The organism is Mycobacterium persicum (genome assembly GCF_002086915.1).
Lineage (GTDB): Bacteria > Actinomycetota > Actinomycetes > Mycobacteriales > Mycobacteriaceae > Mycobacterium > Mycobacterium persicum.
This window is the reverse complement of the sequence record NZ_MWQA01000001.1, coordinates 1,579,131-1,629,608: the sequence shown is the minus strand read 5'-3', so window position 1 is coordinate 1,629,608 and position 50,478 is coordinate 1,579,131. Positions and strand designations below refer to the sequence as shown.

38 protein-coding genes and 2 pseudogenes are annotated in these 50,478 nt (G+C 67.0%); 20 read left to right on the top strand and 20 right to left on the bottom strand.

The window, feature by feature from the left end; all coding sequences use genetic code 11:
• Positions 1–217: pseudogene (locus B4U45_RS07195) on the bottom strand (IS1380 family transposase); the annotation flags it as partial.
• A 59-nt stretch (positions 218–276) separates the two neighbouring features.
• Positions 277–756, bottom strand: coding sequence for a hypothetical protein (locus B4U45_RS07190; protein ID WP_219859366.1), 480 nt, complete (start codon positions 754–756; stop codon positions 277–279).
• Between the two features lie 206 nt (positions 757–962).
• On the opposite strand from B4U45_RS07190, the pseudogene B4U45_RS29000 reads away from it, so the two are divergent.
• Positions 963–1,219 (top strand): annotated as a pseudogene (locus B4U45_RS29000) (hypothetical protein); the annotation flags it as partial.
• A gap of 277 nt (positions 1,220–1,496) precedes the next feature.
• Here B4U45_RS29000 and stf0 read toward each other — a convergent pair.
• Both stf0 and B4U45_RS07180 read right to left on the bottom strand, forming a co-directional pair.
• Positions 1,497–2,339 carry a trehalose 2-sulfotransferase gene (gene stf0 / locus B4U45_RS07185; RefSeq protein ID WP_371687252.1) on the bottom strand — a complete coding sequence of 281 codons (843 nt, stop codon included), beginning with the start codon at positions 2,337–2,339 and terminating at the stop codon, positions 1,497–1,499.
• Positions 2,340–2,352: 13 nt separating this feature from the next.
• The gene (locus B4U45_RS07180) at positions 2,353–3,942 is read right to left on the bottom strand and encodes a PucR family transcriptional regulator (protein WP_075549587.1); all 1,590 of its coding nucleotides are present in this window, start codon (positions 3,940–3,942) and stop codon (positions 2,353–2,355) included.
• Between the two features lie 84 nt (positions 3,943–4,026).
• Here B4U45_RS07180 and pruA point away from each other — a divergent pair, with 84 nt between their 5' ends.
• Both pruA and B4U45_RS07170 read left to right on the top strand, forming a co-directional pair.
• Complete coding sequence (gene pruA / locus B4U45_RS07175; RefSeq protein ID WP_075549588.1) at positions 4,027–5,658, top strand: L-glutamate gamma-semialdehyde dehydrogenase; 1,632 nt, start codon at positions 4,027–4,029, stop codon at positions 5,656–5,658.
• Positions 5,658–6,617 (top strand): proline dehydrogenase family protein, encoded by a 960-nt coding sequence (locus B4U45_RS07170; protein ID WP_075549589.1) that lies wholly within the window; start codon positions 5,658–5,660, stop codon positions 6,615–6,617. The genes pruA and B4U45_RS07170 overlap by 1 nt, the downstream gene beginning before the upstream one ends.
• A 280-nt stretch (positions 6,618–6,897) precedes the next feature.
• On the opposite strand, the gene B4U45_RS07165 is transcribed toward B4U45_RS07170, so the two are convergent.
• From B4U45_RS07165 to B4U45_RS07145, 5 genes are read right to left on the bottom strand one after another with little or no spacing between them, the layout of a single operon-like run.
• The gene (locus B4U45_RS07165; RefSeq protein ID WP_075549590.1) at positions 6,898–7,527 is read right to left on the bottom strand and encodes a TetR/AcrR family transcriptional regulator; all 630 of its coding nucleotides are present in this window, start codon (positions 7,525–7,527) and stop codon (positions 6,898–6,900) included.
• Positions 7,524–8,702: a lipid-transfer protein gene (locus B4U45_RS07160; protein WP_075549591.1), complete on the bottom strand. Its 1,179-nt coding sequence runs from the start codon at positions 8,700–8,702 to the stop codon at positions 7,524–7,526. The genes B4U45_RS07165 and B4U45_RS07160 overlap by 4 nt, the downstream gene beginning before the upstream one ends.
• Complete coding sequence (locus tag B4U45_RS07155) at positions 8,699–9,142, bottom strand: MaoC family dehydratase (RefSeq protein ID WP_075549592.1); 444 nt, start codon at positions 9,140–9,142, stop codon at positions 8,699–8,701. The genes B4U45_RS07160 and B4U45_RS07155 overlap by 4 nt, the downstream gene beginning before the upstream one ends.
• Positions 9,139–9,558 (bottom strand): Zn-ribbon domain-containing OB-fold protein, encoded by a 420-nt coding sequence (locus B4U45_RS07150; protein ID WP_075549593.1) that lies wholly within the window; start codon positions 9,556–9,558, stop codon positions 9,139–9,141. Before B4U45_RS07150 ends, B4U45_RS07155 begins: the two co-directional genes overlap by 4 nt.
• The gene (locus tag B4U45_RS07145; RefSeq protein ID WP_075549602.1) at positions 9,558–10,100 is read right to left on the bottom strand and encodes an FAS1-like dehydratase domain-containing protein; all 543 of its coding nucleotides are present in this window, start codon (positions 10,098–10,100) and stop codon (positions 9,558–9,560) included. The genes B4U45_RS07150 and B4U45_RS07145 overlap by 1 nt, the downstream gene beginning before the upstream one ends.
• Positions 10,101–10,300: 200 nt before the next feature.
• Here B4U45_RS07145 and B4U45_RS07140 point away from each other — a divergent pair, with 200 nt between their 5' ends.
• The 4 genes from B4U45_RS07140 to B4U45_RS07125 all read left to right on the top strand — a co-directional run bounded on the left by B4U45_RS07140 (position 10,301) and on the right by B4U45_RS07125 (position 14,958).
• Positions 10,301–11,758 carry an aldehyde dehydrogenase family protein gene (locus B4U45_RS07140; RefSeq protein WP_075549603.1) on the top strand — a complete coding sequence of 486 codons (1,458 nt, stop codon included), beginning with the start codon at positions 10,301–10,303 and terminating at the stop codon, positions 11,756–11,758.
• 74 nt (positions 11,759–11,832) lie between these two features.
• The gene (locus B4U45_RS07135; protein ID WP_075549594.1) at positions 11,833–12,741 is read left to right on the top strand and encodes an alpha/beta fold hydrolase; all 909 of its coding nucleotides are present in this window, start codon (positions 11,833–11,835) and stop codon (positions 12,739–12,741) included.
• A gap of 3 nt (positions 12,742–12,744) precedes the next feature.
• Positions 12,745–13,545 (top strand): esterase/lipase family protein, encoded by an 801-nt coding sequence (locus B4U45_RS07130; RefSeq protein WP_075549595.1) that lies wholly within the window; start codon positions 12,745–12,747, stop codon positions 13,543–13,545.
• A gap of 9 nt (positions 13,546–13,554) precedes the next feature.
• A complete protein-coding gene (locus B4U45_RS07125; RefSeq protein WP_083134892.1) occupies positions 13,555–14,958 on the top strand; it encodes an acyl-CoA synthetase in 1,404 nt (467 codons plus the stop codon).
• A gap of 38 nt (positions 14,959–14,996) precedes the next feature.
• Here B4U45_RS07125 and B4U45_RS07120 read toward each other — a convergent pair whose 3' ends face one another.
• Positions 14,997–16,274, bottom strand: a complete 1,278-nt coding sequence (locus B4U45_RS07120; protein WP_075549597.1) for an Rv1453 family transcriptional regulator — start codon at positions 16,272–16,274, stop codon at positions 14,997–14,999.
• An 828-nt stretch (positions 16,275–17,102) separates the two neighbouring features.
• Between B4U45_RS07120 and B4U45_RS07115 the strand changes: the two genes are divergently transcribed.
• Positions 17,103–17,402 (top strand): PE family protein, encoded by a 300-nt coding sequence (locus tag B4U45_RS07115; RefSeq protein WP_075549598.1) that lies wholly within the window; start codon positions 17,103–17,105, stop codon positions 17,400–17,402.
• A 36-nt stretch (positions 17,403–17,438) separates the two neighbouring features.
• Entirely contained in the window at positions 17,439–18,635 is a 1,197-nt protein-coding gene (locus B4U45_RS07110; protein ID WP_075549599.1) for a PPE family protein, read from the top strand.
• A 102-nt stretch (positions 18,636–18,737) separates the two neighbouring features.
• On the opposite strand, the gene B4U45_RS07105 is transcribed toward B4U45_RS07110, so the two are convergent.
• Positions 18,738–19,925: an IS110 family RNA-guided transposase gene (locus B4U45_RS07105; protein ID WP_075549604.1), complete on the bottom strand. Its 1,188-nt coding sequence runs from the start codon at positions 19,923–19,925 to the stop codon at positions 18,738–18,740.
• A gap of 367 nt (positions 19,926–20,292) precedes the next feature.
• Here B4U45_RS07105 and esxW point away from each other — a divergent pair, with 367 nt between their 5' ends.
• Both esxW and B4U45_RS07095 read left to right on the top strand, forming a co-directional pair.
• Positions 20,293–20,589, top strand: a complete 297-nt coding sequence (gene esxW, locus B4U45_RS07100; protein ID WP_036403122.1) for a type VII secretion system protein EsxW — start codon at positions 20,293–20,295, stop codon at positions 20,587–20,589.
• A gap of 38 nt (positions 20,590–20,627) precedes the next feature.
• Positions 20,628–20,912 (top strand): WXG100 family type VII secretion target, encoded by a 285-nt coding sequence (locus tag B4U45_RS07095; protein ID WP_023363993.1) that lies wholly within the window; start codon positions 20,628–20,630, stop codon positions 20,910–20,912.
• A 72-nt stretch (positions 20,913–20,984) separates the two neighbouring features.
• On the opposite strand, the gene B4U45_RS07090 is transcribed toward B4U45_RS07095, so the two are convergent.
• The 7 genes from B4U45_RS07090 to B4U45_RS07060 all read right to left on the bottom strand — a co-directional run bounded on the left by B4U45_RS07090 (position 20,985) and on the right by B4U45_RS07060 (position 38,510).
• Complete coding sequence (locus B4U45_RS07090) at positions 20,985–21,614, bottom strand: GNAT family N-acetyltransferase (RefSeq protein WP_075545595.1); 630 nt, start codon at positions 21,612–21,614, stop codon at positions 20,985–20,987.
• A 70-nt stretch (positions 21,615–21,684) separates the two neighbouring features.
• The gene (locus B4U45_RS07085) at positions 21,685–21,909 is read right to left on the bottom strand and encodes an MbtH family protein (protein ID WP_075545594.1); all 225 of its coding nucleotides are present in this window, start codon (positions 21,907–21,909) and stop codon (positions 21,685–21,687) included.
• Positions 21,887–23,173: an NADPH-dependent L-lysine N(6)-monooxygenase MbtG gene (mbtG, locus tag B4U45_RS07080; protein ID WP_075545593.1), complete on the bottom strand. Its 1,287-nt coding sequence runs from the start codon at positions 23,171–23,173 to the stop codon at positions 21,887–21,889. Before mbtG ends, B4U45_RS07085 begins: the two co-directional genes overlap by 23 nt.
• Entirely contained in the window at positions 23,170–27,579 is a 4,410-nt protein-coding gene (locus tag B4U45_RS07075; protein ID WP_083155629.1) for a non-ribosomal peptide synthetase, read from the bottom strand. Before B4U45_RS07075 ends, mbtG begins: the two co-directional genes overlap by 4 nt.
• Complete coding sequence (locus tag B4U45_RS07070) at positions 27,576–34,076, bottom strand: non-ribosomal peptide synthetase (RefSeq protein WP_083155628.1); 6,501 nt, start codon at positions 34,074–34,076, stop codon at positions 27,576–27,578. Before B4U45_RS07070 ends, B4U45_RS07075 begins: the two co-directional genes overlap by 4 nt.
• Positions 34,069–37,179 carry a mycobactin polyketide synthase MbtD gene (mbtD, locus tag B4U45_RS07065; RefSeq protein WP_075545590.1) on the bottom strand — a complete coding sequence of 1,037 codons (3,111 nt, stop codon included), beginning with the start codon at positions 37,177–37,179 and terminating at the stop codon, positions 34,069–34,071. The genes B4U45_RS07070 and mbtD overlap by 8 nt, the downstream gene beginning before the upstream one ends.
• Complete coding sequence (locus B4U45_RS07060) at positions 37,179–38,510, bottom strand: beta-ketoacyl [acyl carrier protein] synthase domain-containing protein (RefSeq protein ID WP_371686071.1); 1,332 nt, start codon at positions 38,508–38,510, stop codon at positions 37,179–37,181. Before B4U45_RS07060 ends, mbtD begins: the two co-directional genes overlap by 1 nt.
• A gap of 905 nt (positions 38,511–39,415) precedes the next feature.
• Between B4U45_RS07060 and B4U45_RS07055 the strand changes: the two genes are divergently transcribed.
• The 3 genes from B4U45_RS07055 to B4U45_RS07045 all read left to right on the top strand — a co-directional run bounded on the left by B4U45_RS07055 (position 39,416) and on the right by B4U45_RS07045 (position 43,187).
• Positions 39,416–40,156 carry a thioesterase II family protein gene (locus B4U45_RS07055; RefSeq protein WP_176216212.1) on the top strand — a complete coding sequence of 247 codons (741 nt, stop codon included), beginning with the start codon at positions 39,416–39,418 and terminating at the stop codon, positions 40,154–40,156.
• A gap of 129 nt (positions 40,157–40,285) precedes the next feature.
• A complete protein-coding gene (locus B4U45_RS07050; RefSeq protein WP_075545589.1) occupies positions 40,286–41,707 on the top strand; it encodes a wax ester/triacylglycerol synthase domain-containing protein in 1,422 nt (473 codons plus the stop codon).
• 127 nt (positions 41,708–41,834) lie between these two features.
• Positions 41,835–43,187, top strand: coding sequence for a cytochrome P450 (locus B4U45_RS07045; protein WP_075545605.1), 1,353 nt, complete (start codon positions 41,835–41,837; stop codon positions 43,185–43,187).
• 112 nt (positions 43,188–43,299) lie between these two features.
• Here the strand turns inward: B4U45_RS07045 and B4U45_RS07040 are convergent, their stop codons facing one another.
• The gene (locus B4U45_RS07040; RefSeq protein ID WP_131808251.1) at positions 43,300–43,629 is read right to left on the bottom strand and encodes a hypothetical protein; all 330 of its coding nucleotides are present in this window, start codon (positions 43,627–43,629) and stop codon (positions 43,300–43,302) included.
• A gap of 446 nt (positions 43,630–44,075) precedes the next feature.
• On the opposite strand from B4U45_RS07040, the gene B4U45_RS07035 reads away from it, so the two are divergent.
• Complete coding sequence (locus tag B4U45_RS07035; protein ID WP_075545604.1) at positions 44,076–45,359, top strand: MFS transporter; 1,284 nt, start codon at positions 44,076–44,078, stop codon at positions 45,357–45,359.
• Between the two features lie 3 nt (positions 45,360–45,362).
• On the opposite strand, the gene dapD is transcribed toward B4U45_RS07035, so the two are convergent.
• The gene (gene dapD / locus B4U45_RS07030; protein WP_116671208.1) at positions 45,363–46,352 is read right to left on the bottom strand and encodes a 2,3,4,5-tetrahydropyridine-2,6-dicarboxylate N-succinyltransferase; all 990 of its coding nucleotides are present in this window, start codon (positions 46,350–46,352) and stop codon (positions 45,363–45,365) included.
• 55 nt (positions 46,353–46,407) lie between these two features.
• Here dapD and dapE point away from each other — a divergent pair, with 55 nt between their 5' ends.
• The 5 genes from dapE (at position 46,408) to B4U45_RS07005 (ending at position 50,301) form a co-directional block, all read left to right on the top strand.
• Positions 46,408–47,472 carry a succinyl-diaminopimelate desuccinylase gene (gene dapE, locus B4U45_RS07025; protein ID WP_075545586.1) on the top strand — a complete coding sequence of 355 codons (1,065 nt, stop codon included), beginning with the start codon at positions 46,408–46,410 and terminating at the stop codon, positions 47,470–47,472.
• A 355-nt stretch (positions 47,473–47,827) separates the two neighbouring features.
• Positions 47,828–48,139 carry a PE family protein gene (locus tag B4U45_RS07020; RefSeq protein WP_075545603.1) on the top strand — a complete coding sequence of 104 codons (312 nt, stop codon included), beginning with the start codon at positions 47,828–47,830 and terminating at the stop codon, positions 48,137–48,139.
• A complete protein-coding gene (locus B4U45_RS07015) occupies positions 48,139–49,620 on the top strand; it encodes a PPE family protein (RefSeq protein ID WP_075545585.1) in 1,482 nt (493 codons plus the stop codon). The genes B4U45_RS07020 and B4U45_RS07015 overlap by 1 nt, the downstream gene beginning before the upstream one ends.
• Positions 49,621–49,683: 63 nt before the next feature.
• Positions 49,684–49,977: a type VII secretion system protein EsxG gene (esxG, locus tag B4U45_RS07010; RefSeq protein ID WP_075545584.1), complete on the top strand. Its 294-nt coding sequence runs from the start codon at positions 49,684–49,686 to the stop codon at positions 49,975–49,977.
• Between the two features lie 33 nt (positions 49,978–50,010).
• Positions 50,011–50,301: a WXG100 family type VII secretion target gene (locus B4U45_RS07005; RefSeq protein ID WP_075545583.1), complete on the top strand. Its 291-nt coding sequence runs from the start codon at positions 50,011–50,013 to the stop codon at positions 50,299–50,301.
• Positions 50,302–50,478: the final 177 nt, after the last annotated feature.

Genomic DNA, 50,478 nt, shown 5'->3' with positions numbered 1-50,478 from the left:
CACCGAGCGCCAGTGCCACAGCGATATCAAGCACAATCTTGCCGGGATCGTGGCTGGCCAGAGGTTTACGCCATGGCGCCAACGCGTCCGACAAGGCGCCGGTCAGCCCGGCCCGCTCGGCGGCGCGCAGCAATACCACCGCACCTGCGTGCGACACGACACCGGTTGCGCGGCCATCGACCGACAACGACGGGTAACACGACGTAGACTTGCCCACCAGATTGGTGCTCCGATTCTTGAGATGATCTGGTCCTAGACAAACCGGATTATCCCTGCTCAGAGCACCATTCTTCGTTCAAGACACACCATCAAGATCAACCGGCGCGAAAGCCCGAGGTTAGCGGCGATGTCTGTTGCTTCGACAGCCTCTTCCTGACTAACGTGCAGACCCGTAATCCTGTCCGCCAGAGTATCCAGCCTGGTTCCTCTCGGGAGAGTCGAGACTTCCCTACCGATTTCTGTGGCCCGATCGGCAATACTTGGGCTTGAGGGCAGCGCCTCACTGGCCACCGTCATCCCGGCCGACACCGACTGCGCATCAGAAAACACCCCCCGCGCCGCGGCATGCTCAGCAGCAGTGCTCACATACGCTGCTCCCACCTCGGCCAGCGCCGCAGCAAACGCCGCCGAATCGCCATCCTCGCCCATCGGCATCACCCCCACCAACATCGGCGCACCCGCGGCAACCCCCACACCCTGCTGCCCCGCCAACCCCGCCTGAGCTGCGGCCGAAGCTCCCACCACCGCCGGCTCCATCGCAAACACCATCAGCCACGACCTCCGACTCACACACCGAGCGGACAAACACCAGCCGATCCCATCCCGCATCTACCATCCGGGCAGCACACCTAACACCACCCATACCAACCGGGCACATGTCCGCCCACTGCCGGAAGAGGTTGCACCAAATCCCTTCGCCCGGCCGGCAAAGTTACGCGGGGGCAGATTAACAACTTGCAACCAACCTGGTACTGCTTTACCCCTATCACCACCGCAGCCACCACCGCGGCATCATCACCATCATCGGCCCCGCAGCCGATCTCAGCGTCACCGACACCTGCGGCCGGCAACTCAGCACCGGATCGCTGCACGCCCACCCACCCAACCCCCACCTGCCGTACCGTCGTACGCCGGGCCCACCGGCGAACGCGCCCACTGGTGGTGGTATGACCCTTTCCAACCCCAACTGGCCTGGTCGCCTGCATCGTATCAAAGCTGAAACAGGTTGGGGCATAAAAACGTTCGGTGCTAATCAATCCCGCACCACCGCCGACCCGACACCCGAGGCCCTCATCAAGATCTCCGCCGACGTGCGCACTGAGCTTCGAGTCAAGTCGGGTAGCGCTGTTCGGCCAACGCCAACCAGCAGATAGCGATACATCGAATCATGCGGAATGGCAACGACGTTGACTCATCGAGATGGTGTGGGGCATCGAAACCCATCGAGCTGGCCAGCCCATGTCTTGGTTGCAATCCGGCGATGTGCCGGCCCGGCTTCACGTAGGCAGCCCGTCCCTTTCGGCATCTGCTCGATAACGGTCCACCCACTCGTCGGAACGCTGATCGGCCTGCCGCTGTAGCACCGGCGCGGGCGCCAGCCGCGGGTCGAGTCCCAACGCCTGGAGGATGGTGCCGACCAGTTCGGTCAGATTGCGCCACAACACCGGATAGGCGATCTCCATCGGTGTGATGTTCTCCTCGACGAACCAGCTGCGCCAGCCCGCTTCCTGGGCGCGCAGCATGGTGACGACGTGAGCGATCGCCCCGGCGTGATACACGGCACGGGCGTCGCGGACCGGATCGGGGTGCCCCCGCCAGACCCGTGTCTGCACCGCCCGCCAAAACGACACCGCCTGCGACACGACGTCGGGACGGTAGACATAGACAAGGAACGGGTTCTCACCGACGACGTCGCGGATGGCCGCCTTGAGGCCCTCGCCCGAGCGATCCGGAAGCTCGCTCGCGCGATTCACCAGCATCTGGGTCTGATTCCACATCAGCTTGCCGCCCCACACCCCGTTGGGCGTTCTGCCGACCGTGCGGATGTAGTCGCGCCAGATCTCGGCCGGTGCGAGGTCCGGCTTACCGTCGTCCAGCGGATCGAGCAGGCGCAGGATCGACTCGTCGTCAACTCCGGCAAACCACTCCCGCGGTTGCGGCGGCTGGCTCGTCCTCGGCAGATACTGAAAGAACTCCTGGGGTTCGCCGGCTACGCCGGTGGCGCGCAACGATTCGACCAGCAGCGTGCTGCCGCTACGCTGCGACGCCAACACCAGGTATGACGACGGGCGGTCTGCCACGAAAAAAGAGTATTCCGGGGGAAAACTGACTCCGCGCATGATTCGGCTTCTGTCAACCAGACCGTTCGGTCACGCGCAACGCCAGCGAAAAGAGCAGCCGCACATCGGGATCAGCCAACGACGTCGACAGCAGCTTCTCGATCCGCCGCACTCGATAGCGAACCGTGTTGGGATGCACCTGCAGTGACTGCGCGGCGGCGCCGATATCGCCGAAGCTGTCCAAGTAGACCCGTAACGTTTCGGCCAGCGCCGGATCCCGGATGCGCATCTCGGATATCCGCGGGTCGACCAGCCGCGCGTAGCTCCCGACCAGCGTGACGATTTCGTCGAGCAGCACCGCCGTGCGTGCTTCGGCCACCGAGGTCACCTGCCCTATCGAGATGGGGTGGCGCACAGCGCTGTCGAGCACGCCGTCGACCTCGCTGCGTGCCGCGGCGATCCCCCGCAGACCCGCGACCGGAGCCGCGATCGCGGCCCGCAAGTGCACGCCCAACTCGGCGCGCAGCGAGCTGACCGTGCCACGCACCCATGAGGTGACCGCGCGGGCCGTCGCGGTGTGCGGCAACACCACATAGATCCGCGATCCGTTGGTTCCCACCTGGGCGTCACGACGAAAAGCGCTGGCGCTCAACGCCAAGACGTCGGTGAGCCGGGCTGGCTGGTTTTCGGGGGCAATGGTGTCGAAGCCGATCAGCGCGGCGTTCCCGTCTCCGGGCAGCCCGAGTTCGCGCGCGATGGCGGCCACCTCGAGCGGTTCACCGTCGGCCAGGCCGAGCAGTTGCTGTACCCGCCGCGCATGCGTGGAGGGCCGGGCCGCCAGCCTCGCCATGATCCGAGCGGCCAGCACCGCCGCGCCCTGCAAAATCTCTTCGGCATCGTCGGCCAGCGGCTGCGAGCCCTGCTGAACCCAGATCGCGCCCACGAACACCGGGGGCCGTCGCGCCACCGGTGGCTGATGGATCCCGATCGCCAGCCGCGGACACAGGGCCAGTTCCGGGCGTTCGGCCACACGGACCACCTCGCTGCTGGCGCGAAGGGCATCGAAAATACCCCATTGAGCCAGCCATTCCAGATGCTCGGGTGGTCCGGCGCGGCCCAGGATGGACAGCCGGCGCAGCTCGTCGGCGTCTTCGTTGGACGCCGAGTAGGCCAGCACATGAGACTGCGCGTCTTCGATGCTGACCATGCCGTGGATTCGGTCGGCCAGGGACTGAGCCAGGCCGAACAGGTCGGTGCCCGAGTCGTCCATGGGATCGCCACGGTCCCCGTGATGCTCCAACACATGATTGACCAGCTGGTAGAGGCGTTCCCAGCGAGCACGCGGTTCCACCGCAACCACCGCCGACCCCGCTCGGACCGCTTTGGCCACCACCGCGTCCGCCGGTTCCTTGACGAAGATCGCCACCGGCGCGCGGGCTTGGCCGTCGATCCAGCGCAGCGCCTCGTCGTCGGTGACGCCGAGCAGAAAGAAGGCGTCGGCCGAGCCCGCCGCTTCGGCCAGGCCCAGCCGTACATCGTCGGAATCGACCAGCGCCGCCGAGGCCACCGTGAGATCTAGCCCCCGCGGGGCTTCGACCAGGCTGACCAGGGTCGCATCCAGGGCAAGAAGTAACTGGCCCAATCCGACACCGGCCGCCCGCATATTGTCCGATCCTACTAGCAGCGGTCGCAATTCCTGTCGTATCGGCCAATCGATTCGAGTCCCGCGACGGGGAACCTGGCAGGCATGGATGCGATTACCCAAGTGCCGGCCCCGGTCAACGAGCCGGTGCATGACTATGCGCCGCAATCGCCGGAACGCGCCCGGCTGCGCGCCGAGCTGGCCGTGCTGTCCGATCATCCGATGGACCTGCCGCACGTCATCGGCGGCCGACACCGGATGGGCGACGGCGAGCCGATCGACGTCGTCGCGCCGCACCGGCATGCCGCGCGGTTGGGCACCCTGACCAACGCCGACCATGCCGATGCGGCGGCGGCGATCGCGGCCGCCATGGCCGCCAAAACCGATTGGGCTGCAATGCCTTTCGATGAGCGCGCTGCGGTGTTCCTGCGCGCTGCCGATCTGCTCGCGGGGCCGTGGCGGGAAAAAATCGCCGCCGCCACCATGCTCGGCCAGTCGAAGTCGGTGTATCAGGCCGAGATCGACGCGCCCTGCGAGCTGGTGGATTTCTGGCGGTTCAACGTCGCGTTCGCCCGCCAGATCCTGGCCCAGCAGCCGATCAGCAGCCCAGGGGAATGGAACCGCACCGATTACCGCCCACTGGATGGTTTCGTCTATGCGATCACGCCGTTCAACTTCACCTCCATCGCGGGCAATCTGCCCACCGCGCCGGCGCTGATGGGCAACACCGTGGTGTGGAAACCGTCGATCACCCAGACCCTGTCGGCCTATCTGCTCATGCAACTGCTCGAAGTCGCGGGTTTGCCGCCGGGTGTGATCAACCTGGTGACCGGCGACGGCTTCGCGGTTTCCGAGGTGGCGCTGGCCGATCCGCGACTGGCCGGCATCCACTTCACCGGATCGACGGCCACCTTCTGCCACCTGTGGCAGCAGGTCGGCGCCAATATCAACTGCTACCAGAGCTATCCGCGGCTGGTAGGGGAGACCGGCGGTAAGGACTTCGTGGTGGCACACGCGTCGGCGCGCCCGGATGTGTTGTCCACCGCCTTGATTCGCGGAGCGTTCGACTATCAGGGCCAGAAGTGCTCGGCTGCATCGCGTGCGTTCATCGCCCACTCGGTGTGGCAGCGGATGGGTGATACCTTCCTGGGCGCCGTCGCCGAGCTGAAATACGGTGACATCACCGACCTGTCGAACTATGGTGGGGCGCTGATCGACCGGCGCGCTTTCCTCAAGAACGTCGACGCGATCGAGCGGGCCAAAGGCGCGGCCGGTGTCACGATCGCGGTCGGAGGCGAATACGACCACAGCGTAGGGTATTTCGTGCGGCCCACGGTATTGCTGTCCGACGATCCGACCGACGAGGCGTTCGCGACCGAGTATTTCGGCCCGCTGCTGGCAGTGCACGTCTATCCGGATGATCAGTACGAACGCATCCTCGACGTCGTCGACACCGGATCACGCTACGCGCTGACCGGCGCCGTCATCGCCGACGACCGCCGCGCGGTGCTGACGGCACAAGACCGGCTGCGGTTCGCCGCGGGCAACTTCTATGTCAACGACAAGCCGACCGGCGCGGTCGTCGGACGCCAACCGTTCGGTGGCTCGCGCGGGTCGGGCACCAACGACAAGGCGGGTTCGCCGCTGAACCTATTGCGTTGGACCTCGGCGCGCACCATCAAGGAGACTTTCGTCCCGGCAACCGACCACCACTACCCGCACATGGCTGCCGACTGATGGCCCGGTTGTTCGCCCGCACCCTGCGCCCGGCCCTGCTGGCGGCCGGACGATCCGATAGGTTGCGGCTCATGACCGGGCGCTCGTCGGTGACCCGGCGGGTGGTGCGCCGGTTCGTGCCCGGTGAAACACTGGATAGCGTCCTGGAAATGGTTGCCGTGCTGCGTGATTCGGGGCGCTACGTCAGCATCGACTACCTCGGCGAGAATGTCACCGACGCCGACGGCGCCGCGGCCACCGTGCGGGCCTACCTCGACCTGCTCGACGCGCTGGGCCGGCGGGCGGACACGGCATTCGACGGTGTGCGGCCGCTGGAGGTGTCGCTCAAGCTGTCGGCGCTGGGGCAGGCGCTGGATCGCGACGGCCCGAAGATCGCCTTGGACAATGCCCGCACTATCTGCGAACGGGCCGAGCAGCTCGGGGTGTGGGTCACCGTGGACGCCGAAGACCACACCACCACCGATTCGACCTTGTCGATCTCTGGTGACCTTCGGGTCGACTTCGGTTGGTTGGGCACGGTTGTGCAGGCCTACCTGCGGCGCACGCTTGCCGATTGCCGGGAGCTGGCCTCGGTGGGTGCCCGGGTCCGATTGTGCAAGGGCGCCTACGACGAGCCCGCAGCGGTGGCCTACCGGGACGGCGCCGAGATCACCGACTCCTATCTTCGTTGCCTGCATGTTCTGCTGTCCGGTTCCGGGTATCCGATGGTGGCGTCGCACGACCCGGCGATCATCGGCGCGGCCGGCGACATTGCTGCCGAATTAGGTTGTAAAGCAGGTGATTTCGAATATCAGATGCTGTACGGCATCCGCGACGACGAACAGCGGCGACTGGCCGCCGCCGGTAATCAGCTGCGGGTGTACGTGCCGTTCGGCGGCCAGTGGTACGGCTATTTCATGCGACGCCTGGCCGAACGCCCGGCGAACCTGGCGTTTTTCCTGCGCGCCTTGGTGCATTGAGTGCGTCCGGTGTGCGTTGCTGGCGTCGAGTGTGCGTTGAGTGCGTCGGGTGTGCGTTGCTGGCGTCGAGTGTGCGTTGCTGGCGTCGAGTGTGCGTTGGTGGAGTCGGGTGTGCGTTGGTGGCGTCGAGTGAGCCCACGGGTCGGGTTTTCCGCGGCTCGGCCGCCCTGGCCGCACACTCGACGCCGCAGCCGCACACTCGACGCCGCAGCCGCACACTCGACGCCACCAACGCACACTCGACGCCGCAACCACCCACTCGAAACCACCAGCGCAACGCTTAGCGCAGCTTCGACGCCGCTCGGGCAGACCGCGGCCGGTCACCGCGGAAACCCCGTACCACATGCGCACGCACGAGATCGGCAACGGCTTCCAGGGCATCGGCGTCGTCCAGATCGCGGACCGGCGACGGCGTGGTGAACAACGAGAACAGGATGCGGGCGAACCACTCGCCGGCCGCCTCGACGTCGAGGTCTTTGCGGACTTCGCCCGTCAGCTTGGCCGCAGCGAGGTAGGGCGCGAAGAAGTCGACGCTTTCGCGCAGCAGTACCGCGGCGTCCTTGGTCAACAACAAGGTGATCGCGTCCGCGTCCACATACGTCGCCGACACGATCTCCCGCCGCGCCCGGGTCACGAATACCGCTGCACAGCAGAGCTTTTCCTCCAACGAGCTCACCCGGCTCATGGCGCGGGCCATCTGGCGGTAGAACTGCTCGGACGCATGTTCGGCGCAGGCTTCGACGATCGCGGCCTTGTCCGGGAAGTACTCGTAGACAGTGCTGCGCGATACATTGGCCAACCTGGCGATATCGACGATGGTCGCCTTCTGCAGGCCGTGCTTGCGGAAACAGGCGTAGGCGGACTCGATGATGAGGTCGCGGGTGTCGGTCGTGGCCGGTTGGGTTGTCACCCGCTCACCCTGCCCGGCGCGAGAATCAGGCCGCTGGTCGGCACCCCGGTTCCCGACGTGACCAGGACATGTTCGACGCCGTCGACCTGATTGCAGGAGGTGCCGCGCACCTGACGAACCGCCTCGGTGATGCCGTTCATGCCGTGGATGTAGGCCTCTCCCAGCAGACCGCCGTTGGTGTTGATCGGCAGCGCCCCGCCCAGCGACAGGTTCTCCACGGTGGCGAAGTCCTTGGCCTCACCGCGCCCGCAGAAGCCGAGCTCCTCGAGCTGAACGAACACAAAAGGCGTGAAATGGTCGTAAAGGAAAGCGGTTTGGATGTCGGCGGGCTTGAGACCCGAATCCCGCCACAGCCGCCGGGCCACCACGCCCATCTCCGGCAGGCCGGTGATGTCGTCGCGGTAGTAGCTGGTCATCATTTCGCCCTCGGCGGCGGCGCCCTGGGCGGCCGCGGTGATCACCGCCGGCGCTTGCCGAAGGTCCCGCGCTCGCTGCGTGCTGGTCACCACCAGCGCCACGCCGCCGTCGCTTTCCTGGCAGCAGTCCAGCAGTCGCAGCACGGGTTCGACGATCCAGCGCGAATTCTGGTGGTCTGCCAACGTGATCGGACGCTGATAGAACCACGCGTCGGGGTTGCGCGCCGCATGGGCACGGTCGACGACGGCGATCGCGCCGAAGTGTTCGTTGGTGACGCCGTAGGCCGACATGTAGCGCTGGGCGTGCAGCGCGACCCATGCTGCCGGGGTGAGCAATCCGAACGGTGCGTAATGCGCCATGAACAGCGGAGTTTCGCTGCTGGTGCGCCCGCTGCCGCCGAACCGCAGGCCGGAACGCTCGTTGAACGCGCGGTAGCACACCACTACGTCGGCCACACCCGTGGCTATCGCCATTGCCGCGTGCGCCACCGTCCCGGCTGCCGCGCCGCCGCCGTGCGGCACCCGGCTGAAGAAGTTGAGGTCGCCGATTCCGACGTTGCGCGCGACGGCGATCTCGTCGCTGGCGTCCATGGTGAAGGTGACCATGCCGTCGACATCGCCGGGCGCCACACCGGCGTCGTCGAGTGCGGCGCTGACCGCCTCGCACGCCAATTGCAGCTCGCTGCGCCCGGACTCCTTGGAGAACTCGGTCTGGCCGATACCGGCGATGGCCGCGGCACCGGCCAGCGAGCCGGTCATGCACCTGCCTTGTCGAGCAGGCTGAGGATGGCGGTGCCGGACACGTGCTTGCCCAGGCTATTGGCGGCCTGGAAGGTCACTTCGACGAAGTTCTCGCCACCTGAGCCGGCCGACTTGCCCGTCACGCTGCCGGTGAAGCGCAGCGGGTCGTCCGGAAAGCACGGTACGCCAAGGCGAATCGAGAGCTTCGTGACCATCGCCTCGGGCCCGGCCCAGTCGGTGAGGAAACGGACGCACAACCCGTTGGTGGTCAGGATGTTCATGAACAGGTTGGGCGAACCCTGCTTGTTGGCGTAGTCACGGTCGTGGTGCACCGGCATGAAGTCCCGCGACGCGATCGCGCCGGCGACGATAACCGTTGCGGTGACCGGGATCTCGAGCGGAGTCAGCTCGTCGCCCAGGGCCACGTCGGCCCATCTCAGAGTAGTGATAGCGGTCACCGAGGTCCTCCCGTGGCTCGCGGGCCGGGCCGGAATTGGTGCAGCACCAGGTCGTTCTCGAAGCTCTGGTAGTACACCTCGACCGGCATCCCGATCGCGACATCGGCCGGATCGATCTGACACAGATTGGACACCAGCCGAACGCCTTCGGCCAGATCCACCAGCACGACGATGTAGGGGTAATCGAAGAACGGAAACCGCGGCTGGTGCGGCATCACGTAGCTGTAGACGGTGCCGCGGCCCGACGACTCGACAGCCGTCCAGTCCAGGGAGCGGCATCCGGGACACATGGGGCGCGGCGGGTGACGCAGCGCTGTGCATCCGTTGCAGCGCTGGATCAGTAGTTTGTGCTCACGCAGGCCGCGCCAAAAGAATTCGGTGTCCGGGCTGATTGCCGGTGCCGGCCGGGTCGCCATCAGCGCTTCGGCCGAAATCGCAGGACCCGGAATCGTTGGCGGCCCAATACCTCTGAATGCTGGTCGGCATAGGTCGTCACCCAGGTGAGGAAGAAGCCGGTGCCCAGCGCGGTCTCCTTTTCGTCGGAGACGTCCTCGTACACCGTCATCGCACTGATCACGTCGCCCAGGCGCGGATAGCGTTCGATCTCGAATTCCGAATTCACCGCCACCGTGCTGGTGTAGCCGGCCTCGTCGAGGAATGCCGTTGGATTGGAAGTGATTTCGGTCGGGGCTCCGCCCCGCTCCCGGATCCCTTCGAGCTTCGGCGCCGGCATTGTCCACGTCTGCAGCATGACCGGCGGTGACACGATGCCGCCGAACCTCGACGTGGCCGCGAACTCCGGATCCAGATACACCGGGTTCATGTCGTCGAGCGCATGCGCCCAGTGCCGAATCATCGGTTGATTGACCGGATCCGGCGCCACCAACGGCTTTCCGGTACCACCGGTGTGCTGCCCGACGAGAGCCCGCAACTTGGCTCGGAACTCGGCTGACGCCACGGCGCCCTCCCGTCGCAGATCGATCAGAGCGAATCCGACACATCCACACAAGATGTTCGCCAATTGTGTTTACTCGTGTACGACATTGCTTGTCAATATGCTTGAAATTGCCGGTAATTCGGGCTGGCACTCGTTGACTCCGAACTGCGACCGGTGTACACCAGGTGTTGATATGACCGATATGCGGTTTGGGGATGCGGATGGCTGAATCACCTCTTGTCGACACCTACCAGCTCTATATTGGCGGACGCTGGGTGGAACCGCACAACGGCCGCTACGACGACATCTCGCCGTCGACTGGCGCGCCGATCGCCACCGCGCCCGACGCCAGCGTCGGCCAGGTCGCCGAGGCGATCGAGGCCGCCCGTCGCGCGTTCGACGAAGGCCCCTGGCCGGCGATGAGCCACCAGCAACGCGCCGCCTGCCTGACTCAGCTCGGCGAGGCGCTGAAACAGCACGCCGACGAGTTCTTCGCGCTCTCCCAGGCCGAATGGGGTTGCACGGCCAACGAGCGCATGATGCAGATCGACAGCGCGTCGTTCATCGCGCAGCGCGCCGGCCAACTCGCTACCACGCTGCGCGAGGAGCCGATCGGATCGGTGGGCGCCGGTGCCACCGTGCTGTGTCACGAGCCGCTGGGTGTCGTCTCGATCCTGACGCCGTGGAACTTCCCGCACAGTCTCAACGTCATGAAGCTCAGCCGGGCCCTGGCGGCCGGCAACACCGTCGTGCTCAAACCGTCGCCGCTGACCCCGCTGGCCGGGTTGGCGCTGGCCAAGATGATCGACGAGCACACCGACATCCCGCCCGGGGTGGTCAACGTCGTCACGCCCGGCAGCATCGAGGCCAGCAAGCTGCTGGCCGTCGACCCGCGAATCGACATGGTCAGCTTCACCGGCAGTTCGGCGGTCGGGCGCGAGGTGATGGCCGCCGCGGCCGGCACCATGAAGCGGGTCCTGCTGGAGTGCGGTGGCAAGTCGGCAAGCATCGTGCTCGACGACGCCGCGCTGACCGACGAGCTGCTGCAGCGGATGCTGTTCGAGTCCTGCCTGTTGCATGCCGGCCAGGCGTGCATCCTGCAGAGCCGGCTGCTGCTGCCCGACGCGATGCACGACGACGTCGTCGACCGGCTGGTGGCGCTGGCGCGCCAGGTGAATGTCGGCGATCCCACCGATCCGGAGGTCCAGATGGGTCCGCTGATCAGCGAGCAACAACGCCAGCGAGTCGAGGGTCTGGTCTCCCTGGCGCTCGCCGACGGCGCCACCCTGGCCACCGGCGGCCGGCGCCCGCCGGCGCTAGCAGCGGGCTTCTATTACGAGCCGACGATCCTGACCGGCTCGACCCCGGACGCCACCATTGCGCAGGAGGAAGTCTTCGGGCCGGTGTTGACCGTCATGCGTTACCGCGACGACGATGAGGCGGTCGCGATCGCCAACAACTCCCAGTACGGCCTGTCCGGCGCGGTGTGGGGCACCGACGCCGAACGTGCCATCGGTGTCGCTCGCCGCATCCGCACCGGCCAGATCGCGGTGAACGGTTTCGGTCCCGGCGACGCGCCGTTCGGCGGTTTCAAGCAGAGCGGCCTGGGTCGCGAGGGCGGGGGAGTCGCCGGCCTGCACCAGTACATGGAGCCCAAGGCGATCGGGATGCCCGTCTGAGGGTGCGCAGCAAAACGCCCGCGCCGGACCCATTCCGGATTGTCACGAGCAAAGTCGCATGCGAAGCTCTCGGGATGGTCGTCGCAATTGCCCGTCCCAAGATCGAAGGAAACATCGCGGTCGGCGAAGATCGCCAGATCGGTTTCGCCGAGTTCGGCGCCCCGCAGGGACGTGCGGTTTTCTGGCTGCACGGCACCCCCGGTGCCCGCCGGCAGATCCCGACCGAGGCCCGGGTCTATGCCGAACACCACAACGTCCGGCTGATCGGCGTCGACCGACCCGGCATCGGCTCGTCGACCCCGCATCAGTACGAGACCATCTCCGCGTTCGCCGACGACATGCGGACCATCGCTGACACCCTCGGAATCGAGAAGATGGCCGTCGTCGGCCTGTCCGGCGGGGGTCCCTACACGCTGGCCTGCGCCGCCGGGCTGCCCGACAAGGTGGTGGCCGCCGGGGTGCTCGGTGGTGTGGCGCCGACGCACGGTCCCGACGCGATCACCGGCGGCGTGATGAACTTCGGCGTGCGGGTGGCGCCGTTGCTCAAGCTGGGCGGTAGCCCGCTGCGGCTTTCCGCCAGCCTGCTGATCCGGGCGGCCCGGCCGGTCGCGTCCCCGGCACTGGACGTGTACGCGCTGCTCTCGCCCCAGGCCGACCGGCATCTGCTGGCCCGTCCCGAGTTCAAGGCGATGTTTCTCGACGACCTGCTCAACGGCAGCCGCAAGCAACTGGCCGCGCCGTTCGCCGACGTCATCGTGTTCGCCCGGGACTGGGGATTCCGGCTCGAGGAGGTGACGGTCCCGGTCCGCTGGTGGCACGGCGACCACGACCACATCATCCCGTTCTCCCATGGGGAGCACGTCGTTTCGCGCCTGCCGAACGCCGAGCTGTTCCACCTTCCAGGGGAAAGCCACCTCGCCGGGCTCGGCCGCGGCGAGGAGATCTTGGCGACCATGATGAAGGTCTGGGACGAGGAGGGCTGACCCATGGCCACGACCAAACCCGTCAGCGCCCCGCCACTGGCGCTCTACCTCACCGATATCCCGCGTGCGGTGGCCGAGTACGGGCAATTGGTCAGTGTGCTCCCGCTGCGCCGGATGCTGCCGGCCGGCGACGGGCACCCGGTGCTGGTGCTGCCCGGCCTGTTGGCCGGGGACGGTTCCACCTGGACGCTGCGGCGGCTGCTGCGCCGCCTCGGGTATCGGGCCCACGGCTGGGGCCTCGGCCGCAACATCGGTCCCACGCCCGAAGCGGTACGCGGCATGGAACTGCGCCTCGAGGAGCTGCACGCCCGTTACGACGTTCCGCTCAGCCTGATCGGCTGGAGTCTGGGCGGCATCTTCGCGCGTGCGCTGGCCCGGCGTCATCCGGCGGCGGTGCGTCAAGTGATCACCCTCGGCAGCCCGTTTCGCATGGAGGATGAGGGCCAGACGCGCGCGACCCCTAGCTTCAAGCGCTACGCCCACCTGCACTCCGAACAGCACGCGCTGCCGTTGAAATCCGAAGCCGAACCCATGCCGGTCCCCACGACAGCGATCTACTCGCGCTTCGACGGCATGGTCGCCTGGCAGACCTGCATCAATCCGCCCGGGCCGCGCAGCGAGAACATCGCGGTACTGGCCAGCCACATCGGTTACGGCCACCATCCGGCGACGGTGTGGGCCATCGCCGACCGGCTGGCGCAACCGCGGGGCAGCTGGACCCCGTTCCGCGCGCCGGTGGTGCTGCGGCCGCTGTTTCCCGGATCGTCGAAGACCGCCGCCGCGGCCGTCGACGACGCTGGGTAGCCTGCTCAGGTGCTGCTGGCCTCACTGAACCCCGATGACCTGACCGCCACCGACATCGCCGACGCGGTCAGCATCGACGGCGTCACGCTCAGTCGCAGTGACCTGCTTGGCGCCGCAACGTCAGTGGCCGAGCGGGTCGCGGGCGCGGACCGGGTCGCGGTGCTAGCCACGCCGACCGCCGCCACGGTGCTGGCCGTCACCGGCTGTCTGCTCGCCGGTGTGCAAGTCGTTCCGGTACCGGCCGACGTCGGCGTGGCCGAACGTCGGCATATGCTGGCCGACTCCGGTGCGCAGGCCTGGCTGGGATCGGTACCCGACGAAACCGAAGGGCTACCGCACATTCCGGTTCGGTTACGCGCCCGGTCCTGGCACCGCTATCCCGAACCGTCACCCGACGACGTCGCGATGGTGATCTACACCTCGGGCACCACCGGCCTGCCCAAGGGCGTGCAGTTGAGCCGGCGCGCGATCGCCGCCGACCTCGACGCGCTGGCCGACGCCTGGCAGTGGACCGCCGATGACGTCCTGGTGCACGGGTTGCCGATGTATCACGTCCACGGCCTGGTCCTCGGTCTGCTCGGCTCGCTGCGCGTCGGAAATCGGTTCGTGCACACCGGAAAACCGACGCCGGCGGGGTACGCCGCGGCAGGCGGCACACTGTATTTCGGGGTGCCGACGGTGTGGTCGCGGGTGGCGGCCGACCAGGCCGCCGCCGAGGCGCTGAAGCCGGCGCGGCTGTTGGTGTCCGGCAGCGCGGCGCTGCCGGTGCCGGTTTTCGACAAGCTGGTCGCGGTCAGCGGGCACCGGCCCATCGAACGCTACGGCGCCTCGGAATCATTGATCACCGTGTCGACCCGGGCCGACGGCGAACGTCGTCCGGGTTGGGTGGGCCTGCCGCTGGCAGGCGTGCGGACCCGGTTGGTCGACGACAACGGTGACCCGGTACCACATGACGGCGAAACCGTTGGCAGGCTTCAGATTCAGGGCCCGACGATGTTCGAGGGCTACCTGAATCGGCCGGATGCCACTGCGGAAGCCTTCGACCCCGACGGGTGGTATCGCACCGGTGACGTCGCGGTCGTCGATGCCGGTGGCATGCACCGCATCGTGGGACGCGAGTCGGTCGACTTGATCAAGTCGGGCGGATTCCGCATCGGCGCAGGCGAAATCGAGACGGTGCTGCTGGGGCATCCGGATGTGGCGGAGGTCGCGGTCGTCGGGTTCCCCGACGCGGACCTGGGCCAGCGCATCGTTGCCTACATCGTCGGCTCGGCCAACCCGGATGACTTGATTCAGTTTGTCGCTCAGCAGCTTTCGGTCCACAAGCGCCCACGTGAGGTGCGAATCGTGGAGTCGCTGCCGCGCAATGCGCTCGGCAAGGTGCTCAAGAAGCAATTGCTGTCGGAAGGCTGAATCGGCTTCGAATTGGCCGCGAATTGGCCGCGAATTGGCTAAGCCGGCACGCCGTCGCTGTGACCTGCGGGCGAGGGGAGTTTGCCGATTTTGGTGCCCCGCCACCTCAAGGCTTCGAGTGCGACGGCGACCTCGACGGAGGTGTGGCTGAGCGGCCGCGGCAGCAGTCGTTGGGCGGACTCGATTCTGCGCAGCAGCGTGTTGCGGTGGGTGTAGAGGCGCTTTGCGGCGCGCGAGGCGTTGCACTGCTCCTTGATGAAGGTCAGCAGCGTCGTCTGCAGCTCCGTGCTTGCCGCTTCCAGGTCTCCCAGCGTGCTGGTGATGAATTCCCCCGCGGCTTGGGGGTTTTGGGTTACCAGGGCGACCATTTGCACGTCGGAGAAGAATGCCACTCGCTGACCTGACTGCAGTCGCGCCAGGGTGCGCTGCGCAGTCAACGCCTCGAGGTGGCTGCGCCGAAAGCCTTCGGTCCCGGTTGCGGTGGTCCCGATGGCGATACGCGCGCCCGGATTGTTGTCGACTGCCTGGTCGATTGCCTGTTCAATCGTGTCGACGTCGAGGTTGGTGGCATCGGCCAGCCACACCCAGCGACTGGCGGCACTGGCGACCACGGTTAGCTGCTGCGCCGATCCCACCGCATGACTGAACGCGTCCGCGGCTCGATCGAGATTTCCGTGGTCGCCGTCGAGTTCGTCGCTCCAGACGATAGCGGCAGTATGGGCCCGATTTAGCGGATAGCCCAATCGACCTTCGGCGCGATCCCGGCTCATCGGGGCGCCCTCGAGAATGAGTCCGATTACTTCGAGTCGCTCCGCATGGCTGCTACGGTTCAGTTCGTCGTGTTCTAGCTGGACCTGCGCGGCGATGCCGACAAGCGTTGCTTCGATGAAGTCGTTGACCGACTTAGCCGACACGTCGAGCAGCTCACGTAGCTCCTCGGGGTCGGAGGTGAGATCGAACGCGATGTGCATCCACAGCCGCCAGGCGATGTACTCCCCAATGCGGTAAACGTCTAGTGCCAATGCATCTAGCCCGCGTCGCACCAGATCTCGGGCCATGCGCAGCGGCTCTGCGCCCAGGTTTGCCGGCACCGGAGCGCCGGGGTCACGAATGTTGGCGGCTGCCCAATGCACCAGGTTGGCGCGGTTGGCTTTTTTGACCACCTTGGCCAGGACTGGATCATTGGCGATGGCAGGATTGGCCGCCACTGTGGCGCGGTCCAATTCTTCGATCCACTGCGGGCCGGGGTTGAGGGCGATCCGGGCTCCTTCGCGGATCAGCTCACGTATTCGCGGCGAGGGTTGTTGCCATGCCACGCGTCGATTCTAGGGGTGGCAGGTGCGCAGTGCACGTCATGTTTCCGGCTGTTGGGGTGGATTTAACCTCTTGTGCCCGTTGGAAGCTGGGATCATAGGTTGTGGGTTTCATCGCCTCTGACATCTCGTTGTGGTGTAGCGCACTGTTGGAGCGGTGGATTCGCGAAACAGAAGCAAGTCGCGCCCGGGCGTAACGCGCCTGCGGCCGTTGAGCACTGAATAACTTGCGTAGCCGTTGGCCGGCTGACCCGCAGATCATGAACGACAATTGAACTCAAGGTAACAAGATATTAAACAAGCTTTTCGCGGCTCCATCAGGGTTCAAACCAGGATGAACAAAATCTCCTGGCGCCGATTCACAGTCGGTACCGGCCCGGCGAAAATCCGAGCGGGTCGCAGGCATCTCGACAAGGCCCCAAATTCACTGCGGCGCAGTGCAATACGTGGATTCTTTGCCGGCTCCGTAGTGGCTTGACCAGAGGCGTCGATGTATCGGATTGGTGCGGCCCGGCTACCGGCTACCCGGTAGCCGGTAGCCACATCTATGCGGCCGACGCCCTGCGATAAATGTCGAGTGTGCATTTTGCACCGTCCGTACCGGCCAATTGAGACGATTTCACCTCCGGACGAGTGGGCGGGTGCGTTTTGCACCTTCGGCCGGGGTTTATTGGGGGAATGAACCTGTTGCTGCCCTTGCGTGTTCGTAACCATTGACGTCAGTTCGTCACCGCCAACGCCAACCCGTGGCGGAGGGCACGAGCCAATGGCGGCTCAAAAGACAAACCTGCATTGCTGGGCGAACGCTCGGTTCCTTTAGGAGGTAAGCGCATGTCTTTTCTGACAGCACAACCAGACGCGTTGGCGGCGGCAGCTGACAACCTCGGGTCCATTGGTGCGGCATTGAGCGCCGGCAATGCCGCTGCAGCCGCCCCGACGACGGGCGTGTTGCCCCCGGCTGCTGACGAGGTATCCGCGCTCGTCGCTGCTCAATTCGCTACGCATGCGGCGATGTTTCAATCGGTGAGCGCCAAGGCCGCCGCCATCCATGAGCAGTTTGTGGCCACTCTTGCGACCAGTGCCGGTTCCTATGCCGCCACGGAGGCCGCCAACGTCGTCGCGGCCCAGTAACGCTGGCCGACGGTATTCGAGCAGAAGGACAAAAAAATGGATTTCGGGGCTTTACCGCCGGAGGTCAACTCCGCCAAGATGTACACCGGCCCAGGTTCGGGCTCGATTCTGGCCGCCGCAGAGGTTTGGGACGGCGTGGCTGTTGACCTGTACAACGCCGCCTCCTCGTTTCAGTCGGTAATCTGGGGACTGCTGGTGGGCCAGTGGCAGGGTCAGTCGGCAATTTTGATGGCTGCGGCGGCCTCGCCGTATGTGGCGTGGATCGGTAGCACCGCAGCGCAGGCCGAGCTGACTGCCAACCAGGCCAGGGCGGCGGCGGCCGCCTACGAGACGGCATTCGCCATGACGGTGCCGCCGCCGGTGATCACTGAAAACCGCATCCAGCTGATGACCCTGATCGCCACCAACCTCTTCGGCCAGAACACCCCGGCAATCGCGGTCACCGAAGCTGAGTACGGCGAGATGTGGGCCCAAGATGCCGCCGCCATGTATGGCTACGCTAGTTCGGCCGCAGTGGCCGCCGAGACGTTGACGCCGTTCGAGGAGGCCCCGGAAATCACGGACGCAGGTGGGCTCGTCGAGCAGGCCGCCGCGGTCGAGGAGGCGACCGACACTGCCGCGGCAAACGAGCTCATGTCCAATGTTCCTCAGGCGCTGCAACAGCTCGCCGAGCCCACCCAGAGCGCTTCGCCTTTGGCAAAGGTGGGAGAACTCTGGAAGACTGTCTCGCCGCACCTGTCGCCGATCAGCAACATCATCTCGATGGTCAACAACCATGTGTCGATGACCAACTCGGGTGTTTCGATGACCAACACCATGAACTCATTGATGAAGGGGCTGATTCCGGAGGCGAAAAAGGCTGTCGAAGGCGCGGTTATGGCTGCCGGAGGCACGCTTCAGGGGCTCGGTCCGTTCGGGGGCGGGTTGGGCAGCGGGCCGGGTTCGTCTGGCCTGGGCGGTGCCGGGGTCACGGCGGGCCTTGGCCGGGCACTTTCAGTCGGCGGACTCTCCGTGCCGAAGGTCTGGGCCGACGCGAACCAAGCGGTCACTCCGGCGGCCCGAGCGCTGCCGCTGACCGCCGTCTCCAGCGCCGCCGAAAGTGGGCCCGGACAGATGCTGGGCGGGCTGCCGCTCGGGCAACTGGCCAACGCCGGTGGTGGCAATGGGGTCAGCAGCGTATTACGGGTAACCCCGAGGCCCTATGTCATGCCACGCACCCCAGCCGCCGGGTAGTGCTTAACGGCGTCACGCACACCCTACTCATCCCCAACGAAAGGCATCTCACGAAGTTAAAAGTCAAGCCGCGAGCTGGAGAGGAGGTGGGAACGCAACGTGTTAGTCGTAGAGCAGGCCGGTGTGCAGGCAGTGGTGAAGTTGACCGAGGAACTTGTTGAACAGGTGTCGTTGGGCTTGTTGGTTCCAGTCTCCGGCGGCTCGGCGGGCGTCGTAGTGGCGGCGTGCTCCTGGGGAGGCGCGCAGCGATCCCAGGGCCCAGATCGGGCCGACAGCGGCCAGGCGCCGGTTCTTGATATGTCTATGCAGTACAACGGCTTTCTTCCCGCTGGCGCGGGTGATGGGGGCGGATCCGGCGAAGGCCTGCAAACCGCGGGCCTCGGCGAAGCGGGAACGGTCATCGCCGATCTCGGCCAACACCCGGGCGCCGGCCAACATCCCCAGACCGGGAAAGCTGGTGATGATCTCGGCGTCCGGGTGTTGCTCAAAATGGCTGATCGCCGCCTCGGCGAGTTCGTCGGCAGCGGTGCAAGCCGCCTCGAACTGGCCCAGCAGCGCGGCGAGGTGGATGCCCATCGCGTTCTCCACGACCGGTGGTTGGTGCAGGTAGGTGTCGGCGAAAACCTGGCGCAGACGTGCGACGTCGCGGTCGAGGTAGCGCTTGCGGCCGGCCTTGATCAGCAGCCGGCGCAGCCGGGCAGGGGTCAGTGTGGCGGCCTGGGCGGGGGTTGGAGCGGCGGTCAGAATGGTGCGGGCGTCGCGGCGGGCCAGCCCGCCGTCGGCCAAGTCGGCGAACGCGACGAGAGCGGCCGGGTAGAAGTCTTTGAGCAGGTCGCGGATCTGATTGCCGATCTGCTGACGCGCCCATACTGCATCTTGTTGGGCCCGAGCGAGGACTCGGATGGCCTGGGCGGCCTCGGTATCGGCGGGCAGCGGTCGGTGCGCTCCGGGGTCGGTCCGCACGATATTGGCCAGCAGAACCGCGTCGGGAGCATCGGATTTGGCCCCCGACAGCGCATACCTGGCCCGGTAGCGAGAGGCCGCCAGCGGGTTGATCGAATAAATCGTCCGGCCGGTCTCGCGCAAGGCCGCCACCCACAGACCGCGATCGGTCTCGATGCCGACCGGGATCGGTTCAGCGGCGCTGTCGCCGGCTTCGGCCAGCAATGTCAGCAACGCCGCGAACCCCGGCGCGTCGTTGCTGACGCGCCCGCGGGCCACGACATGTACCTCGTCGTCGATAACGGCGACATCGTGATGTTCAGTGGCCCACTCGATTCCACAAAACAGCGACAAGGTGTCATCACTCCTTCAATCAGTAGTCATGCCGTTACCGGTGGACTCACGCGGCGCCCTAATCGCAGGAATCGAAGGTCCGTCATCTCAGTAGCCGTCCGTGACTCCAGCACGCCGCAGGACTTCAGTCCGTCGAAGAGCTCAAGGCTTGGGAACAACCACGGGGAACTCACCCCTGCGGCGGGCTCAGGCAACGGCATCCCACCACCACCGGACAGGATCTGCCGCCAGGCGCGCCGTTCTTTCGTAAGACGTCGAACGCCGGGAAACACCAGGCATCGCCTGACGGCAGACCCCGCAGGAACAGACCCCGGTCAACGACCAGCAACCCATCCCTACGAAACGATTAGGAAACAGTCAAATGACCAGCCGTTTTATGACCGACCCGCACGCGATGCGCGCGATGGCGGGCCGCTTCGAGGTGCACGCTCAGACGGTTGAGGACGAGGCCCGGCGGATGTGGGCGTCCTCGCAGAACATCTCCGGCGCGGGCTGGAGCGGTCTGGCCGAGGCCACCTCGCTGGACACCATGGGCCAGATGAACCAGGCCTTCCGCAACATTGTGAACATGCTGCACGGAGTGCGTGACGGGCTGATCCGCGACGCCAACAACTACGAGCAGCAAGAGCAGGCCTCCCAGCAGATCCTCAGCAGCTAGCCCCGGCCCAATAGCTTCGATTCAGGAGGACAAGACCAATGACCATCAATTACCAGTTCGGCGATGTCGACGCCCACGGCGCTACCATTCGTGCCCAGGCGGCGTCGCTCGAGGCCGAGCACCAGGCCATCGTTCGCGATGTGCTGGCTGCCGGCGACTTCTGGGGCGGCGCCGGTTCGGTGGCCTGCCAGGAGTTCATCACCCAGTTGGGTCGCAACTTCCAGGTGATCTACGAGCAGGCCAACGCCCACGGTCAGAAGGTCCAGGCCGCCGGCAGCAACATGGCGCAGACCGACAGCGCCGTCGGCTCCAGCTGGGCCTGAGTCCCCGTACCGCACCGGCCCCACAACGGGCAGTGCCAGCCTGACGACGTTTTGGAACTCACGTATCGGCAATCACGTCTCTATAGCCCGGGGAACGTCGTCGGGCGTTCGGGGCAACGCATAGAGCGCCATCCGGCGATTGGCCATGTCGTGTTCGCCGAGAAATACACATCCCGCGCTCTCACAGAACCTGCGCGCCATCTTGTTTCGGTAGTCCGGATCGAACATGACTCGCCGACAACGCGGTTCGGTGTTGAGCACACTGGCCACCAAATGCGGCAACACGAATTGGGCAATTCCCTTGTTGGTAATCTCCGGGTCGGCCATGCCGGCGTGTATGCCGAGGTCATAGGGCGCCCACTCGTACCGGGTAGCGATGGAATCCTTGGCAGCCCAATAGAGTTCGACGTAGGCGTGGTCTTGTCCGTCAATGCTGCCGATCATCGGTCGCGAATAGCTGCCGTCGAGCTGGGCGCGCAGGTAGCGCTGCCACCGCGACACCGGCCACACGTACTCCCATGCTTCGGCCAGGTGGGGCCGGCGCATCCATTCGGCGATCATGCCGGCGTCGGTATCGGGATCGGCCAGCCGGAATGCGTATGGTTCGGGCACTTCGGGTTGGGCAGGTGGCGGCGGTATGTTGCGGACCTCGTCGGGTAGGTCCGTCAGTTCCCGCGGCAGGATCACGTCGGCTTCACTCATGTCGTCTCGGGTTTCGGTTGTCGTAGCTGTCGCGATCGGGGAATCGTAGTCGCGGCGCCGGCGGGCCTGGCTAACCAGACCGCCTCGAATTCACGGCCTCACGCAGGCTTTTGGGCCGCATGTCGGTCCAGTGTTCCTCGACGTATTGCAGGCAATCTGCCCGGCTGGCTTCGCCGTACACCTTGCGCCAGCCGGCCGGGATCTCGGCGAACGTGGGCCACAGGCTGTGCTGCTCCTCGTCGTTGACCAGCACGACGAAGGTGCCGGTCTCGTCATCGAAGGGATTGGTGCTCATCAGTTCTCCTACTAGAAGGGTCGGTTTGGGGTAGCTCGGCGCCCAGCACCCGGTCGGAAAGCAGGCCCAGGCAGCTGAGGTTGGGAAATCCGGGCCCCTGGTTCAGGCCGGCCAGTCCGGGCAGAAACAGCTTCGGCGTGACGCTATTGACGGCGAGGTCGTAGCCGATCGACTCCTGCAAACGCTCGCTACTCAGCGGCCCGCCGAGCCCGAGCTCGAGCAGGTCGAGCGCATCCTGGTTCAGCAGCGTGGTAAACCACAGCGCGTCAACCCCAGAGCCGTCGATGACCAGGTCGAAACCGTGGACGGTTTCGAAGTTTTCGGTACCCCGGTCGGTGCTCAGGGTGAGCCGGATCTGTTGGTCGCGATCGACCGCGTGCGCAACCCGGCCGCGCAGGTGCCGGATCCGGTCGTCGGCCATCAGCGCATCCTGCACGCTCGACGAGAACACGCCACGGTCGGTGCGTGCGATCGCATCACGTCGTTCCGGCAGAGTCAGGGCAGACCAGTCGGACGGGTCGGAGAACAGCGAGTTCTCGAAGAAGCCTTCGCCCCGGGTGAACAGCGTGACCTGCGGTGAGATGACGGTGATCGTCGAAATCGGGTGCCGGAACAGCTCATGGAGCATGGCCGCGGCCGTCTCGCCGCCGCCGATCATCGCGACTCGCTCGGCGCTGATCCGGTCGTGCTGGGCGGCGCGATGCCAGAACTGCGCGATGGAGAGCACCCGCGGATTGCCCGGCAGCAGCGTCCGTTCGGCTTGGCCGGGCCCGGTGATCATCAACCCGTCGGCGTGCACGGTGCGCTCGGCGGTGCGCAGCGCCCAGCGCCGGCCGTCGAGGGCGATTCGTTCGACCTCGCCGTAGACCACCGCCATGTCGATTCGCTCGGCGACCCAGCGCAGATACTGGCCCCATCGGCCGTGGATCGGCGCCGGGCGGCCACGATCGATCCATTGGGCGAATTGACCGGTGGCGATGAGATACGCCTGCCAGCTGTAGCGCGTCATCCGCTCGTCGAGCTCGGCGTTGCGGCGCGGCACCAGCGACGAGCGGTACGGGAAGCCGACGTCTTTTTCCGGGCTGGTGCCCAAGCTTTGGGCCCCGTCGGTCCAGCCGCCGCCGGCCTGCCAGTTGGCGGCCACCCTGGTGCGTTCGACGGCGACAACGTCAGGTGTGTCGACACCCATGGCGCGCAACACCGACGCCTTGGCGGCGACGGCCACCGCCTTGGCCCCGGCGCCGACGACAGCTAGCGTAGTCATGTCACGGTCTCCTTGAGAGATTCATTCCAAAGATCCTGCAGCGCAGCCAGATCCGACTCGCTGAGGATATCGGGCAGGGCACGCCACTGGGTCAACAAGATTTGCTGGTCGCCGGAGCCCAGCACGGTGGCCATGATGACCAGTTCGTGACGCAGCGCCACGTTCGGTTCGGGCAGCGGCGGCAGTCCGCCCAGCAGCTCGCGGTCCAGGCGCACGCTGGCGCCGGCGTCACCGACGTCGGTGCGGCCCAGGTAGTTCAGCAGTAGCTGCGGCCCCGGAACACAGTTGAGCGCAGCCGCGGTATCGGCGCGCAGGTAGCGCAGCAGACCGTAATCGATTCCGGCGCCGGGGACAGCCGCCAATTGCTCGGTCACGCGATGCGGGTCGGTGGAATACACTCGCAGCGGATAGATCGCGCTGAGCAGGCCCACGGTGTCGGTGGTATCGATCATGCCGTCGGTGTCGTCGACCAGAGCGTCGGCGCGGCCGTGGGTTTCCAGGGCCAGCAGTGGCGCCGGCGTCGGCTGACCCCGCCGTTGCCGCCACCGGGTCACCGTCCGCGCCGCCGCCGCGACCAGCAGGTCGAACATCGGCACACCCGAATCCAGCAGTCGACCGGTGATGTCGGTGTCGGTCACTGCGGCGCGGATCAGCAGGCCGGCGGCCCGATCACGGTCGGCCTGTACCCGTCGGGCGCCCAGATCCGGGTCCTCACCCTGGAGCTGGGAAAGCCAAAACGGCATGGTGTCAAGAGTTTCGGCGCGCCGCAGGAGCGCTTGGGCCCACCGCCGGTAGCTGGTGTGCTCGGGAACGGGCGCGGGTGAGTGGCCGCCGGCCAGCGCATGCAACGCGGCGTCGAGTTCACCGACCACCACCCGCCACGACGCCGGGTCCATCGCCAGCACATGCGCGGCCAGAAGCAGCACCCCCGGACCGGTCGGCGGCCGCAGCCACCTGGCGGCCAGCAGCGAACCACGTTCGGGATCAAGGCTTTCCAGAGCCGTCTCGGCGTGTCCGGTGACCGCCGCCTGCAGATCGCCGGACACCGCTGCCTCGTCGAAGAAGTCACCGACCGGGGTGGGCACCAGGGTCATGTTGGTGCGGTCCAGGCGGGTGTGCAGCACTTCGTGGCTGTCGACGATGGCGGTCAGCGCCGCCCGCAGTTGTTCGGCGGTGATCTCCTCGGGCAGCCGGATGGCTTCGACCTGTCCCATCCGCCGCGGCTCGCCGTATTCATAGACCCACATCGCGTTGGGCAGCAACGGGATCGGTTCGTTGCTGTGCTCGGTGTCGCGGGCCGCGCCGGTGGCTTCGGCGTCGATCGCGGCGGCGAGTTCGCGAATGTTGTTGCACTCCAGGATGAGCCGGGCGCGTAGCGGAATGCCGCGGCGGCGCGCCGCCTGGACCACCGAAAGCGCCACGATGCTGTCCAGTCCCAATTTCAGGAAATCTGCGGTCACGTCGACCTCGGAGATCTGCAACATCTCCGAAAGCAACCCGGCCAGTGCGGATTCCGTGGCGGTTTCGGGTGCCGACCCGACGGGACCGGCATCGACGTCGGGCAGCGCGGCCTCGTCCAGCTTGCCGTTGGCGGTCAGCGGGATCTTGTCGACGACGACGATGCGCTGCGGCACCATGTAGCGCGGCAGCCGCTCACCGAGCATGGTCCGCAACTCGGCTTCGGTGGGCTCCGAGCCGTTCGCGGTCGCGGCGCAGGCCGTCAACCGAGCGCCCCCCTGGTGTTCGCGGACCACGACATGGGCGTGACGTACCCCCGGGTGCGCCTGCAGCGCCGCGGCGATCTCGCCGGGTTCCACCCGATAGCCGCGGATCTTCACCTGCTCGTCGGCGCGGCCCAGATAGGCCAGCGAGTCGTCGGGCTGGCGGCGCACCACGTCGCCGGTGCGATACATCCGCTCCCCGGACCCGAAGGGGTCGGCGATGAATCGATGTGACGTCTCACCGGGGCGTCCGAGATAGCCGCGCGCCAATTGTGCTCCTGCCACATACAATTCACCGGCCGCACCGCGGGGCACCTGGCGCAGCGCGGAGTCCAGCACGTAGGCGCGGCTCTGCCGGGTCGGGCGCCCGATCGACGGCGCGGCGTGCTCGGTGATGTCGGCGACCACTGCCTCGACGGTGGTTTCGGTGGGGCCGTAGCAGTTGTAGGCCGCCATCCCGCTGCGCGCGCATGCGTCGCGGATCATCTTCCAGGTCGGCGGGGCGACGGCTTCGCCGCCCAGCGCGAGCACCGTCAACGGCACGCTGGTGAGCAAACCGAAGGCTCGCAGCTGGGCGAACATCGACGGGGTGGTGTCGATCATGTCGATGCGGTGCTCGGCGATCGCCTGCACCAGCGACTCGGCGTCGCGCTGGGTGCGTTCGTCGACGACGTGCACGCTGTGGCCGTCGAGCAGGGCGACCAGCGGCTGCCAGGCGGCGTCGAACGCGAACGACCAGGCGTGCGCGATCCGCAGCCGTCGCCGCAGCCGGGCGGCGGCGGGCCGCAGCACGGTGTCGATGTGGTCGTCGGCATAGGCGCCCAGCGCGGCGTGGGTTCCGATGACGCCCTTGGGTTCTCCGGTGGTCCCGGAGGTGAAGACCAGGTAGCCGGCTTGGCGGGGGTCGACGTCGACGGGACGGAAATCGTCGGCCTGGCCGGACGCTGCGGAGGCTGTCACCATGTCCTCGTCAATGACGATGGTGGCACCGGTTTGGCGCAGGATCGATTCCACCCGCTCCGGCGGCGTCCCCGGTTCCAGCGGCACGCACACCGCACCGGATTTGAGCACCGCGAGCAGCGCGACGACATACTGCGGGCCGCGGGAAAGGCGCACCGCCACGGGCGATTCCGGCTCGACCCCGCGACCGATCAGTACCGCGGCGAGCCGGTTGGCCGTCGCGTCCAGCTCGCCGTAGGACATGGACCCGCAAGCCCAGATCAGCGCCTCCTGGTCGGGACCGGCCCGCGCAACCGCGGCGAAGCGGGTGTGAAAGCCTGCTGCCGGGCGGACCGGCGCTGTGCCGGCGGCGCGCAGCGGCCGGCTCTCTTCGTCGAACAGCACGCTGACCTCGCGCAGCGGGTGCTCCCAGCTCGACAGCAGCCGCTCGGCGGCGGCCAGCACCCGCCGGCCGAGCGTCTCACCGGTGGTATCGCCCAGCGCGCCGTGCAGCACCTCGACGAACATGACCAGCTGCCCGTCGTCCAGGTGGGCGGCCAGCGCGACCGGGAAATGCGTCACGCTCTCCAGCCCGGCCGGCCGGAATGTCACGCCGCCCGCGGTCAACTCACCACCGTCGGCCAGTCCCGAGGTGGGGAAGTTCTCATAGACCAGCAGCGTGTCGAACATCTCGCCGACGCCGCCGATCGCCCGCAGTTGCGCATGGCTGAGATAGCTGTGGTCCCGCAGCGTCGCCGCATTCCGTTGCAGCGCAACGCATTGCGCGCCGACTTCGGCGTTGGCGTCGAGCCGCACCCGCAGCGGCACGGTGTTGATGAACAACCCGATCATGGTTTCGACGCCGGACAGTTCGGCGGGCCGGCCCGAGACCGTGACGCCGAACACCACGTCGTCGCGGTCGGTCAGCCGTGACAACACCAGCGCCCAGGCCATCTGCATCAGGGTGTTCACGGTGATTCCGCGGGAGCGGGCACCGTCGTTCAACCGCGCGGTGGTCTGCCGGTCGGTGCGCAACTCGGTGCGCCGGGGCAATCCGGTCCGGGGCGCTTCGGTGGCCATCGACGCCGCCAGCAGTGTGGGGCCGGGTAACCCGGCAAGGTGCTCGCGCCATACCCGCTCGCTGGCCGAGCGGTCCCGCCCGGCCAGCCATCCGATGTAATCGCGGTACGGCCGCGGCTTGACCGGCAGCGCTTCCAGGTCACCGCCCGCCCCGTACAGCGCGATCATCTCCGCTGCGAACACCGGCAGCGACCACCCGTCGATCACGATGTGATGCGCGGTGATCACCAAATGCCAACGGGCATAAGGCAATTCGATCAGCAGGAACCGGATCGCCGGTGTCTTTTCGAAGTCGAACGGCCGAGACCGTTCCGCGGCCGCAAGTTTTTCGATATCCGCGGGCTCGGCGGCAACCTGGCGCCAGGGCAGCTCGACCCGCGACGGCACGATCTGCACGGGCCGGGGAATATCGCGGCTGACGAAGCTGGCTCGCAGGTTGGGGTGGCGCATCAGCATTTTCGCCGCACAGTCCTGGAGCAGCTCGACATCGAGCGGACCGGCGATATCGGCGGCGATCCCGACCAGGTACGGGTCGTCGACCGCAGACCCGTCGCCGGTGTCGGCCAGCCCGGAAAGCACGGTCAGCGAATACAGCCCTTCCTGCAAAGGGCTCAGCGCCATCACATCCTCGATGCCTGAGGGCGCACCGGTTTCGGTGGCGGTCATTGGTTACTCCACGATTGCGTGACCGCCGCCAGCTGTTCGGCGGACAATCCGGATGTGCTCATCGGCTCGTGGTGGGTATCGGCGGCGGCAGCGCCGTCGCCGTCAACGGCGCCACCGGATGCCGCATGCGATTCCACCGCTGCCGCCAACTGCTGCACGGTCGGGTTCTCGAACACCATCCGAGGACTGACCGGCAGACCGGCCGCCCGCGCCCGCGCCGCCAGCTGCACCGACAGGATGCTGTCTCCGCCGAGGGTGAAAAAGTCGTCGAAGCGCCCGATTTCGGTGATCGGCAGCAGGTCGACGAAGACCTCGGCCAGCGCCCGCTCGGTGTCGGTGCTCGGCGGCTCGCGGTGTCCGGTGGTGCTCACCGACGGCCGCGGCAGGCCGGGACGGTTCAGCTTGCCCGACTCGGTCTTGGGCATCTCGTCGAGCACGGTGATCGACGACGGCATCATGTAGCCCGGCAGCACCGCGGCGACTTCGGCCCGAACCGCCGATGCGAACGCGGATTTCGCCTCCTCGCCGGCGGTGGGGCGATGCGGCACCACATAGCCGGCCAAGGTGGTGCTGCCGTCGACGTCCCAGGTGCGCGCCGCCGCCACGGCCACCCCGTCGGCGGCCTTCAAGGCGGCTTCCACCTCGCCGAGTTCGACGCGGAAACCGCGCACCTTGACCTGATGGTCGGTGCGGCCGACGAACTCGAGTCGACCGTCAGCGGTCCAGCGGGCCCGGTCACCGCTGCGGTAGAACCGCGCACCGGGCCCGGTGGCGTACGGGTTGGCCACGAACCGCGCTGCCGTCAGGCCGGGCCGTTTCCAGTACCCGCGCACCAATTGCCCGCCGGCGTAATACAATTCGCCGACCACGCCGGGCGGCACCGGGTTCAGGCCGTCGTCGAGAAGATACACCTGCGCGTCGGGCATCGGGGTGCCCAGCAGCGGCACCGGCGGGGTCATCGGTCCGCGGACCAGCGCGCCGGACGTTTCGGTGGCGCCGAAGTTGTTCAGCAGCTGCGGGCCCGAAGCCGAACCGTCGGAGCCGTAGTGGGCCAGCAGCCGCTCCTGCAGTGACGCGGTCAGCGGCTCGGCGCCACACACCAGCCGGTACAGCGAGCCCAATGCTTCGGGCCACGCGTCGACGATGGTCGAGACCAGGCTGGGCACCGCGGTGACCTGGGCCACCGAATGGCGCTGGATCAGCGACGCCAGCGCCTCGGGATCGCGGTGCTCGGCGTCGTCGGCCAGGATCGTTGTGGCCCCAGCGGCCAGACCGCCCAAGGTTTCCATGCAGCCCTCGAGGAAGGTCCACGACGCCTGCGCCAGCCGGATATCCCGGTCGGGCACCGGGTAATTCCACAGCTGCCAGTTCAGCCGGGTGGTCATCGCCCGGTGGGTGCCCAAGACACCCTTGGGCGTGCCCGTCGACCCCGAGGTGAACACCAGATACATCGGGTCGTCGGGATGCGCGGCGGGTAACGGAGCTGCCGACGGCTCGCAGTCCAGAGCCTCCCGCACCGCCGGGTCGTCGAGCGAAATAAACGTCACTTCAGGCGATTCCGGCATGGTGTCCAGCGCCTCGGACGTCGCGACCACCACCTGTGGTGCCACGTCGTCGAGCATCAGCTGTTTGCGTGCCAGCGGATAACCGGGATCCAGCGGGAAGAAGCCGGCGCCGGCTTTCATGATGCCGACCAGCGCGACAACCATGTCGATGCCGCGTCGTGTCGACAGGCCCACCAGCGATCCGGGCCCCACGCCCCGCTCGGCGAGCAGGTGCGCGAAGTTGTCCGAACGACGATGCAGCGCAGGGTAGTCGAGCTGCTCGTCGCCGCAGCGCAGCGCGATGCGATCGGTGCCCCATCGGCGGCTGGGCTCGAGCAGCTCGGCGATGGTGCGCGGACACTCGGCCGGCGGCTCGGGGCCGCGGCTCCACTGGGTGAGAATATGCTGTCGCTGCTCGGCGTCGAGCAATTGCACGTCGCGCAGCCGCCGATCGACGTCGCCGCCAAATGCGTCGATGACCTGCGTCAGCCATCCGACCAGCCGCTCGATCGTACTGCGGTGATACAACTCGGTGCGGTAGAGGATGTTGCCTTGGTATGCGGCTCCGTCAGCATCGGAAGTGGCGAAGAAGTTGACGCTCAAGTCGGCGTGGGCGATGTCGAATGTCGGCTCCAGCGCGGTAAATACGGTGTCGCCGGCCGCGCTGGTGTCGATCACCCGTTCGCCGGGCAGGTGATCGCGGACGTGCACGACGGTCTGGAACAGCGGATTTCGCGACAGCGTGCGCACCGGGCTTACGGCGTCTACGACCCGATCGAATGGCAGGTCTTGGTGGGCGTAGGCGGCCAGCGCCGTTTCGCGGGCCCGGGTCAGTACCTCGCGCAGCGACGGGTTGCCGTCCAAGTTGTTGCGCAGCACCAGGATGTTGATGAAAAAGCCGATCAGTTGGTCGAGTTCGGGCTCGGTACGTGCCGCGATCGGTGTGCCCAGCGGAATGTCGACGCCGGCGCCGGCTTTGTGCAGCACCACGGCGACCGCCGATTGCAGCAGCATGAATTCGGTGACACCCAGCCCCCGGCACAGCTCGGCGAGCTTGCCGCGGGTCTGCGCGCCGATGCTGAACTCGACGGAGTCGCCGGCCCCGCTGGGCACCGCCGGACGCGGAAGGTCGGGCCGCAGCCCGGTGTCCTCGGGTATGCCCTCCAGCTGGCGCACCCAGTAGTCGCGTTGCGCCCGGGCGAGGCTGGAGTGTTCGTCTGGCTCCGACAACAACTCGCCCTGCCAGGCCGCGTAATCGGCGTATTGCAGCGGCAGTGGCGCCCAGGACGGCTGTTGCCGGGCGTGGCGAGCGCGGTAGGCGGTGAGCAGGTCGGCGAAGAGCACCCCACCCGACCAGTGGTCGATCGCGATGTGGTGCACCACCAGCGACACCACGTGCTCGTCACGGGTGTGCAGCACCGCGGCGCGGATCGGCCATTCGCGGTCCAGCTGGAAACTGTAGTGGCGCTCGCTGTCCAGCTGCTGCCGCAACCACTGTTCACCCTGCCCGGAGGCCTGCCGCACCGGCAGTTCAGTAGCCGATTGGACCACTTGATATGGCACACCGTCGATTTCGGTGTAGGTGGTGCGCAGGATCTCGTGCCGCCGGACCACGTCGCCGACGGCGGCGACCAGCGCGTCGACATCGCAGGGCCCGCTCAGCCGGGCGGCGAAGGGGATGTTGTTGACCTCGCTGGGTCCCTCAATCTGGTAGGCGAACCAGGTTCGCAGCTGGGCGGCCGACAGCGGCAGCGGACCCTCGTGTGAGGTCTTGACCAGCTTGGGCCGCTTGAAAGTGACCGCACCCGACTGCAACTGGTCGACCCGTTCGGCCAGCCGCCCCACCGTCACCAGCTCGAAGACGTCGCGGATGCCGAGTTCGGCGCCGCATTCGGAACGGATCGCGGCGACCAGCTTGGTGGCCACCAGCGAGTGCCCGCCGAGGTCGAAGAACGAGTCGTCCACACCGACCCGGTCGTGGCCCAGCAACTGGGTGAACAAGCCGGCGACAGTGCGCTCGGACGCCGTGGTGGGTTCGCGGTATTTGGCGGCCGAAGCGATTTCGGGCTGCGGCAGCGCGTCCCGGTCGATCTTGCCGTGCGTCGTGATCGGAATTTCGTCGAGGACGACATAGGCGGCGGGGGTCATGTAGTCCGGCAGCGCGGCGGCCACCCGGGCCCGGATGCGGTCCACGTCGACGGTTTCGGTGCCGCCGTCGGAACCGGTGACGTAGCCGACCAGGCTCTTGCCCAGCCCCGGCAGATCGGTGGCGATCACGACCGCCTGCCCGACGCTGGGGTCGACCGAGATGGCCGCGGCGATCTCGCCGAGTTCGATGCGGAAGCCGCGGATCTTCACCTGCTCGTCGGCTCGGCCGACGAATTCGATGTCGCCGTCGGCGTTTCGGCGCGCCAGGTCCCCGGACCGGTACAGCCGGCCGCCGGGGGTGAATGGGTCGGCGACGAAGCGTTCGGCGGTCAGCGCCGGACGGCGGTGGTAACCGTGCGCCATATGCGTTCCGCCGATGTAGATTTCGCCAATCACCCCGACCGGGACGGGCTGCAGCGCATCGTCGAGCAGGTACACCTGGGTGTTGATCTTGGGCCGGCCGATCGGGACGATCCGGGTGCCCTGGGTGCCTTCGACCTGATAGCTGGTGGCGTTGATGACGGTCTCGGTCGGTCCGTAAAAGTTGTACAACAGCGCGTCGAAGGTGGCGTGGAACTTGTCGGCGACCTCACCCGGCAGCGGCTCGCCGCCAATCGGCACCCGGCGCAGGGTGCGCCACTGGTTGACGCCGGGCAGCGACAGGAACAGGCCCAGCAGCGACGGCACGAAGTGCATCGAGGTGATGCCCTCGCGGTAGAGCAGATCGGTCAGATAACCGATGTCGCGCAATCCGTCCGGCCGCGGAATCACCAGCCGCCCGCCACAGATTAGCAGCCCGAAGATCTCCGCGATGGACACGTCGAACCCGGGTGAGGCCACCTGCAGCAGCCGGTCGGTCTCGTCGACCTGGTACTCGTCGCCGAACCAGACGAAGTATTCGGTGACCGGGGCGTGCGGCACCGGCACCCCCTTGGGCAGCCCGGTCGATCCGGAGGTGTAGATCAGGTAGGCGGTGTTGTCGGGCCGCAGCGGCCGGACCAGTTCGTCGGGCGCCGGGTCGGCCGGCGGATACCCGGCCAGGTCGGTAACCGGTTCGCGCAGTACGAGTTTGGCCTCGGCGTCGTCGAGGATGTAGGACAGCCGGTCCTGCGGATAGGTCGGGTCGACCGGCAGGTACACGGCACCGGCTTTGAGGACGCCCAAGGCGGTGATGACCAGCTCTGGGGACTTGTCCAGCAGCACGGCGACCCGGTCCTCGGTGCCGATACCCTGGTTGATCAGCCAGTGCGCCAACCGGTTTGCTTCCTCGTTGAGCTCGCGGTAGCTGTATCGACGGCCCTCGTAGACGACGGCGACGGCGTCGGGCGAGGACGCGGCGCGTTCGGCCACCAACGCCGGCATGGTGGTGGCTGTCGTCGAGAAGTGTTCGCCGGTGGCGACTTTGCGTAACCACTCGGCCTCGGCCGCGCCGAACAGCGAGAGCCGATTCAGCTCGGTGTCGGGGTCGGCCAGCGCGCTGTCGAGCAGGATGGCGTAATGCTCGAGCAGCTGAGCGGCCAGCGGCGGGTCGAGCACCTCGACGAGATACTCGGCCTCCACCAGCGCCCCGGATTCGGACAATTCCACCGTGAAACTCAACGGCAACTGGCTGAACTGGCCTTGCAGGTCGCCACGCTGACACTGCACGCCGGGCGGGCAGAAGCCGCCGCCGTCGGATTCGCGGAGGCCGAAGCTCACCCGGGTCATCCGGTCGGCGCCGTGGCGGCGGTCGGGGTTGGACTCGCGCACCAGCCAGTCGAGGTTGACATGCTGGTGGGCGAAGGCCCCGGTGGTGATGTCGCGGGTGTGCGCCAGTAGGTCGCGGAATGTTTGCCGGGATTGCGGTTGGGAGCGCACCACGACGGTGTTGCCGTAATAGCCGATAGCATTCTCGGCCCCGCTGCTGCGGTCGGTCACCGGTGCCGCGATCAGGAAATCCGTGGCATGGGTGTAGCGGTGGATCAGCGCGGCGAATGCGGCCAGCATCACCATGTATGGGCTGGCGCCGGACTCGCCGGCCAGCGCCGTGACCCGGTCGAGGGTGTCCGCGGACAGGTGCGCTGACACCCGTTGCGCTCGCCAGGTGCTGGGCACCGCCGATCCGTTGGCGCCCGGAAGTTCCAGCGGTTCGGGCAGATCCGACATCAATGATCGCCAATAGGCGAGATCTTCGTCGAGGGTGTCGGCGGCAGCGGCCGATACCGGCGGCGCCGCGGCGTCGAGGCCGCCGGGGTCGGAATAGGCACGGGTCAAATCCGTGAAGAACGGGCCCCACGATCCGTCGTCCCAGGCGATGTGATGGGCGGTGATCAACAGCATCAGCTCATCGGCGCCCAGCCGGACCGAGGTGACCCGCAGCGGGGAGTCGGCGGTCAGCTCGAAAGGACAACGAAACTCCCGTTGCGCCAGCACTTCCAGCCGCAACTGCCGGGCTTGCTCGGCCAGCCCGGAAAGGTCGTGTTGCGCCCAGCCGGGCCGTAGGTCGGTGTGTACCACCGGGCGCGGATCTCCGTCGTCGTCGGCGCGATACGTGGTGCGCAGCACCGGGTGCCGAACCGCCACGGCGTCCAGCGCCCGGTGCAACCGCTCAACGTCGACGGTTCCCGTCAGCCGGTAGGACGCGCAGACGTTGAGCAGTGAGCTGCTCGGATCGATCGACTGCACAAACCACAGCCGGCGCTGGCCGTCGGACAGCGCGGGGCCAGTGTCCTGCGGTGAGTCCTGGGAAGGCGACGCGGACCAGGCCAAGTCGGGCTCGGCCAGCCCACGGCGCAACGACGTCAAGTCTTGGTGGGTGTCAGTCACGCGAGGATCTCAACCTTTCTCGTCTTACGGGATTCGCGGTAGACCCGGGCTCCGCCGTTGGCTCCGGGCTCGCGGCTGGGCCGTCCGCGCTGGGGTCCGACTGCAGAATCGCGATCAGCTCGGCGCCGGTGATACCGCCGAGAAGTCGGGCCGCGGGCACCGATTTGCCGGTCCATCGGCGCAACCGGTCACGCAGGTCCAGCGCCAGCATCGAGTCCGCGCCGAGGTCGACCAGCGCCACGTTCAGGTCGACCGCCGCTGGACCATCGAGACTGAATGCCGCTGCGATCTCGGCGCGTACCAGCTCACTGATCGGTCGCTGGTCCGGACGCTGGCCGTCGGCCGCCGAGTCGTCGTCGCCTTCGGTGGTTGCCGTCGCGAACGGCATTGCGGCGCCCTGGCTTTCGAAGAACACCCGAAGGCGGTCGAAGTCGGCGGCCAGAATCAGCGGGTCGCCCTGACGGCACCCGAGACTGGTCGTGACCGCCGTGTCGGGGTCCATGGCGATCAAGCCGGACCGCTCGATGCGGGCGACGTCGTCGGCGGCGGCGATCGTGGTGCCCTGCCACAAGCCCCACCGCACCGACATGCAGTTCAGTCCGTTGCCGCGCAACTGGGCGGCCACGGTGTCGAGCATCCGGTTGGATGCCGCATAGCCGGCGTGCCCGTAGCCGCCCCACACTCCGGATACCGAGGAACACAGCAGGATCCGCGCATCCGGCCGCAGCGGCCATGCGTCGGTCATTCGGACCAGCCCGGTTACCTTGGCGGAGAACACATCTGCCCACTCGTGGTCGCCGAGTTGGTCATGGGGGGCGAAGCGGGCTGCGCCGGCGGCGTGGATCAGCAGCGACGCGCCGTCGCCGGCGTACTCGCCGGCCACCGCCGCCAGCGCGTCGGGGTCGGTGATATCGCAAGCCGGGGCGAGCACCTGCGCCGGGTATCCCGCGGTCAACCGGTCCAGCTCGGCCTGGTCGACGCCGTTGCGGCTCAACAGCGTGACCCGCCGAGCGCCGTGTTCGACGCAGTGCCTGGCGTACCGCAGGCCGATGGTGCCGTTGCCGCCGGTGATCACCACATGGTCCAGCGCCGCGGTGGCGACGCCTTCGGCCGCGGATTCGGCGGATTCGCGCAGCGTCCGCGTGAAGCAATCGAGCCCGGTGCCGGAATAGTGGGCGCGCACCGCGACTTCGATGTGATCGTCTAGCAGCACATCGATGCACCGGCGAGCGGTCGCCTCGTCGATATCCCGGCTCGGCACGTCGAGGTGGGCGAATGTCTGGTCGGGGAACTCGAAACCGACGCTGCGGTGCATCGCGGCCAGCGCGGCCTGCGCCGGCAAAGCCGCCGGTGCGCTGGCGTCCACCTGTTCACCGCAGATGGTAACCAGCCATACCCGTCGACAGCGCGCCCCGACCGCCCGGTGATAGTCGAGTTGCTGGGCGCCACCGCGGAGTTGGCCGGCCGCGGCGATCGCGTCCGGCTGCATCAGCGCCGGTGCGATGATCACCGCGATCTCCGCCTCGTCGGTTCCCGTCAGGTCGCACGCGGGATGCGCCGCGACCGCCTCTGTCAGCCGCCGCGCCACCGGATCGTCGGCGGAGTCGGGCGTCACGATCGCGACGGCGGTGGCCGGCCGATCAGCCGCGTCATGTTGACTCTGGTCGCTCGCCGGCAATTTCTCCCACCGCTCATGGGCGACCACCAGAGCCGACCCGGGTGCCGGCGGCAACGGCTCGGGGGTGGCCCACAGATGGATGGCTCGCATCGGCGCGGTCGGGAAACCCCGCAGCAGCGGCTGGTCGCCGACGCCCGCGACGTCGCGCCAACGGTAACCGGGATTGGCCAGCGCGGCGGCGGCGATATTGGCGGACAAGTGGTCCACGACGGGTCCGTCACGGCGGCCGGAAACCACGATCAGGGCGTCTTCGGCCAGTTCGGCGAGTGCGTAACGCAGCGACGGATGCGCCGACATTTCCACGAACGTGCCCGCGCCGCGTTGCCGAGCCGTTGCCGCGGCCTGATCGAATCTGACTGTGTTGCGCAGGTTTTGGTACCAGTAGTCGGTGAAGTCGGTGTGTGGCGTGACGACGTCGCCGCGAGCCGAGCTGACGAACTCCACCGGTGCGTCCAAGAACTCCGATGCGGGCAGCAGTTCGCGCAACGTGTCGCGCAGCGATTCCAGCTTGCTGGTGTGCCCCGGATAGTCGACGGTCAGCTCGCGAGCGAAAATGCCGTCCTCTTCGGCTCGTCCCACGATGGCGGCCACCGCGTCGCGGTCCCCGGAAACGACACTCGACGACGGCCCGTTGACTGCCGAAAGTTCCAGCCAGCCAGGCGTTTCGGTGATCAATCGCGTGGCCTGGTCGGCGCCCATGCTGAGGACCGCCATGCCGTAGCGGCCCGACAGCCGGCCGACCACCGTGGCTCGGGCGGCCACGACCGCGACCGCGTCCGCCAGCGTGATGGTGCCGGCCACGTAGGCGGCAGCCGCCTCTCCCAGGCTGTGCCCAATCGTGAGGTCGGGCAGCACTCCGCAGGATCGCCACACCTGCGCCAAACTGGCGGCGTGGGTGAATTGTGCTCCCTGGATGTCGATCTGCGACCAGCCGTGGTCCGTGTCGGCTGCCGAGCCGGCTGGCGGCTCGCCCACTAGATAGGGCAGCGGCGACGGCAAACCCGCGGCGACGAACGCGTGCGCGCAGCGGTCCGCCTCCGCCCGGTACGCCGGAAGGTGCTGGTACGCCTCGGCTCCCATCGAGGCCCATTGATTGCCCTGGCCCGGGAACGCAAACGCGGTCCGGGTCTTGGCGTTCTCCGAGGACCGGGCGACCAGCGGATGCTGTTCACCAGCGGCCAGTGCGCGCAGCCCGGCCTCGAGTTCGGTGCGGTCAGCGGCCCGCACGACCGCGCGGTGGCGGCGCACCCGCCGGGTGCGCAGCAGCGTGGCCGCCACCGCCGGGGTCACGTCGCCGGTTCCGGGTTGCCTCCCGAGGTGCTCGAGGTAGTCGAGGATGGCCGCGGCGTCCTGACCGATCAGCTCCTCTTCATGTGCGCTGAGCAGTACCGGCACGCGGTTATCGGGAAATCGGTGCGTCGTCATCATGCGGCCTGTGCCGTCGGGGCCATCGAGACGATGAGATGGGCGTTGGTGCCGCTGATGCCGAAGGCGGAGACGGCGCCGATCCGTTGCCCGTTCACGGCCGGCCACGGGGTGAGTTCCTGCGCTAGTCGCAAACCCTGTCCGTCCCAATCGATTTCCCGACTCGCCTCGGCGGCGTGCAGGGTGGGTGGAACAGCGCCATGCTCGGCGGCGACCAGCACCTTGGCCAGCCCGAGCGCGCCGCCGGCGGCCTGCGCGTGGCCGAAGTTGGACTTCACCGACCCCAACAGGGCGCCGCGACCCGGTTCGGTGTTGCCGTAGGTTTCGGTCAGCGCCTGCAATTCGGTGCGATCACCGAGCCTGGTGCCGGTCCCGTGCCCCTCGATCATTCCGATCTGCTCGGGCCCGAGCCCTGCTTGGGCCATCGCCCGCAGAAACAGGCGGCTCTGGGCCGCACTCGACGGGGCCGCGAGCCCCGCGCTGCGACCGTCCTGGTTGAGCGCGCTGGCGCGGACCTCGGCAACGATTCGCCTGCCGTTGCGCAGCGCGGCCGACTTCCGTTGCAGGACAAACACTGCCGCACCCTCGGCCCAGATGGTGCCGCTGGCCTGGGCGCTGTAGGGCCGGCAGTGGCCATCGTCGGACAGGGCGTGCTGCTTGGAGAACTCGACGAAGAAGCCCGGAGAGCCCATCACGGTGACCCCGCCGGCCAGGGCCATGTCGCAGTCACCGGCCCGCAATGCCTGCACCGCAACATGAAGTGCTGCCAGCGCAGACGAGCATGAGGAGTCGATCGTCAACGCCGGGCCGGCCAGCCCCAACAGGTAGGAGATCCGGCCGGAGATCACGCCGGATGCGGTCCCGGTGAGCAGGCGTCCGCTGTGGCCGGAGAACTCCGCCATGTCGGGTCCGTAACCAGTGAGATAGGCGCCGACGTAGCAGCCGACGTCGTGTCCGGCCAGGTCGTCGGGGTTGATGCCGCTGCCTTCCAGGGCGCGCCAGGCGACTCGCAGGGCGACCCGCTGCTGCGGGTCCATCGAGATGGCCTCGCGCAGCGAAATGCCGAAGAACGCCGGGTCGAAGGTCGCCGCCCCGGTCAAAAAACCGCCGCAATTATGGATCCTCTTGAATCCCTCGCGGCAGGACCCGGTCAGCAGATCGCGAATTGGCCAGCCCCGGTCGGTGGGCAGCGGGCACAACCCCTCCCGTCGTTGCGACAGGAAGTCCCAATAGCCCTCCGCGGTGTCGACACCGCCGGGTGCTTCGATCGCCATGCCGACGATGACGATCGGATCTGGGTCGACGACGGTGCCCGGCTGGTGGTCAGACATCCCAGACATCTCAGAAGCCTCAGACATCCCAGTGTGCCCCGTCTCCGCGCGCGGCCAGCGATCGGTGCACGGCGGGTCTAGCGCCGCCGCACCCAATTGGGCCCCGTCCGGCCGAGCCATGGGCTCGTCCATACCCACGCCGGTACCGGCCAAACGCCGGGGCGCCAAGACGCATTGCCTTCGCCACCTCCCCCCAGGATCAACTCCACATGTTCAGCTTTGGCCGGCCGGCAGATCGGCTGGCGACGCAACATCGGCGAGCCGTCAAGGCGGCCGACGTGGCGAAATCAGCGAAAATCGCTGCGCAGTCTGCACATACGCAGACCGTTGCGACCTGCATACCCGCCGCCGCCAGAGGGTAAACACGCAGCTGAGAGGGCGCCGCGCAGTATTTGGACGACCCGATGAACGGTCGTTCACCGCCGCGACGGCCGGACGTGCGCACCATCGCGGCGCGCATCCTGGTCATGACTTTCGCCGACACCCGAGCCGACACCGGGCCGACGCTGAGATGGTCTGTCGCAGCCGATCATCAGAGCCCACTATTTCGTTACCCCCGTCATAGTTTTGACTGCGTCTGCGCAGGGAATCGCAGTGGATGTGTTCGAGGGGCTCGGCGGGCAGCACCTGGCGCGGACTGGGTCCGGGGCGGTGCTGTTGGTCGCACTGGCTGCCTTCAAAGGCGTCGAAGCCGATGACGCCGATGGCCCGCGACGAATCCAGCCCGGGCCGCCGCGGCGCTCGACCCCGCGCGTGACGGCGCCGTCGCGAGGCGAACGCGACGCCCGCAAACACACCAGAGCGCACCGACAACCAGGAGGACCCGGTCGAGAAGAGCCGGCCGCCACGAAGCGATGCCCCCACACGGCACCACTGACTCACTGACGATCGATGAAAGGACTGACATGTCAACCACATTCGCGCCCTGGATCAAGCGCGTGCCGGGGCCGGAACGACAACCTCACCGCGGCGCTATCGTGGTATTTCCGCACGCCGGAGCGGCGGCCGCCAGCTATCGGAAACTGGCAGCGGCCCTGGCCGCCGGTGGCGACACGTTCATCGTTCAGTACCCGCAGCGGGCCGAGCGGCTGAACCATCCGGCGCCCAGAGATATCCACGACCTGGCCCGCGGGCTGTTCCAGGCGGGACCCTGGCACCGCGCCGCGCCGCTGCGGCTATTCGGGCACAGCATGGGCGCGGTGGTCGCTTTCGAGTTCGCGCGGATCGCCGAACAGCGCGGCATCGCGGTGCGCAAGCTGTGGGTGTCGGCCGGCCCGGTGCCGTCCGCGGTCGCCGATTTGCCCGAGCTGCCGACCAGTGACACCGAACTGCTGGCCGATCTTGCCAACATGGGTGGTACCGACCCGCGGTTGTTGGCCGACGAGGAGTTCGCCGCGCTGCTGACCAATGCGGCGCGATGCGACTACGAGGCGCTCAACCGGTACGACTGCAGCAACGGCGTGCGCATTCGCGCCGATATCCACGTCATCGGCGGCCGCCATGACAACCGCGTCGATGCCGGGTCGCTGCACCGGTGGGCCAACCACACCGACGGCAAATTCACGTTGTCGTTTTTCGACGGCGGGCACTTCTATATCAACGAGCACACCAACACCGTCGCCAACCGCGTCGTGACCAATGTCTGATGCCGGGTTCGCCGGATCCCGGTGGCCATCGCCGGCAAGGAAGTCAGGCCGGCGCGCGGCGCCGGCATTGACCCGTTGACACGGGTGTTTGCCCGGCGACGCAACGTGCAATCGATCGGAGGCTGACTAGTGCCAGTCCAGATACGGCCGGCGCGCGCGCTGCAGACGCTGCGGAAAGGTAATGCACCCATCGGCGAAGTGCCGCCGGACAATCAGCTGTCGTCCATGGACCAAGCCATGTTTGCGCTACTGCGCGCCATGGATCGGGCCGCGGTCGTCCAGTGCGCGTGGGTATACGAACATCCCGTCAACGTCGAGGCACTCAAACGCTTCCACCACAACCTCGGCCATGGATTGCTGGGGCGGCGCATCGAGCGTTCACCACTGCCGTTCGCCCGCGATCGATGGGTCCGCGACCGGGGTCCGGCGGAGATGGACGTGGCCGAGCATCCGCGTCCGCGCGGTGAACTCAGCGACTGGATCGACGAGCGAGCCCAGAAACCGATCGATCCGGAGCGGGGGCCCGCCTGGCACCTAGGCGTCCTTCCGCTGATGGACGGCTCGACCGCGGTCAGTCTGGTGGCGTCGCACTGCTTGATCGACGGGCTGGGGATAGGCCTCGCGGTCGCCGAGGCGGCCATTGGCAAGACGCGCAACCTCGGCTATCCGCCGCCGCATTCCCGCACCCGGCTGCGGGCGCTGGCCCAGGACGCCCGCCAAACCGTGCGCGGCGCGCCCGAGGTTGGCCGGGCCCTTGCCGGCGCGGCGAGAGCGGCCCGTCGCCGCCGCCAAGAGCAGCCGCCCGCGTCGACACCGTCGCGGCCCGTCGCCGCCGGGAGCGGCTACGGCGACGAACGTGTCGTGGTGCCGGCTATCGCCATCCACGTCGATCTGGATCAGTGGGATGAGCGCGCCAACGCCCTAGGCGGGACCAGTCACCATCTGGCCGCCGGCTTGGCGGCCAAGCTCGGCGAGCGGATGGGGCGCCGGCGTGCCGGTGACGGCACGGTCACCCTGCAGGTGCCGCTCAGCGACCGCGCCGAAGACGACGCCCGGGCCAATACGCTGTCGTTTGTGAGCGTGAGTGTCGACCCGAGCCGGGTGACAACCGACTTGTCGCAGACCCGCGCGGCCATCAAGCGGGTGTTCAACACCTTGCGCGAAGCCCCGGAAGTGGCCTCGCCGATGCTTCCGCTTACCCCGCTGGTGCCCTACGTCCCGAAGCGGGCGCTCAAACGGCTGGCCGAAGCCGCGTTCGGCTACGACGACCTGCCCGTGGCGTGTTCGAGTCTCGGCGATCTGGCCGCCGTGGCGGCCTGCCCAGACGGAACCGAAGCCGAATACGCGTTCGGCGGTGGTGTGATCCAACGGGTCACGCGGGAGCATCTCGAGCGCCACGGCGAACTGTCGCTGGTGTTCGTGCGGATCAGCGGCAAGATGTGCATCACCGTCGTCGCCTACCAGGCCGATGAGGTTTGCTCGAAGGCCCAATTGCGAAAGCTGGCGGCACGCACCCTGGCCGAGTTCGACCTCAGCGGGGTGATCGAGTAACCGGGATCCGCTGTCGGCATAGCAAACTCATAAAGCTGTCAACTGTTTTAGACGTATTCCGCCGGGTATCCCTCGTTCATGACCTCAGAGCCTCCCGCCGCGCGGTCGCCCGTCTCGTATGGCCGACATGAGTGAACCGGTCGGGCCCGCCGGCCCGGCGATCACGACGGCCAAATTGCCGCCGGCGCCACCGCGGATAATCCCGAAGGGCTTGCAGGGCATGGCGTTCTTCGCGGCGCGGCGGTGGGCTACCGAGCAGCTCGCACGTCGCTACGGCGGTGCGTTTCGGCTCGATGTCCCGGTGTTCGGACGCCTGGTCGTCGTGGCCGACCCCAGGCTGGCCAAAAAGGTATTCACCAGCACGACAGACGAACTCGGCGCCATTCAGCCGAACTTGAGCAGGCTGTTGGGCCCGGGTTCGGTATTCGGGCTCGACGGCGACGAGCACCGCAGGCGCCGAAAGTTGCTGGCGCATCCCTTCCGCGCCAGCAACATGAGGAATTACGAGCGGATCGTCGAGCAGGAGACGCTGCGCGAAATCGCCGACTGGCCCGACGGCACCGCCTTCCCGACGCTGCCGGCGATGAAGCGCATCACCCTCAACGTGATCTTGCGCGCCGTGTTCGGCGCCGAAGGAGACGACTTCGACGAGCTGCGCCAAGTCATCGTGCCGTGGGCGAAGTGGGGTTCACGATTGTCGACGCTGCCCCTGCCGACCCGGACCTATGGTCGCTACACCCCGTGGGGCCGGCTGACGGAATGGCGGGGCAAGTACGACACGATCATCGACAGAATCATCGACAAGTCGCAATCGGGCGCCCAAGCGGGCTCGGAGTCGCAGGACCGTGGCGACATTCTCTCGCTGCTGCTGCGCAGCGCATACGACGACGGTTCACCCATGTCGCGAGAGGACGTCCGCGATGATCTGCTCACGCTTCTGGTCGCCGGCCACGAGACCACCGCAACCACCTTGGCCTGGGTGTTCGAGCGGCTGACCCGCCAGCCCGAGGTGTTGTCGGCGCTCGTCGAGGAGGCCGACACCGACGACAACGAGTTGCGCCATGCGGCGATTTACGAGGTCCAGCGCACCAGGTCGGTGATCGACTTCTCCGGTCGTCGGGTGCGGGCACCGTCGTTCGAGTTGGGGGAGTACGTCATTCCCGAGGGCTATTCCATCGTCGTCAGCATTTCACGGTGCCACGCCGATGCTGCCACGTTCCCCGATCCCGATCGCTTTGATCCGCAACGCTACATCGAGGGGAAACCGTCGCCGTTTGCCTGGGTTCCCTTCGGGGGCGGAACCCGGCGGTGTGCGGGGGCTGCGTTCGCCAAGATGGAAATGGACGTGGTGCTGCGAACCATCTTGCGCCACTTGATCATCGAAACCACCACGGCACCGCCGGAGAAGATTCGGGCGGGTGGACTCGGCTTCCTGCCGAAAGACGGCGGGCGGGTGGTCGTGCACCACATCAGGCGCTGAACGGTCGCCCGTGCGGCCCGCCCGGGCCGGTGTGGGCGACGGGTCGATCAATGGGGTTTGCCCCCGGCACACGGGGGGAGGGGGATGTGCCGGGGGCAAAGCAGCGGGTTGATCAGGGGACGAGTGCCCAGAACGGATGGGTGACCGACCAAACCGGGTGGGTCAAGTCATCGGTGTAGTGGTAGATCGGGTGGGTTGGCGGCGGCACCGGGTGCATCGGAGCCATGCCCGGGCGCATCGGACCCGACTCGGGGTTCATCGGCCCCCGGCCCGGGTGCAGCGGGCCCGCGACTGAGTTCATCGGAGCGCCGCCCGGATGCATCGGACCCGCGCCAGGCTGCCCCGGGGCGGCCGACGCTATTGCGGGTCCGGCGAACGTCCCCGCGAGCGAAAGGCCAAGGGCGCAGAGGACACCCGCCGACAAGGTGCGAATGGTTGACATGTCGAACTCCCTTCGGTTCGGTATGAGGCTGTTCGGCTCGAAAAGCCCGCGTTGTCGACGCTGAATGAACCGGGTCTGCTGGCAACCCGTTGCCGTGTCATCGAGCCCACCTCGGCGCCCGGCTGTCATACATGGTTGACAATTTGACGGTAGGCTCACGCGCTCGTATTGTCAACTATGGTTGCTTAATGTGATGATCGTCGCACAGCGAACGAGGCTCAGCCTGGGGCACAACGGGTTTCGTCAGGCGCGGTACCGATCCGCGCGCTTGTGACCATCGGCATGCTTCGGTATTGCTCAGCATGTTGGCAGTAAATTCACGGCGTTGGAACGGAATCCGGTCGACATGGTGGCTTATCGTCATCGCCGTGTATGGAACCGCGGAGACGGCCAGCAGCGCAGTGGCCAGCGTCGGGACAGGGGAGCCCCGCCAACTGGCAACGCCGATGGGAAGGGTGGCGCTGGCCTGCGTCGTCGGCTCGGCGGTCGAGTACTACGACTTCTACATCTATGGCACCGCGGCCGCGCTGGTGTTTCCCTCGGTGTTCTACCCCGGTCTCGGCCCTACGATGGCCACCGTCGCCTCGATGGGGACATTCGCCACGGCGTTTCTGTCGCGACCGCTCGGTGCGGCGGTTTTCGGACATTTCGGGGACCGGCTGGGCCGTAAGAAGACGCTGGTCGCGACGTTGCTGATCATGGCCGTGGCGACGGTCACCGTCGGCGTTGTTCCTGCGACGGCCACCATCGGGGTGCTGGCCCCACTGATCCTGATACTGCTGCGCCTGCTGCAAGGTTTCGCCGCCGGCGGTGAATGGGCCGGATCGGCGCTGTTGAGTGCCGAGTCGGCGCCCGCGCACAAACGCGGCTATTACGGGATGTTCACCGCGATCGGCGGCGGCATCGCACTGGTGCTCAGCGGCCTCACCTTCTTGGTCGTGAACTACACCGTCGGAGCAGACAGCTCCGCTTTCCTGCATTGGGGCTGGCGTATCCCGTTCGTGCTGAGCGCGGTGCTGGTCGTCATCGCCTTGTTTGTGCGCTTGAAGATCAGCGAGACCCCGGTCTTCGCCACCGAGATGGCCAGGACTGACGCTGGGAAAGCAACCGGTAGCCCCGCTCCGTTAGCGGAAGTCCTGCGCCGGCAGCGCCGTGAACTGGTCCTGGCCGCGGGCTGTGTGCTCGCGGTCTTCGGCGACCTGTATCTGGCCAGCACCTATCTTCCCTCTTACGCGCAAACCCGGCTGGGCTACTCCCGCGACTTCATCCTGCTGGTCGGGGTGCTGGGCGGGCTGACCTGCATCGTGTTCGTGTCGACGACGGCGGCGCTGTGCGACCGGTTCGGGCGCCGGCGCCTCATGCTGATCGGGTGGGCAGCGGGTCTCCCGTGGTCGCTGTTGGCGATGCCGCTGATCGATTCCGGCGATCGCACCTGGTTCGCGGTCGCCATCCTGGGCATATACGCCGTCGCGGCGGCTGGTTTCGGACCTGTCGTCGCACTGATCCCCGAACTGTTCGCCACCCGCTACCGCTACACCGGCACCGCCTTGTCGATCAACCTCGCCGGCATCGCCGGGGGGGCGGCGCCGCCGTTGGTCGCCGGCACCCTGGTGGCCGTCTACGGCAGCTGGGCGGTCGGCGTGATGATGGCCGCCCTGGTGGCGGTCAGCCTGCTTTCCACCTATCTGCTTCCGGAAACGACAGGCATCGCGTTCGGCTCGCCTATTTGAGGGTTAGTTGGCGTGTAGATCCTCGTTGAGTGTGATGCCTTCTCGGTCGCGGGCCACCACCTCGACGGCCCCGGTCACCGAATTGCGGCGGAACATCAGGTTGCTGTGGCCGGAAAGTTCGCGCGCCTTGACCGCGGCGCCGTCCGCCAAGGTGACCTTGGTGCCGGCGGTGAGGTAGAGACCGGCCTCGACGACGCAGTCGTCGCCCAAGGAGATGCCCAGCCCGGCGTTGGCGCCGAGCAGGCAGCGTCGGCCGATCGAAATGACCTCAGTGCCACCGCCGGACAGGGTCCCCATGATCGACGCCCCGCCGCCGATGTCGGAGCCGTCGCCCACTACCACGCCCGCCGAGATGCGGCCCTCGACCATTGAGGCGCCCAGGGTTCCGGCGTTGTAGTTGACGAAGCCCTCGTGCATCACGGTGGTGCCCGGCGCCAGGTGGGCGCCCAGCCGCACCCGGTCGGCGTCGGCGATGCGCACCCCGGTGGGCAGGACGTAGTCGACCATCCTCGGGAACTTGTCGACGCCGTAGACCGTGACCGGTCCGTGGCGGCGCAGCCGCGCCCGCACCGCTTCGAAGCCCTCGATGGCGCATGGTCCGCGATTGGTCCACACCACATTGGTCAACACGCCGAACAAGCCGCCGGCGTTCAGCCCGTGCGGCGCCACCAATCGGTGCGACAGCAGATGGAGTCGAAGGTAGGCGTCGTAAGCGTCGGCGGCGACCTTGTCCAGCGAGCCGATGACGGTGCGGACCGCGACGACTTCGGTGCCGCGGTCGTCGTCGCGGCCGACCAGCGCGACCAGCTCGGGGGGAATGTCGGACAGCGCCAGCCGGGAGGTTCCGCTGCTATCCGATTCCGTCAGCTCCGGTGCGGGGAACCAGGTGTCGAGGACCGATCCGTCGGCGGCGAGGGTCGCCAGGCCGATGCCTGCTGCTCCAGTCACGCCTCGACACGCTACTTGCTGGCGCGAGCAGACACCGAATCGCATCCCGGGCACGTGGGGAGTGCGATTGTGTGTCTGCTCGGCGCTCTAGGCTGGGAGCGTGCTGGATTTGCGCGGGGATCCAATCGCATTGACCGCGGCCCTGGTCGATATCCCCAGCGAGTCTCGCGACGAGGCCCGCATCGCCGACGAGGTGGAGGCCGCGCTGCGGGCCCAGACAACCGGCTTCGAGATCATTCGCAACGGCAACGCCGTACTGGCGCGCACCAGCCGCGACCGGCCGTCACGGGTGCTGTTGGCCGGACACCTCGACACCGTGCCGCCTGCCGGCAACCTGCCCAGCCGGCTCGAGAATGGCGACCTGTATGGTTGCGGCGCCGCAGACATGAAGTCCGGCGACGCGGTTTTCCTCCATGTGGCCGCCACGGTGGCCGATCCGGTGCACGACCTGACACTGGTGTTCTACGACTGCGAGGAAATCGAGGCTGCGGCAAACGGTTTGGGCCGCATCGAAAGCGAGCTGCGGGACTGGTTGTCGGCCGACGTGGCGATCCTCGGCGAGCCGACCGCCGGCTATATCGAGGCCGGCTGCCAGGGCACGCTGCGCGTCGTGATCAGCGCTACCGGAACCCGCGCCCATTCGGCGCGTCCCTGGTTGGGCGACAACGCAATTCACAAACTGGGCGCGGTCCTGGACCGGCTGGCGCGATACCAGGCCCGCAGTGTCGACATCGACGGTTGCATCTACCGCGAGGGATTGTCGGCGGTGCGCGTCGACGGTGGCGTGGCCGGCAACGTGATTCCCGATCGCGCGTCGGTCACGGTGAACTACCGCTTCGCGCCTGACCGGTCGGTGGCCGCGGCCCTGCAACATGTCCACGAGGTGTTCGACGGGCTCGGGGTGCAGATCGAGCAGGCCGACGCTGCGCCGGGTGCCCTACCCGGGCTGTCGGAGCCGGCCGCTAACGCACTGGTCGAAGCCGCCGGTGGGCAGGTCCGGGCGAAGTATGGGTGGACCGATGTGTCGCGCTTTGCGGCGCTGGGCATCCCCGCGGTCAACTACGGTCCCGGTGATCCCAACCTGGCGCACCGGCGCGACGAGCGGGTTCCGGCCGCCCAGATCACGGTGGCCGTCGACATGTTGCGGCGCTACCTGAGCGGCTAGCCGCCGGCTCGATCCCCGGCACGTCCGGCGGCGGGCGATCTCGGGTTAGTGAACCGAGGTTATTAACTGCCCGCCGTCAACGGTCCGAATGGTGCACTGTGCCCACTGCTCGAGTCATCCGCATGGGCGTTTCGCACAACCCGGTGTCGCCGTCGTCCACCAGCCTGAGCGCTCTGCCACAAGCTGGGGGGTGGATCGGGACGGTTTAGCTCTGTCAATCTCGCGTGCAGCTGGTGAACAATTCTTCAGGCGCGGGGCTTGTGCACTCAGTCCTTCAAAAGCGTTTTGCCCCAACGTTTGTGAGCATGCGCGCTCTGGTGCTCAGCGGATTCGTCGATTACTTGAGGAGTTGCGGTTGATGTTGCGAGTGGTTCCTGAGGGTTTAACGGCGGCAAGTGCAGCGGTGGACGCGCTGACGGCTCGGCTGGCTGCTGCGCAGGCTGCCGCGATACCCGCGATCACGGCGGTGGTACCGCCGGCGGCGGACCCGGTGTCGCTGGGGACCGCGGCCGGGTTCAGCGCGGTGGGCGGCGAGCATGTTGCGGTCGCCGCCGAGGGAGTTGAAGAGCTTGGCCGTTCGGGGGTCAGTGTTGCTGAGTCTGGTGTTAGTTACGCGGTTGGTGATGCTGCCGCGGCGGCATCTTACGTCGTTTCGAGTGGTCTGTGATGACGGCTCCGGTCTGGATGGCTTCGCCGCCGGAGGTGCATTCGGCATTGCTGGCCAGCGGGCCGGGGCCGGGCCCATTGTTGGCGGCCGCGACCGCATGGAACTCGCTGGATGCCGAATATAGTTCGGTCGCAGCCGATCTGGCTGCTGAGTTGGCTGCTGTGCAGGCCGGGGCGTGGCAGGGGCCCAGCGCCGAGAGCTATGTGGCTGCACATTTCCCTTATCTGGCGTGGCTGACCCAGGCCAGCGTCGCCAGCCAGAAATCTGCGGCCCAACTCGAACTCGCGGCGGCCGGGTACGTCAGCGCGGTGGCGGCGATGCCGACGTTGGCCGAGTTGCAGGCCAACCACATCCTTCACGGAGTGTTGGTCGCAACCAACTTCTTCGGAATCAACACCATCCCGATCGCCCTTAATGACGCCGACTATGTGCGCATGTGGATCCAGGCTGCCGCGGCAATGGGAACCTATGCGACAGTTTCGGGCGCCGCCCTGGCCGCAGTACCCCACACCGCGCCGCCGCCAGTGGTGGTCAAGGACCCCGGAATCGGACACCTCGGCGATATACCTCCGATTCCTCCGCCGGAACCGCCGTGGTGGCTGGAAATCCTAGCCTGGCTGCAAAAGTTCGCGACCCTGTTAGAAGAAGTGCTGACGACGTTCGTCAACGAATTGTGGATGTGGGTGCAAGAGGCGCTGCTGGTGGCAGCGGAAATACTCGAAACTTTCCTCAGCGAACTCTGGATGTGGGTGCAAGAGGCCCTGCTCGTGTTCCAGGAGATCTTGACGGCGTTTTTTCAGGGGCTGGCAAGCATTCTGGAAGTGGTGGGTGAGGTGCTCTACGTTGGGGCCTTGTTGCTGGGAGAATTCCTTGCTACGGTTCTGGGGGTATTGGCCGAGGCCATTGTGGTGGCGGCACAAGCGATAGCGGAAGCTATCATCACGCTATTGGCCCTCTATCCGGAAATTATTGCGGTCGCCCTGATCGCCGCGGGAATTGTTATTCCGCTCGGTGCCGGCGGTGCAGTGCTGGCAGGAGTTGGCGCCGCTATCGCGGTACCGCTCGCGACCGGCTTGGGAATCGGGATCCCTGCGTATGTCAATTCCATCGATCGGCTGAGCGATGACACTTCCGAGACCGTCGATGGCCCGGCTGCGCCGGATTACGGCGAAATCGTGCCAGCTGACAAGACCGAGGTGTTTACACCCAATAAGGGTGAGTTCGTGACGCCCGCCGATGGGCAGGGGGTTACCCTCAACAACGGTGAGCTTTTCACGCCCAACAAGGGTGAGCCGTTCCCGCCCGACCTCGGGATTTCGGATAGCGGAGCTGGACCGATGGGGTTCGCCGGCACCGCTCCCGCGTCGGCGGCTCCTCGTGCGTCAGGGTTGGCCACCATGGGTGGTGAATTCGGTGATAGCGCCGGGATGCCAATGGTGCCGGCGACCTGGGACATGAATTTAGCAGTGGCGGCGGCGTGAGGATCTGTCTCGGCCCGGCGATCTAATGGCGAAGTATGCAGGAACCGAATCGAAAGGAAATGTATGAGTTTGTTGGACGCCCATATTCCGCAGTTGGTATCGTCGCAGTCGGCATTTGCGGCGAAGGCGGGTTTGATGCGGCACACGATTAGCCAAGCTGAGCAGTCGGCGATGTCGGCACAGGCATTTCACCAGGGTGAATCCGCGCTGGCATTTCAAGGCGCTCATGCCCGCTATATGGAGGCGGCCAGTAGGGTCAATACGTTGCTCGATATTGCACAGGCTAATTTGAGCGACGCCGCGGGCACATATGTCGCCGCCGATGCGGCTGCCGCATCGACGTACACCGGTGCCTGAGTCGACCACTAGTAGCTTGAGAAGGGATTTGTGATGTCACAAATTTTGTACAATTACCCGGCGATGATGGCTCATGCCGGTGATATGTCGGGATATGCGGGAACGCTGCAGAGTATGGGTGCTGATATCGCCGGCGAGCAGGCCGCGCTGTCGAATGCCTGGCAGGGTGATACCGGCGTGACCTACCAGGCGTGGCAGGCGCGGTGGAACCAGGCTCTGGAGGATCTGGTGCGCTCGTATCAGTCCATGGCAAGTACCCACGAATCCAACACGATGGCGATGATGGCCCGGGACCAGGCTGAAGCCGCAAAATGGGGCGGCTAACTCGGCGCCCCTTCCATCGGTGGCGTTCGCCCGTCGCGGGTTGGTCGGTCGGCCGAAGTGGTGCCGAAGTCGGCGCTTACCGCCTGGTTTCACGAAATTGCGGACTGTACCCCAGTTCTCACCACGCGAGCCGTTAGTCACCCGCTGGCGCGGTGCGCCAGCGGGTGACTAACTGGA

Excerpts from the sequence above, each read along its gene's own strand:
- B4U45_RS07160 (WP_075549591.1), bottom strand. The coding sequence starts at position 8,702 with ATGACCGGCTCGCTGGCCGGTGCCGCGGCCATCGCCGGTATCGGCCAG.
- B4U45_RS07110 (WP_075549599.1), top strand. The coding sequence starts at position 17,439 with ATGGATTTCGGGGCTTTACCGCCGGAGGTCAACTCCGCCAAGATGTAC.
- esxW (WP_036403122.1), top strand. The coding sequence starts at position 20,293 with ATGACCAGCCGTTTTATGACCGACCCGCACGCGATGCGCGCGATGGCG.
- B4U45_RS07095 (WP_023363993.1), top strand. The coding sequence starts at position 20,628 with ATGACCATCAATTACCAGTTCGGCGATGTCGACGCCCACGGCGCTACC.
- B4U45_RS07140 (WP_075549603.1), top strand. The coding sequence starts at position 10,301 with ATGGCTGAATCACCTCTTGTCGACACCTACCAGCTCTATATTGGCGGA.
- B4U45_RS07035 (WP_075545604.1), top strand. The coding sequence starts at position 44,076 with ATGGGAAGGGTGGCGCTGGCCTGCGTCGTCGGCTCGGCGGTCGAGTAC.
- mbtG (WP_075545593.1), bottom strand. The coding sequence starts at position 23,173 with ATGACTACGCTAGCTGTCGTCGGCGCCGGGGCCAAGGCGGTGGCCGTC.
- B4U45_RS07170 (WP_075549589.1), top strand. The coding sequence starts at position 5,658 with ATGGCCCGGTTGTTCGCCCGCACCCTGCGCCCGGCCCTGCTGGCGGCC.
- B4U45_RS07015 (WP_075545585.1), top strand. The coding sequence starts at position 48,139 with ATGACGGCTCCGGTCTGGATGGCTTCGCCGCCGGAGGTGCATTCGGCA.
- mbtD (WP_075545590.1), bottom strand. The coding sequence starts at position 37,179 with ATGACGACGCACCGATTTCCCGATAACCGCGTGCCGGTACTGCTCAGC.
- B4U45_RS07005 (WP_075545583.1), top strand. The coding sequence starts at position 50,011 with ATGTCACAAATTTTGTACAATTACCCGGCGATGATGGCTCATGCCGGT.
- B4U45_RS07040 (WP_131808251.1), bottom strand. The coding sequence starts at position 43,629 with ATGTCAACCATTCGCACCTTGTCGGCGGGTGTCCTCTGCGCCCTTGGC.
- B4U45_RS07180 (WP_075549587.1), bottom strand. The coding sequence starts at position 3,942 with ATGCGGGCGGCCGGTGTCGGATTGGGCCAGTTACTTCTTGCCCTGGAT.
- pruA (WP_075549588.1), top strand. The coding sequence starts at position 4,027 with ATGGATGCGATTACCCAAGTGCCGGCCCCGGTCAACGAGCCGGTGCAT.
- B4U45_RS07090 (WP_075545595.1), bottom strand. The coding sequence starts at position 21,614 with ATGAGTGAAGCCGACGTGATCCTGCCGCGGGAACTGACGGACCTACCC.
- B4U45_RS07055 (WP_176216212.1), top strand. The coding sequence starts at position 39,416 with ATGTCAACCACATTCGCGCCCTGGATCAAGCGCGTGCCGGGGCCGGAA.
- B4U45_RS07135 (WP_075549594.1), top strand. The coding sequence starts at position 11,833 with ATGGTCGTCGCAATTGCCCGTCCCAAGATCGAAGGAAACATCGCGGTC.
- B4U45_RS07045 (WP_075545605.1), top strand. The coding sequence starts at position 41,835 with ATGAGTGAACCGGTCGGGCCCGCCGGCCCGGCGATCACGACGGCCAAA.
- dapD (WP_116671208.1), bottom strand. The coding sequence starts at position 46,352 with ATGCGATTCGGTGTCTGCTCGCGCCAGCAAGTAGCGTGTCGAGGCGTG.
- B4U45_RS07115 (WP_075549598.1), top strand. The coding sequence starts at position 17,103 with ATGTCTTTTCTGACAGCACAACCAGACGCGTTGGCGGCGGCAGCTGAC.
- B4U45_RS07085 (WP_075545594.1), bottom strand. The coding sequence starts at position 21,909 with ATGAGCACCAATCCCTTCGATGACGAGACCGGCACCTTCGTCGTGCTG.
- B4U45_RS07150 (WP_075549593.1), bottom strand. The coding sequence starts at position 9,558 with ATGGCGACCCGGCCGGCACCGGCAATCAGCCCGGACACCGAATTCTTT.
- B4U45_RS07060 (WP_371686071.1), bottom strand. The coding sequence starts at position 38,510 with ATGTCTGACCACCAGCCGGGCACCGTCGTCGACCCAGATCCGATCGTC.
- B4U45_RS07190 (WP_219859366.1), bottom strand. The coding sequence starts at position 756 with ATGGAGCCGGCGGTGGTGGGAGCTTCGGCCGCAGCTCAGGCGGGGTTG.
- B4U45_RS07075 (WP_083155629.1), bottom strand. The coding sequence starts at position 27,579 with ATGACCGCCACCGAAACCGGTGCGCCCTCAGGCATCGAGGATGTGATG.
- stf0 (WP_371687252.1), bottom strand. The coding sequence starts at position 2,339 with ATGCGCGGAGTCAGTTTTCCCCCGGAATACTCTTTTTTCGTGGCAGAC.
- B4U45_RS07130 (WP_075549595.1), top strand. The coding sequence starts at position 12,745 with ATGGCCACGACCAAACCCGTCAGCGCCCCGCCACTGGCGCTCTACCTC.
- esxG (WP_075545584.1), top strand. The coding sequence starts at position 49,684 with ATGAGTTTGTTGGACGCCCATATTCCGCAGTTGGTATCGTCGCAGTCG.